Source organism: Finegoldia magna, from assembly GCF_003182075.1.
In the GTDB taxonomy this organism is placed as follows: Bacteria; Bacillota; Clostridia; order Tissierellales; family Peptoniphilaceae; genus Finegoldia; species Finegoldia magna.
Genome location: NZ_QGTH01000004.1, coordinates 57672 through 110127, shown reverse-complemented (window position 1 = coordinate 110127; position 52456 = coordinate 57672). Strand labels below are relative to the sequence as shown.

The following is a 52456-nucleotide window of genomic DNA, read 5'->3' as shown; positions in this document are numbered from 1 at the left end:
CAAATCTTACATACCTAATATTTAGTTGTTATTCAATTTTTCTAAGCCTAAATTTTTAGGCTTGTTTGACATGCCTTAAATTTCAAGATAAATTATTTTTTATTCTCTCTTGACATTTGATAGCTGGTCTTAAATATTTACTTATTTAATATTATCACATTTTTGATGATAATCATAACCATAATTTCTATAGAATTCATCTTTGAATTCTAAGTATCTATCTTCTTCTATAGATTTTCTAATATTTTCCATCAATTTGATTAAAAATCTCAAATTATGAATAGACAATAATCTTGCACCTAGGATTTCATCTACATTTAGTAAATGTCTGATATATGCTCTAGTATGGTTTTTGCAAGCATAACAATCGCAATTATCGTCAAGTGCAGAAAAATCATCTTTATATTTTGCGTTTTTAACGACTAATTTACCTTTAGAAGTTAAGGCTGTACCATTACGAGCAATTCTTGTAGGAAGAACACAATCACACATATCAACTCCATGTTCAACTGCTTCGAATAGGTAATCCGGTGTACCAACACCCATTAAATATCTTGGTTTATTTTCTGGCATAAAATCAGTTGTAAAATCTAATAAATCAATCATCAAATCTCTAGGTTCGCCTACGGATAATCCACCTATAGCATAGCCTGGCAAATCAAAATCAATTGTATTTTTAGCAGAATATTCTCTTAAATCTTTGTACATACCACCTTGAATAATCCCAAAAAGATTTTGCTTATCAGTGTTTTTATGATAATCTTTACATCTTTTAAGCCATCTTAACGTTCTTTTCATTGAGTCTTCTGTATATTCATAACTTGCTGGATAAGGAACACATTCATCAAAAGCCATCATTATATCGGATCCCAAATCATTTTGAATTTCCATTGATTTTTCAGGAGATATAAAATGTTTTGATCCATCAATATGGCTTCTAAATTGTACTCCTTCTTCAGTAATTTTTCTTGTCTTACTCAAACTAAAAACTTGAAATCCACCACTATCTGTTAGAATTGGTCTATCCCAATTCATGAATTTATGAAGGCCATCTGCTTTTCTGATAATTTCTTGACCCGGCTTTAAGTATAAATGATATGTGTTAGATAGAATTATTTGAGAACCAATAGATTTCAATTCATCATTGTTCATTGCTTTAACTGTTGCTCTTGTGCCTACAGGCATAAACACAGGTGTTTTTATAACACCATGATTTGTTTCTATTGTCCCTGTTCTTGCTTTGCATTGAGACGATTTTTTCTCTAGTGTAAATTTAAACATTCTTGCCTCCATTTATGAACATAGCATCCCCAAAGCTAAAAAATCTAAAATCATTTTGCTTTGCTTTTTCATAAGCATCAAAAATGTATTCTTTCTTTGAAAAAGCACTAACCAACATCATTAAAGTAGACTTAGGTAAATGGAAGTTAGTGATTAAGCTGTCCACGATATTAAATTCAAAGCCTGGATAGATGAAAATATCTGTCCAGCCACTTTCAGCTACTAGTTTTGAATTATTATTGTGTGTAACTGTTTCTAAAGTTCTTACGCTTGTAGTCCCTACCGCTATAATCTTATGTCCTTCACTTTTTTGTCGATTAATAATATCTACAGCTTCTTGACTTATAGTATAATATTCAGAATGCATATGATGATCTTTAACATCATCTACTTTAACAGGTCTAAATGTTCCTAGTCCCACATGTAATGTTAAAAATACTACATAAATTCCTTTTTCTTTGATTTTTTCTAAAAGTTCATTTGTAAAGTGAAGGCCTGCTGTAGGAGCTGCTGCACTTCCTTTGTGTTTTGAATAAACTGTTTGGTACCTTTCTTTATCATCCAATTTTTCTTTAATATATGGAGGAAGTGGCATATTCCCAAGTTCATCCAATCGCTCTTCAAAAATTCCTTCATAATCGAATTTTAAAATTCTAGATCCATCTTCTGTAATGTCTACGACTTTTGCGCTTACTTTATCAGAAAATTCTATTACTTGACCTAACTTCATTTTCTTTCCAGGCTTTACCAAACATTCCCACTTATCTTCTGTTTGTTGTAGAAGTAAAACCTCAATTTTTTCTTCTTTTCCTGGTCTGTGTCCAAAAAGTCTAGCGGGAATAACTCGTGTGTTATTACATACTAAAACATCACCAGGGTTTAAATAATCTATAATATTATAAAACTTTTTTATTTCTGTATTTCCGTTAAATCTATCCATAACCATTAGCTTAGATTCATCTCTTTTATCTAATGGAGTTTGTGCGATAAATTTTTCATCTAACTCGTAATCAAAATCATCTGTATTCATCTTATAAAATCACCTCTTTCTAACTATATTAAAATGTTTGTACGCTTTATCTGTGACAATTCTTCCTCTTGAGGTTCTATTGATGAATCCTATTTGCAACAAATAAGGTTCATAAACATCTTCAATAGTAATCCTTTCTTCGCCAGTGGCCGCTGCAATTGTATCAACACCAACAGGTCCACCATCAAAATTATTAATCATTGTCATTATTATTTTTCTATCAACATAATCTAGTCCACATTTGTCTACTTCTAACAAATTTAAACCACGATTACTTATTTCCTTTGTAATAGTTCCGTCTGCTCTTACTTCTGCATAATCCCTAACTCTTTTTAATAGCCTGTTAGCGATTCTTGGAGTGCCTCTACTTCGTCTTGCTATTTCCATGGCACCTTCTTCATCAATGCCTATTCCCAAAACACCCGCAGATCTAGTAACTATTTTCTTCAAACTTTCTATATCATATAACTCTAAGTTTAATAGAACACCAAATCTATCGCGAAGTGGTCCTGTCAATTGACCAGATCTTGTAGTAGCACCAATAAGTGTAAATTTCTCCAAATCTATTCGTAAGCTTCTTGCAGAAGGTCCTTTTCCCACTATAATATCCAACGCATAATCTTCCATTGCAGGATACAAAATTTCTTCAACAGAACGATTGATTCTGTGTATTTCATCTATAAACAAGACATCATCTTTTTGTAAATTTGTAAGAATACTTGCCAAATCAGAAGGCTTTTCGATTGCAGGTCCACTAGTAACCCTTAGGTTAACTCCCATTTCATTAGCTATAATGTGTGCTAAAGTAGTTTTACCTAATCCAGGTGGTCCATATAATAGAGCGTGATCCAATGGTTCATTTCTATTCTTTGCAGCTTCAATAAAAATTGACAATTTCTTCTTGACTTTATCTTGACCAATATAATCGCTCATCCATTTTGGTCTTAAATTAAAATCAATATCTTCGTCGCTTTTCGTAAAAGATGCTCCAACAATTCTATCGTTTTTATCTTCCATTTTCTCACCCTACCTACTACTGTCCAAGCTTTTCATTGCTTTTTTCATTATATCTTCAATTGATAATCCAGAAATATCAGTGTTTTCGATAAATGCATCCACATCATTTTTAAAATAACCAAGTTGTAATAATGCTTCTCTTGCAAATTCTGAATCACTTGATTTTTTCACTTCTTTGTTAACAGGTTTTTCTGATGGCACAAAATCTTTTTCGATTTTTTCTTTTAGCTCTAAAATAATCCTTGATGCTGTTTTTTTGCCAATGCCTGGTGCTTGTGTTAGAAGTTTAATATCATCAGTGATAATAGCGGTTTTACATTCATCAACTGTCATAGTTGATAGTACATTCATTGCATATTTTGGACCAATAGATGTTACATCTGTTAACAAATTAAATAAGTCTCTTTCTTTTTGAGATGAAAATCCGTACAAAATACTTGCATCTTCTCTTTCGACAAATTCAGTATATACTTTATATTCATCAAATGCACTGACATTATCCCTAAAAAAATCAGTTATGAATATTTTATAACCAATTTTGTTGTTTTCCAATACTATGTAATTTTCATGAACTTCAGTAATAACTCCAATAATATACGAATACATATTATCTCCTATTTCATTTCATTTAGATATTTAAATTTACTTCCAAAAATGTGACACAAAGCCACAGCTACAGCATCTGCAGCATCATCAGGTTTAGGTATATCGTTAAATTTTAAAATTGTTTTAACAGTTTCTTGTACTTGTCTTTTATCAGCTCTTCCATATCCTACAACTGCTTGTTTAATTTGAAGAGGAGTATATTCATAAAGACATAAATTCTTATTGATACAGCTTAGAATTTCTACTCCTCTTGCTTGAGATACAGTTATTGCTGTCTTTACATTTTTATTGAAAAACAATTCTTCAAATGCGCAATCTTCAGGTTGAAATTCATCGATAATTTTGTTCATCTCGTTGTAAATAAATGATAATCTGTCAGGTAATGGTGATTTTGAACTTGTTGTGATGCAACCATATTCAAGACATTTTATTTTGTTATTATCATAATCCAATATAGAATATCCAACGATTGCTATACCAGGGTCAATTCCTAAAACTCTCACTTATTATCAAATCCTATACTCTAATATATTTTAACATGTTTTAATATTATATCATAAACATTTTGACTTGTTAATTTGCCTATATGTTATAATATAATCAGTTAAAAGGAGAAAAAATGAAGACAATTTTAATAACTGGTGCCAGCGGAGGTATTGGAGAAGGAATTTGCAAAATGTTAGAAAATCATCCAGAATATAGAATCGTTGTGCACTATTTTAATAATGAAGATAAAGCTAAAGAAATCGTTGAAAATATTAGAAATAAAGGCATAGATGCAATATCATATAAGTGTGATTTAAGAAATTTTGATGAATGCAAAAAAATGTTCGAATTAATTAGAAATAAATTTAGATGTGTTGATATATTGATTAACAACGCAGGAATATCTATTGTAGATCAATTTCAAGATATTAAAGTTAATGATTGGTATAATATGTTTGATGTTAATGTGCATGGAACCTATCATATGTGCAAATTAGCATTGGAAGATATGTTAGATAAAAAGGAAGGAAATATTATTAATATTACTTCAATTTGGGGAATGATTGGCGGATCAATGGAATCTTGTTACTCAGCAACAAAAGCTGCAATAATAGGGCTTACAAAATCCTTAGCTAAAGAATTTGGATATAGTAACATTAAAATAAATGCTATTGCCCCTGGAGCTATAGATACACCTATGTTAGATAACATCTCAAAAGATGATTTAGATTACGTTATAGAGGACACTCCCATGGGAAGACTGGGAACACCTGAAGATATTGCAAATCTTGTAGAATTTTTAATATCAGATAAAAATTCATTTATGACTGGGCAAATATTAAGTCCAAATGGAGGTTTTGTAATTGTTTAAAGAAAATTTAACCGATATAAAAATTTTAATAGTTGAAGATGAGAAAAACATATCAAATGCAGAAAGAAAATACTTAGAAGTTGAAGGATTTCAAGTTGATCAAGCATTTGATGGACAAGAAGCTATTACTATGATTAATACAACTGATTATTCATTAATTATTTTAGACTTAATGTTGCCAAAAGTTAGCGGTGAAAAAGTTATGGAAGTAATTAGATCTAGAACTGAAACACCAGTAATCATGGTTACAGCTAAAGTAGATGAATCTGAAATATTAGAGGGTTTAAAACTTGGAGCTGACGATTATATTACTAAACCTTTCAGTTTAAAAATATTAGTTCAAAAAGTAAAAACAATTCTCAGAAGAGTTGAAAAGCTTGGCCTCCCAAAATCCGAAAAAATTTATTTTGATAATGGACGTGTAAGTATTTCTTTTGAAGATAACACGTTTATTAAAGACGGAGAAAGCATAAATCTTACTAGCAATGAATTTCAAATAATCAAAACTTTATTCTCTAATCCCAATAAAATATTTACCAGAGATGAAATAATAGAATTATCTTTTGGTTATGATTATGAGGCTTTTGACAGAGCTATAGATACTCACATTAAAAATATTAGACATAAAATTGAAGATAATCCAAAAAAACCTCGTTATATTAAAACAATTTATGGCGTTGGCTATAAGTTAGGTGTATACGATGAAGCTTAAGTCGGAAATATTATATGAGTTTTTAAGAGCTATTATATTTCCTATCATGTTATTGTCATTTATTGCGGTATTCATTTTTCAATTATCATTCAGAAATTTTGTTAACAATGAAGAACTAAACAGACAAAACAAAATTGAACAGCTAACTAAAAACTTATTTTTAGATCAACAACAAGGATTGAGCATAAAAAGTATTGATAAGTACATGTGGTATTTGAGTGAGTTAGATCTTGATGTTATTTTTTATGACAATAACGATAAGGAATTATATTCTTTTAAAGAAGGATTCGAATTAGCTAAGAAAACTCCACTTTATAACACTATAATAAAAGATGTATACGATGAAAACAACAAAAAAATAGGTCATATCAAATATATTTATAGGATTAATAATAATTTCAAACAAAGAGGAGAAGTGTTCATAACAAACTTATTAAGATTAATAATTTTATCCACATTTTTATCATACTTTACAAGTTTGATAATATCAATTTTCCTTTCAAGAAAGGTGACTAATCCTATTGAAGAATTAACTCAAGCTACAGTCAATATAAGAAAACAAAACTACATTCTACCAATTATAAAAAGTAATATAGTTGAAGTAAATCAATTATCCCAAAATATCAATTACATGGCAAATTCATTAAAATCTCAAGAATTTAATCGAAAACAATATGCACAAAATATTAGTCATGAATTGAGAACCCCTTTAACTAATTTAAGGTTAAATTTAGAATTGATTCAAGACGGCATTATGGAACCTAATGAAGAAAATGTAAGTACTCTTCTAGTAGAAATTGATAGATTGACTAGCTTAATTAATCAGCTAAATAATACATTTAAAAAATCAACTCCAGAAACTATATATAATCCTACAGATTTTAATCTAACTGAATTTTTACATGAAATATTTAAATCTATGAAAACACAATATGATAAAGCAGGAGTTTTATTTGATATGGAAATATCAGAGGATTTGGATATCCATACAGATAAAGAAAAGTTGGCTAATATAATTATCAACTTATTATCTAATGCACTTAAAGCATGTCAAACAAATGATTCAGTATTATTAAGAGCTAGACATATCAACAGAAAAATAGTTATCTCAGTAAAAGATACTGGAGTAGGTATTAGTGAAGAAAATAAGCCGAAAATTTTCGAAAGATTTTACAGAGTTGATGATTGCAGAAACACAAAAGAAAATGGTTACGGACTGGGTCTGTCAATTGTTAAAAACTACGCTGATATTATCGGTGCTGATATATCAGTTAATTCAAAACTAAACTTAGGTACAGTAATGATGATTTCTTTTAATGACGATATAATTGTAAAATAAAAAAAGATTGGTAACAGTATTGCTACCAATCTTTTTTTTATGACCAAATCTATAAGCCGTGTTCTGTATTTGATAATCATCTATCTAGACTAATTGTTACCAATTAGTTCAAGCAATCTACCTACCGGAGACGACGAGCAGCCGTCTTTAATCCTATTTGATTTTGCACTGAATGGGGTTTACATAGCCATAAAGTCACCTTTATGCTGGTAGGCTCTTACCCTACCTTTCCACCCTTACCAATAAATGGCGGTATATCTCTGTTGCACTAGCCTTAGGGTCGCCCCCACTGGACGTTATCCAGCATCCTCGCTCTATAGTGCACGGACTTTCCTCATGAATTCATGCGATTATCTGATTTAGTCACCATAACATTATAACATAATTAGAAAATTTTTCTAGTTGGTTTTTTTAAATAATTAACATCTATTTTGATATCTGGAAAAGATTTTTGAATAGTTTGTCTTAACGGTTCAAGAATAAATTTTTCTGATTCATAGTGGCCAATATCTATTAGTATAAGATTGTTATCTTGTGCATCTATCTGTTCATCGTGTTTAAATTCAGAAGATACAAATACATCACAATTAGTATCAATACAATTTTCAATGAAGTGACCACCACTTCCACCTAATACCGCTATTCTTTTAATCTTTCGATTTGTATTACCGTAAACAATTACATTTTCAAGATTTAATTTGTTTTTCAAATCACAAATAAAATTCTCTGCAAAATCCTCTTCAATATCAGAATATTTTCCATATCCGGTATTGTTTTTATGAGAATCTAAAATTTTAGGATTAATCAAGCCTAATTGTTTAGCTAGCGCATCACTTACTCCAAATTCGACACTATCTAAATTGGTATGCGAAGAATAAATACAAATTTCATTTTTTATCGCACTAATTAATCGTGTATTTACACTATTTTTTTGTTCTATAATATTTTTTAATGGATGAAAAATAACTGGATGATGTGTAAATATCAAATCATATTTTTCTCTAATAGCTCTATTCAGACAATTATCATCTAAATCTAAGGAAATCAAAATCTTATTTATTTCTCTATTTAAATTACCAAATTGAATACCACTATTGTCAAAGTCTTCCTGAAGTTCTAAAGGAACTAATTTTTCATACCAAGTTATAAAATCTTTAAGCTTCAATTTTATTCAACACTTTCTCAAGTTCTTTTATTTCGATCTTAATATTATCAATAGCATTTTTTACATTATCAGAGTCTTTTTCTGATATATTCGACAATATTGTTTTCTTATTTTCTATCTGTTGTTTTATATATTGCTTCAAATTTTCAGATTTATTATCGATTAAAAATTTTCCAAATTCATACTCATAATCATTCGAAAATAATTGCTTACCGACTTTAATTTTAATTATTTGATAATATTTGTCATTTTCAAACAAATCAACTTCTTCTATAATTTCAAAAGAATTGTCACGTAAAAATTTTCTTAGTACTGAAAGTGAATTATTTGCTCCTAGTATTAAGCAGTTTGCGCTTTTAGCTACATCGATATTTTTGTTCAATATATCAACGATTAAATTTCCTCCCATTCCTGAAATTATTATCGTGTCAACTTGATACTCGTTTAGGTTATCCAAGCCATCGGATACATTTAGTATTATTTTTTCAGGTTCATCAAGATAATCTAGTTTTTCTCTTAATTTATCTAATGATTTTTCACTAATATCAGATGCGATAACTTTCTTTGCTTTATTTGATTTTATTAATTCATACGGAACAATTCCATGATCTGTTCCTATATCAGCAACTATTGAATTATCTTCTACTAAGTTAATTATTTCTTCAAGCCTACGTTTTTTCATTTTATTCCAAAAAATCCTTTAATTTTTGACTTCTAGATGGATGTTTTAATTTTCTCAAAGCTTTTGCTTCTATTTGTCTGATTCTTTCTCTTGTGACATCAAAGTCTTTACCAACCTCTTCAAGTGTTCTAGGAGTACCATCAACAAGTCCAAATCTTAATGCTAATACTTTTCTTTCTCTTTCATTTAAAGTGTTTAAAATGCCTTCTAATTCTTCTCTAAGCATAGTAAAATTTGCTGCTTCATCTGGAGCGATAGCAGTATCATCTTCAATAAAATCTCCTAAATGACTATCTTCTTCTTCACCAATAGGTGTTTCCAAACTTACAGGTTCTTGAGCTATTTTTCTAACTTCTCTAACTTTTTCTACTTCAATTCCCATTTCTTTTGCTATTTCTTCATTTGTAGGGTCTCTTCCCAAATCTTGTAATAATTGTCTTTCAATTCTTACAAGTCTATTAATAGTTTCTACCATGTGTACAGGAATTCTTATTGTTCTAGCTTGGTCAGCAATCGCTCTTGTAATAGCTTGTCTTATCCACCAAGTAGCGTATGTTGAAAACTTGAAACCTCTAGTATAGTCAAATTTATCCACTGCTTTCATAAGACCAAGATTACCTTCTTGAATCAAATCCAAAAAGCTCATTCCACGTCCCACGTATCTTTTAGCAATACTTACAACCAAACGTAAGTTTGCTTCTGCTAACTTTTTCTTAGCTCTCTTAGATCCATTTTCCATTTCTTGCGCTAATTGAACTTCTTCTTCAGCTGATAACAAAGGAATTTTTCCGATTTCTTTTAAATACATTTTTACTGGGTCGTCGACATTAATTCCTTTAATATCGGAAACATCTTCGATGATTTTTTTGTCATCTTTAATATCGTCATCGTCTTCATCATCAATAGACTCGTCATCTTCGATATCGTCTTTGTCGTCATCCTTTGAAGATGATTTTTTCTCTATTTCATCATTACTTTCAAAAATTTCAATATTATTTTCAATTAGCAAATTTCTTATATCTTCTATATCATCTTCATCAAGAGAAGAAATATCATCAATCTTTTTGAAGTCTTTGATAGTTACTATGCCATCATTCTCATTACCTATCTCTATTAATTGATTTAATGCTTCTTTTTTTATTTGTTCAACATCCAAGTTTTCTTCTGACATAAAAAACTCCTTTCTGACTATTTGTACTCTTTAATTTGTCTATTAATTTCTAAGATTTTATTCAAAATTTCATTATATTCTTTATTAATCTTTTCATTAAATTCTACTGATTGCATTAGATCTAACTGAGATTTAATATTCTCCTTTTCCTGGGTCATTAGGTATTTTTTGATTTCCAATACAACCCTTCCGATGTTATTAATATTAATTGAATCTCTAGATTTTTGATATAAATAATCGATAGTACGATCCATTTGAATATCATTTTTAAAATAATCTCTAGCCGATTTTTCATCAATTTGATTTTCATTATTTTTAGAATAGTAAAAATCCACAAACTCCATAAAGTTATTATAAGAACTGATCTTAGTTTTGAATTTTGAGAATTCTTCTTTCAAATCATAGTATACATCTTTATGAAAACAAGCAATTGTCATTATTTCAGCTGCAGTTATTTTCTCCTGATTGTTAATACTATCTTTTTCTGTAATTTTTTTATCATCAGTTCTCTCATTATGAAAAGTGATGTTAGGCTTAACTTCATTCAATTTACTAGAGACATCTTTTTTTAAACTTAAATATTCTATATTTAAATCATCAGAAAATCTCTTAATATATTCATCCCTAATGACTTCTCTATCTAATTTTGATAATAAAGTTGTCAAATCATCTATAAGTTGTATTTTTTCTTTTACATCATTAATATCGTATTTTTGAAGTATTTTCTTGTATTCATAAATAACACTATCCATTGCGTTATCTATTAACCTATTAAAACTTTCATTTCCGTATTGTTTAATATAATCATCAGGATCCATATTATCAGGTATGACAATAATGTTAGGACTAATATCCTGCTCTTTAAATATTTCTATAGCACGTGATGTTGCGTTTTGACCTGCTGAGTCACCATCATAACATATATAAATATTTTTACAATATCTTTTGATTAATTTTGCTTGATCATGTGTTAGAGAAGTACCCAATGAAGCAATAGCATAGTCAAATCCATAATTTGTCAATGAGATAACATCCATATATCCTTCTACCAATATGATTTTCCCAACTTTAGTAGAATTTTTTAAATTAGAAACTCCATAAACATTCTTGCTTTTATCGTAAGCTAGGCTCTGAGGAGAATTCATATATTTTGCCCTTGAATCCGCAAGAGCTCTACCACCAAAACCAATAACATTGCCTCTTATATCTATAATAGGAAACATCAACCTATTTCGAAATTTATCATAAACATTCCCTTTTTCGTCCTGATTTATGAGGCCGACTTCTATTATATCATCTTTTTGATACCCTTTTTGTAGTAAATGACGATAAAGACTGTTTTTCCCATCAGCGTAACCTATTATAAACTTATTAATCAAATTATTATTAAGATTTCTTTTTTTTATATAATCCTTCGGTATGTCATTTATCAATAGATTTTTGTAATAAAATAATTTGGCTTCATTATTAATTTCAAATAATTTTTTGCGATGTTCGTATTTTTCTTTATTTACTTCATTTGTTTCGACTAAAATACCTAACTTATCTGCCAAAAATTTAATAGCTTCAGGATATGACATGCCCTCTTTTTGCATTATAAAGGATATAACATCGCCACCAACACCACAACCAAAACAATGAAAAATGCCTTTTGATGGCGATACACTAAAAGACGGCGTCTTCTCATTATGAAATGGACATAGTCCAACATAATTTGAACCAGCCCTTTTCAATTCAACATAATCTCCAATTACAGAAACTATGTCTGCAACACTTTTTATCTCATCTATTTTATCTTGTGGTATAAATCCCATCTTATCATCCTATCTTTATATGCTCCAAGAATCTGGTATGAAAATTTCTTTAAAAGTTCTTTTTGCAAATGAATCAGTCATACCAGCGATATAATCTGTAACTATATCATCTTTGGTTTTATTTTGTAACTCAATATTATTGTAAATATCTGTGTGTGATTTTGGTAATCTACTAATATCTTCTAAATAGTAACTATATAGATTAGTTAGTACATATTCTACTTTTTTATCATCTTTTCTTACTATGTCGTTAAAATATACGTTCTCAAACATAAATGATCGCAAATCTTCCATTAGTCTATAAGTTTTATCAGACATTTCAATGTGATTTTTATCGAAACTATTTTCAACTAAATCATTTACTAAGAAATTAATTCTTTTTGAACCTCTATCTCCTAGTTCTTCTGTAATTTCTATAGGTAAATCACTATGTTTTATAATATTTGATCTAATAGAATCATCAATATCGTGATTAATGTAGGCAATTCTATCTGAATATTTAATAATTTGCCCTTCTAAGGTATTTGCCTTGTTGCTACCTGAATGATTCACTATTCCATCTAATGTTTGTTTCGTTAGATTAAGACCTATTCTAGAACTTGAATGTTCTATATATTGGACAACATTAATGGATTGTTTATAATGTTTGAATCCTTTTGGATTAAGTTTATCTAATATCTTTTCACCTACATGCCCAAAAGGTGTATGTCCCAAATCATGTCCCAAGCCTATTGCTTCTACTAAATCTTCGTTTAAACGTAAACACCTTGCAATAGTTCTAGCTATTTGGGTAACCTCTAATGTGTGCGTTAACCTTGTTCTGTAATGGTCTTTTTCAGGATTTAAGTACACTTGTGTTTTATGTTTAAGTCTTCTAAAAGATTTTGAGTGAATAATTCTATCTCTGTCAATTTGAAACGGATTTCTTAAATTATCATTTGGTTCGGATTGAATTCTCGCAGCTTCATTTGATTTTGTAGCAAATTCACTATAATAATTTTCATATAATTTAAAATCTACATTCATATTAAATCACACCCTAATCTATATTTTTTATATACCCCAAAACACGGTGTATAATTCATAAATACATTAAAAAAAGCCAAACACCTGTTTGGCTTTTGGATATAAAGTAGATTTTAGTTATCTTCTTCGATTTCTTTTAATTTTAAATCTAATAATGCACCTAAATCACTGTTAATCAAAGTTTCTTCACTTGATTCTGGTTTAGTTTCTACTTTTTTAGGTTTAACTTTTTTAGGTCTTGGCTTTCTTTCTGGTTTTTCAGGTTTTGGTAATAAAGCTTTCATACTTAAAGCTATTCTTTTCTTTTCAGGATTGATTTCTAAGATTTTAACTTTAACTGTATCACCAATATTTAATTCATCTGATGGTTTATCAACGTGTTCATTTGAAATTTCAGAAACGTGAACTAAGCCTTCAATTCCTTCAGCTAATTTAATAAAAGCACCAAAGTCAACTAAGTTTACAACTTCTCCTTCAATAACATCCCCTTCGTGATTGTTTTCAACGAAAGCGTCAAATGGTTTTTGTTGTAATTGTTTCAAGCCAAGTGAGATTCTATTCTTTTCTCTGTTAGCTTTAAGAACTAAAGTTTCGATTTCATCTCCAACTTTTAAAACATCTTCTGGGGATTCAATTCTATTCCAAGAAATATCTGAAATATGAAGTAAACCATCTACTCCACCTAAATCGATAAATGCACCAAAGTCTGTTAATCTTTGTACCTTACCAGTTATTGTTTCACCAACAGTTATGTTTTCCCAAGCCTTATCTTCAATTTCTTTTTGTTCTGCTTCTACAACAGCTCTGTGAGATAAAACTAAACGTCTCTTCTTTTCATCTATATTCAAAACTTTACATACCAAAGTTTCTCCTACATATTTAGATAAATCTTTTACAAAGTGAGTAGTTACTTGAGAACCTGGTATAAAAGCTCTTACATTATCAATTGTAGCTATTAAGCCGCCTTTTACTACTTGTGTTACTTTTGCTTCTACAGTTGAATCATTATCAAAACTAGAAACTAAATTCTTCCAGTTTTTAATTCCTTCAACTCTTTTTGTAGAAAGTACAACATTTCCTTCTCCGTCATCTAGCTTAATAACGTAAACTTCGATTTCGTCGCCTTGTTTGTACAAATCCTTAGGTAATTTACCTTCTTCTGTTGATAATTCGTCTAATTTAATAATACCATCAGCCTTATAGCCAATATTAACCATGACTTCATCATCTGTTACATAAATAACTTCACCCTTTACGATTTCTTTTGGGTAAATCTTATTCATGCTTTCTTCTACTTGTTCCATAAAATCCTTGCTGTAATTATCCATTAAATTTACAACCTCCTCAATAATCCAAGCCGGTGTGGACGCACCAGCTGTAATACCTAATAATTTAGATTCAATAATACTATCATCGATACAAATATCCTTGTATGTTTCAATTCTTAAAACTTTTTTGCAATTTTGTTTTGCAATATCATACAATTTATTTGTGTTAGAACTATTCAAGCCACCAATCACAATCATACAATCGACATTCTTAGAAAGCTCTAAACAAGCCATTTGTCGGCTTTTTGTAGCCCCACAAATAGTATTATCTATCACAACGTTAGTATTACCTCTTACTATTATATCAGAAATTTCCAAAAATTTCCTCTTTAAATTAGTAGTTTGTGAAATTACATATAATTTTTCACCTTTTATTTTTTTTGCCTCATCAATTGAGTTAACAACTTCAACATTATTTTCGACTTGTCCTTTCATCGCTATAATTTCCGGATGATTTGGATCTCCAATAATAATAATTTTGTAACCTTCTTCGTGTTTTTTATTTATTTTTTCATAAATTTTTAATAGTGATGGGCAAGTTAAATCTACTAATTTGTATCCATTATTTTTTATTTCTTCTTTTAATTTTAATGTTGCACCGTGAGATCTAATAAAAATCGTAGAGCCTTTCTCAGCTTGAGTATAATCGTCTATCTGTTTTATACCCAAAGCTTCTAATCTTTTACATTCTTGTTCGTTATGGATAAGCTGACCCAAAGTATACTTTAATTTTGATGGGTCATTTTCAATTATCTCTATTGCTCTTTTAACTCCATAACAAAATCCCGCATTTTGTTGTACTATTATATTCATCAATTCACCTTGTAAATATTTTCGTATATAGCTCTAGTTATTGCTTTATTTCTTATATCTTTTGAAACATCATCAAAACTTGATATAGCTATTTTATCTCTTACAAACACTTCTACTTTTGATCTGAACTTATAATTAGAATTTATGAATACTGGGATAACATCTGCTCCTGCTCTTGACGCAATCATAGCAACTCCTGTTTTCATATTTTCTTCACTAACTGTTTTTACTCTTGTTCCTTCTGGAAATATTCCCAAAACTTCATTGTTTTTTACAAGCTTGATAGCGTCTTTTATCGTTTTAATATTTACATTATCTCTATCAACCGGAAAAGCTCCAAACTTGTTTAGTAAAAAACCTAGAAATTTATTATCAAATAATTCTTTTTTTGCCATAAATCGTATGGGTCTCTCAAAAATTATCGCTAATAAAATTGGATCCCATAAATTTATGTGATTTGCACAAATAATTAAAGGAGTTTCAGGAAGTTTCGTATTTCCATGAACAACTAATTTGTATCTTATTTTAAATACTATTTTCAATAAAAATCTTGCAAATCTATAAAACATTTCTACCTCTAATTATCTCTATTATTTTTTCAACAACTTCATCAATATTCATATCATCAGAATTTATATAAACAGCATCTTCGGCTCGTTTCAAAGGAGCATATTTTCTATTTTTATCCTGTTCATCTCTTAATTTTATGTCTTTTAGAATCGTTTCATAAGATGAATCGTCTTTTTGTTCGTTAAATCTTCTTTTGGCTCTAACTTCGGGTGATGCATCCAAATAAAACTTGTAATCAGCGTTCTTTAGTATGTTAGTACCAGCATCTCTTCCATCAATAATAATCGCTTTGTTGCTCGCAATCTGTCTTTGAATTTCAACTAATCTTTCTCTTACAGAATAATATGTTGAAACTTTTGATGCTGTCATAGATACATCATTAGTTCTTATTTTATCTCGCAAGAATTCGCCATCAACTTTAATCTTAGATGATTCAAATGTTATGTCCAAATTGTTCAATACATGCATGACCGCTTCTTCGTCTTCCAAATTTATATTTTTCTTCAAACAAAAATAAGCAAGAGAACGATACATTGATCCCGTATCCAAATACTCAATGTTTAATATATTTGAGATTAATTTACAAACTGTTGATTTGCCAGATCCACTTGGTCCATCAACAGTAACAGAATATACGTCATTATTAATCAATTCAATATAAACATTATCATCGTCATTTTTTCTGAGCATTCTTGATGAGATCAAAATATTTTTATTTGTTTTAATTAATCTATCGTCGAAAATTTCTTTCATAACTCTAGGCGTCGATATCAATAATATGTCAAAATTTTTGTCTTTGATATATTCATTAATATCATCATAAAGTTTTGATTCGTTTTCGTATTTGATTTTTTTCATATATTTATCCCCGCTAAATAACCCGTTGAAAAAGCAAATTGTAAGTTAAATCCTCCTGTAAAACCATCAACATCAATTACTTCTCCACAAAAATACAAGTCTTTTACAATTTTAGATTCCATCGTGCTCGGATCAATCTCATTAACATCGACTCCTCCCACACTAATTATTGCGTAATCAAGCTTTTCATTTGATACATAAGTAAAATCAAAACTTTTCAAAATTCTTCTTAAATTATCACGTTCATATTTTGTTATTTCATTTACTTTTTTATTTGGATATATACTTGCAGATTTTAAAATTGGCAGTATTAATTTTTTTATCGTTATTTTACTTATGGCATTTTCAATGGTTTTGTTTTGATTTTCGCTGAAATCTCTTAAAATCCTATCATCAAGTTTTTGATCTGTCAATCCTGGTTTCAAATCTATCGATATTTTAATGTCACCATTTTTGTTGCACAATATACTTGATAAAGTAAGTACTAAGGGACCCGAAATTCCTTTTCTTGTAAAAATCATTTCACCTATATCATTGAATATCAATTTATTATTCAAATAACATTTTAATCCGACGTTTTTAAGACTAACACCTTCTAATTCTTCTACATTTTCTTTTAAAATAATTGCACTTAAACCAGGCTTCATTTCATGAATAGTATGACCTAGCTTAGTTATTTGATTGTAAAGTGATCCATCTGAGCCTGTATTTGGATATGATTTGCCACCACAAGCTATGATAACTTTATCAAATGCATATTCATCACTACTTGTAGTCAGATAAAATTTGTTCGATTTATAGATTTTATTCACCTTTTCATTTAAGTGTAAGTTTACATTCTTATCTTTCAAAATTTTTTCAAATACTTTTATCACATCTGATGATTTATCACTCTTTGGAAAAACTCTATTTCCACGTTCTACTTTTGTTTTAAGACCATTTGAATTAAAAAAATTTATGACTTGTTCGTTAGTAAAGTCATAAAATGGGCTGTAACAAAAATATTTATTTGTATTAATATTTTCGATCAAATCTTGTATTTCACAAGAATTGGTAATATTGCATCTTCCTTTTCCGGTAATGAACAATTTCTTACCTATTTTTTCATTATGATCAAAAATATGAATTTCATATTCATCTTTAATGAAGCTTGCAGCCATTAATCCTGCTGCACCTGCTCCTATTATCGCTACATTCATTATTTAATCCTTTCAATTAAGCATACAAAAGGTGGATTGTTTATTTGATTTATAAAATCGTATCTAATAACATTGAATTCTTTTTGGTTTAATTTATGAAGATATGGGATTATGTTTATACTTTCTTCAAGTCCTGGCTTGTGCCCAGGATAGAAAGTAATAACAACTTGACCTTCTGTGCTTAGCACTTTCAAAAGTTTATCTAAAGTTTTAATTACAGTATCATAATCAGTAGTTATTTTTTTATCTCCACCTGGAAGGTATCCCAAATTAAACACCACAAAATCAATTTTCTGATTAATATATTTGTCAAAATTTAGATGAGAATCGTTAATAACTTTCAAGTTCTCAAATTTTCTAGAATTATCTATACAATCTTTTTGGATATCAAACCCATAAACTTCAATGGTTTCGTTTATGGATAACATTTTGTATGAATCGTTTCCGTTTCCAAATGTCATATCTAAACAAATTTTTGAAGTTGGAATTTTATCTTTCATCAATGATTCAACTAATGTTTTAGTATTGTTATAAATCATTACAGCTTCCCCTAAAAAGTAGATTAAAGTCTATTTTGCCTTGATTTTCAAAAAATGATTTTACTAAACCATTATTATCATAAAACTCTTCAATACCAAAATCTCTCAAATTCATCCCTATACTTTTTAGAAAAAATAACTTGTTAGAATTCTCCTCTTGTAATTGAAAATCTGCTATATTTGCTCTTTTATCTTCTGTCCTAATCAGAGAATACCCTTTTGGTTTTAAGTCGTCAATATATATAAAGCAAAAATCCCCTACAATATCTTCTATTTTTAAGTTAAAATTTTTTAAAATTTCTTCGTCTTTGTTATTTGCAAGTCTAACTTCAATCATATTTACCTCTTATTAAGTCCAAATCTTTTCTCTTTAACAGTACGTATTCTCCGCTTTTTAAATTATCGTCCATCTTGTAATTACCAATCTGAACCCTTTTCAAATCTAAAACCGGATGATTTATATAATCAAACATTCTTCTAATTTGTCTGTTCCTACCCTCATAAATAGTTACCATGTATTTTGTATTGTCTTTTACATTGGCAATAAATTCTATATTTGATTTTTTTAATTTATAACCATCTAATATTATTCCATTTTTTAATTCTTGTATTTTGTTTTTGGTTGTTTTACCTTTAACTAAAACCTCGTAAACTTTTTTATGCTCAAATTTAGGATGAGTTAATTCATAAGTTAAATCACCATCATTCGTTAATATTAATAATCCATGAGAATCCTTATCCAAACGACCAACTGGATAAACCCTTGTATTAGATTTAATTAAATCAACAACTTTTTTATTAGCGAATTTATCCTTAACTGTTGAAGTATATCCAACAGGTTTATTGATAGCAATATAAACTTTTTCTTCTTTTTTTCTAATTTTCTTACCTTCAACTTCAACAATGTCACCATCATTTACTTGATACGATAAATCTAAAAGTATTGTCCCGTTGACACAAACTTTTGAGTTTTTGATTAGTTCATCAGCCTTTCTTCTAGAACAATATCCACTTTGCGCGATTAACTTATTTATTCTCATTTTCTTTTTCCTTAATAAGTTTTTCTATTTCGTTTAATTTAGGAAGATCTTCCAAAGAATTAATATTAAAATAATACAAGAACTCATCTGTAGTTCCGTATAATATAGGTTTTCCGATTTTATCGAGTCTTCCGACTTCTTTTATTATATTTTTTTTAGTTAAAGTGTCAATTGATGAACTAGATTTTACTCCCCTTATTTCATCAATTTCAATTCTTGTTATTGGTTGTCTGTAAGCTATAATCGATAAAACTTCCATGGTGGTATTAGTTAATCTTGTATTTTTATTTTTCACAAAAATTTCTTTTAAAAATTCGTAGTATTCTTTTTTCGTTTGAATTTGGTAGCTATCGTTGATGCATCTGATTTCCAGAGAAGTGTTTCTATATTCGTATTCTTTAATTAAATCATCGAGCATATTTCTAGTTTCTTTTTTGCCAAGGTTTATAGCTTCAGATATTGAAGAAATATCTAATGGTTCACCCCATAAGAAAAGTAAAGATTCAATTTTATTTCGAATAATTTTATCTTCCATAATTACCTCATTAATATTTCCGTATTACCCTCATTTTTTACAACTTTTAGTATGTTTGATTTTAATAATTCTAGTAAAGCTAAAAAAACAGATATAACTTCATTTCTATTGGTCTTTTTGGATAAAAAATATGAAAAACTATATTTGTTATTTTTTTCTACCTTCCACAATATATCTTCAATACAATCTTCAATCTTATATTCTTCTGCTTCTATAATTTCTGTTTCTTCAATGACAATTCTATTATCTACCTTATTTAATATTTCTAACAAAGTTTCAGATAATAAATTAATGTCAGGAACAATCAAATTTTCTTTTTCAGATTGATAAACCGATAAATCCTCTTGAATTTTTCTAAAATGTTTCGATGAGATGTTTTCTAATTCAATCAATTGTTTAGAGATTTCTTTAAATTTTTTATATTCTATTAATCGTTGTTTAATTAAATCTTCATCTATCTGATCATCTTCATCAAAATCATTTTTGGGTAATAATTTTTTTGATTTTATATATAACAAAGTAGAAGCTAAGTAAATGAAATCAGTCAAATCTTTAGTAGAATGATTTTTCAAATTCTCAACTTCTTCAATGAATTTATTTGTAATTTTTGCTAAATCAACATTTTCTATATCAATTTTTTCTTTTTCAACCAAATTTAATAAAAGATCCATTGGACCGTTGAATTCTTCAGTTTCAATAATTAAACTCATAGTGCAATTGCTAACCTTAAAAACTTATCAATTATAAATGATGTTATAGGCGTTAAAACTTTACCCAACACACCTGAAAATATTAATATAAGCAATATAAAATAAGTGTATTTTTCATATTTTGCCATAAAATCTAAAAATTTTCCTGGGAAAAAAGCAGTTATAACCTTAGAACCATCTAAAGGTGGAACGGGTATTAAGTTAAATACAGCAAAATACACATTGTATACAATAAATAAACTCAAAATTTCTGATACTACAGGATTTACATGAGAAAATTTAACATATAAAAACGAAAATATAAGTCCTAAAATTAAATTTACTGTAACTCCTGCAATTGAAACCAAGAACATCCCTAAATGTCTGTTCCTAAAATTGTATGAGTTAATTGGAACTGGCTTTGCCCAACCAAACTTGAATAAAATCAAACTAATTGCACCTAATGGATCAATGTGATCAATAGGATTGAAGCTTAATCTACCCATGCTTTTAGCCGTATTATCACCCATCCAGTAAGCAACATAACCATGAGCAAGTTCATGGAGAACAATAGTTGGAAGTAATACAAGTATAATTATAATATAATGATTTATCGTTTCTAGCATTTACTCACATTCCTTAAAAAATATAGAATTCCCATAATTGTCTTCCCGTCAACAATAGCTCCGTCCTCTATCATTTGTATTAATTTTTCTTGTTCGATGAGTTCTATATTTAAAAATTCGTCATCATCTGCTTCTAGTTCGTCTCTGAATAATTCTTCAGCCAAAAAGAAACTTACTTTTTCATCACTAAAACCTGGAGAAGAATATGCATCGAACAGATAAGTTAAATTTTTGCAATTATAACCTATTTCTTCTCTCATTTCTCTTATCGCTGCATCTTTTGGTGTTTCGTTGTGTTCAATTAATCCTGCTGGTAATTCCATTAGTTGTTGGTCAATAGCTTTTCTATATTGACTAACGAAAAATAATTTATTATCTTTTACTGCGATTATGCACACAGCGTTTGCGTGCTCTACAATTTCTCTTTTGGAGTATTTTCTATTTGGAAGTTCAACCGTATCTAACCTAAGGTTTAAAATTCTTCCTTCATATATCATTTCACTCTTTATAGTTTTTTCTTCATAATCCATAATTATCTCCTATCATTTTTTAATTCATTTGCTTGATTGATCATTAATTTTGCTTGTTCAATTGTCGTTTCTGTGATGTTTATTCCACCGATCAATCTAGAAATTTCATTTACCTTTTCTTCAGGAGTTAATACTTTTAAAATTGATTTTGTTTCGTTATTACAATCAATCTTTTCAATTAAAATGTGATTATCGCTCAATGAAGCTATTTGAGGTAAATGACTTATTGAAATCACTTGCTTATCTTTTGATAAATCAATAAGTTTTTCACCTACTACCAATGCCGTCCTACCACTAATTCCAGTATCAATTTCGTCAAAAATAAGAGTATTGATATCTTCAAAATCTGATATAACTGACTTAAATCCAAGCATAATACGTGAAATTTCTCCACCAGATGCAATAGATGCCATTGGTTTTAAATCTTGTCCTAGATTTGTTTTAATTAGAAAATCCAATGAATCATAACCTTTTTCATTGAAATCAGAAAGCTTTTCAAATTTGACCTGAAAATCAGCATGTTTCATATTCAAATCTTTTAGATTTTGAACAATCAATTTTTCTAATTTAGAAACAATTTCTTTTCTAATTTTATGAAGTCTATCTGATAGTTCAAGCCCTTTTTTCTTGTCTGAATCAATTAAGTCCTTGAATTTTCTTTTATTTTCTGTAATTTCATTCAGTTCTTTAAGTCTACGTTCCAAATCTTTTCTAAATGAAATTATATCATCAATAGATTTCCCGTATTTTCTCTTTAAATTTGTAATTATTGCTATTTTATTTTCTAAATCATTTAATTTAAACTCATCTTGATAAATGCTTGATGAATACGAACTAATCCTTGAAAACAAGTCGTCCATCTCATAATAAATCTTATCCAAATCTTGCTTAAAAGAATTCACTTCATTATCAAACTCACAGATTGAGTCCATTTTGCTTAAAACAATATTAAACATAGTGTTTATATCTTGTTCATTGTAGTTTTCATCTGAATACATGTTTAATATTTCACCGATATTATTTTTAATCAAATTAACATTAGATAGTTTATTATACTCGTTTTCAAGTTCTTCTTCATCTACATTATCAAGATCTATTTGTGATATTTCATCAATTTGATAATTAATAATATCAAGTTGTCTATCTTTTTCTTCATTTGTAATATTAAAACTCTTGTATGCTTTTTTGTATTCTGCAATATTATTGAGAACTCCGCTTAGCTCAGTTTTGATTTTAAAAGTTTCTTCCTTATCAAAGGAATCAATTAAATCTAAATAAAAATCCTTGTTCAATAGTGATTGAGTTCCATTTTGCCCATGAATATCAACAAATTTACTCATTAATTCATTTAATGTATTAAGCGTGATTGATCTATTATTTAATTTATTTATACTTTTTAAATTAGTGTCTACAATTCTTGAGATTATTATTACTCCATCTTCGACATTGTATCCCATATCTTCTAAAAATTTAATTTTAGAATTATCAGCTATTGTAAATGTCGCTTCAACAATAGTTTTTTTTGAAGAATCTCTGATAAAACTTTTGTTAAATCTTTGTCCTAGAAGAAGTTCAAAAGCTTCTATCAAAATTGATTTTCCTGAACCAGTTTCCCCAGTTATGATATTAAGTCCATCTGTAAAATCGACATTGATTTTGTCAATTATCGCAAAATTTTCTATATAAAGAGAATTTAACATTTTTTTACCTGATGATTGATTTGATTTCTGAAACTAATTTTTCCAATCCAGATTTATCTTCAACAGTTATATAAATAGTATCGTTACCTGTTAAAATTCCTGCTATATTGTCTAATTTAGCGTTGGTAATTGCCATACCACATACTGTTGCAGTGTGAGATATTGTTTTAATAATTACCATATCTTCATTATGCTTGATAGTCAACACAGCAGATCTGAAAATCTTATCTAATCTTTCGTTTAATGAATCGTGTACAGTGTCAATTATTGCATAATGATATTCGCCTTCTCTAGTTTGAACTTTTGATATTCTTAATTCTTTTATATCTCTAGAAATAGTAGCTTGTGTAGCTCTAACTCCATGAGCTTCTAAATAGTCAGAAAGTTCTTCCTGAGTTCTTATTTCATTTTCTTCTATTAAGTCTAGAATTAATCTTTGCCTTGTGTATTTTTTCATATTTCTACCTCAATTTATTAAATGCTGTCTCCACAACATCCTTGAATTTTATATTTTTATTATCTAAAGTCGTAATATGGATTAAATACTCTATATTTCCACTCTTACCTTTTATTGGACTATGTGTCATCTCAGAAATATACAATCCTTCATTATTTAGATAATTATTAATATCATTTATTATAGATAAATGTTCCTTTTTATTATTAATTATATGATTTTTTGATTTTAATTCAAACTGCGGCTTTATCAAAAATATCATTTCGCCATTATTTTTTAGCATTTTAACGGCATTTGGAATAATCATTTTCAATGATATAAAAGATACATCGCATACTATCAAATCAAATTTCGGATACTCATCTACATTAATATTTCGAAAATTTGTATTTTCGAATAATTTAACCCTGCTATCCTGTCTAAGTTCATCAACCATTTGATTATCACCAACATCAATAGAATAGACTTCCTTTGCATTGTTTTTTAATAAAACCTGAGTAAATCCACCAGTAGATGAGCCTATATCTAAGCACAAATTATGCTTACCTATGTTAAATACCTCAAAAGCTTTTAAAAGCTTTAAAGCACCTCTCCCAACGTATTCAGTATGTTCTTTTACTTCAACTTCATCAGAATTTATCTCAAGTGATGGTTTCTTTACTAGATTACCTTTATAATAAACCAATTCATTCTCAATCAAAGATTTTGCCTTTGTTCTAGAAGACGCAAATTTGTTTTCGCACAAATACAAGTCGATTCTCATATTAATATTTCCTGTCCAATAATTTATTTGTAATCTCAATTAAAGGTCGTGAATTATCAATATCTTTAATGCATTCTATAGCTCTTTGAGAATACTTATTTGCATCATCAATGCCTTTATCTTTTCCAAAAATAGTGACATAAGTTTTTTTGTTAATTTTTAAATCATTCTCATAATCCATAATGTCATCAATTATTTGAAATGCCATTCCTAGATTAAAAGCATAATCTTCTAGCTTAAATAATGTATTATCGTCAACTTTACTTAAAATTCCAGCAGATACAGTAGCCGCTTTAAGTAAATTACATGTTTTTTTATCGTAAATTTCAATAATATTTTTTTCAGAAATCTCACTGTCAATATCCAAAAGTTGACCTTTTATCATCCCAAAACATCCTGATTTTTTTACGATATAATTTGCACATTTTGCGTCAATATCGTTTTTAATTGATTCAGATAACACTTCAAAAGAATAATTTAAAAGTGCATCTCCAACTAAAACCGCAATATCTTCCCCGTATTTTTTATGCACTGTTAATTTTCCTCTTCTATAGTCGTCATTATCCATGCATTCCAAATCATCATGTACCAATGAATAATTGTGAATTAATTCTATTGAAATAGCATAACTGATAAATTCATTAATAGATTCATTAAACATTTGATAAGTTAGTAAAAATAAAAGCGGTCTTAATCTTTTTGCATCGTCATCAACAAGAGTATATCTCATAGCTTCGCCAATTTTATCATCAGAAAATTTTAAAGCTTTAATTGAAGTGTTTATTAAATTTATGATTTCCTGACTATTCATTATCATCACTTAAAAGCATATTTATTTGAAAATCTTCCTCTTTGTTATCTTTAATCAAAGTCATTTTACCTTCTTGTTCTTTTAAAATAGAACTTAATCTCTTGTGAAGCTTCATACCTTCTTCGTATAATTTTATATTTTCTTCAAGACTCAGCTCTCTGTCTTCCAACTTTTCAACGATGTCACTTAGTCTTTTTAATCCTTCATCGTATTCTCTATATTCATTCATTGAATTTCTCCTTATTTTGAACAGTTGTATCAAGTTTACCATCTTTCATAATTAAGACAATTTTTTCGTTCTCCATAACATCATTAATAGAAGAAATACTCTTATCATTCTTTAATACTTTTGCATATCCCTTCTCTAAAATTGTACTTGGATTCAAATGCAATAAGTTATTTTTATATGAGTCTAAAATCAATTCTTTGTAATTAATATTTGAGATCAAATTTTTAATCATTGTTATTCGAATTTTATTTAGTTTTTCGATTTCTAAAGATAATAGCTTATCAGGTTTCAACAAGTTTAATTTATGATAAATATTTAATTCTTCATTGTACTTATCTTCCAAATTTTTCTTATAAGCTTTTTTTAAGCTATCCTTCAAAAGTTGAAGATTATCCATGTGCTCTTTAATAATGTTTTTGGGACCTAAAAATTCCAACTGCTTACCATAATACTCTAATTCTTGATTTTCATCTTCAAATCTTCTTATCAAAATTCTATTAATTTTAGCGTAGCTTTCTTGTAAAAAATATTTTAATTCATTAAAATCAGCAGTGGCTAGTTCAGCAGCTGCTGTTGGAGTAGATGCCCTCAAATCCGCTACAAAATCAGAAAGCATAAAGTCATTTTCATGACCAACAGCACTTATGATAGGGGTTTTTGAATTATAAATAGTTTTTAAAAGATTTTCATCATTAAATGAATTTAAATCCTCAAAACTACCACCGCCTCTTCCTACTATAAGAGTATCTAGATTTTGCTCATCCATATATTTAATGCCTTGTATAATAGATTCTGACGATTGTTCTCCTTGAACAACACAATGATATATCAAAATATCGCAAATAGGATATCTTCTCTTTATTGTTCTGCAAATATCATTCACGGCCGCTCCAGTAGAAGATGTGATCACGCCAATAGCTTTAGGATATTTAGTTATGCATTTTTTTGTTGATTCCGAAAAAAAGCCTTCTCGTTCAAGCTTTTCTTTTAACTCTAAATACTTTTGAAAAAGGTCTCCAGTGCCTGATTTCTTACATTCTTTTACAAGAAGTTGATAAGTGCTTGATCCTTGATATGTTGTTATACTTCCTCTTAGTTGAACTTTGTCTCCATCTTTTAAGTTAATAGTTTTTGCAAGAGACATTGTTTTAAAAATCATACAAGAAATCAATGCTTTTTCATCTTTTAATCTAAAATAAACATGTCCTGAAATATTTTTATTAAAATTTGAAATCTCACCTTCTATCCACACATTGGATAAAATTGGATCTTTCTTCAAAGTATTTTGAATATAATCAGAAATCTCTTTAACACTATAAACTTGCATTTTCTTTTCTCTTTAATACAGAGCCTAATATGCCGTTGATAAAACTGTATGATTTTTCTGTAGAATATTCTTTCGCTAATTCAACGGCTTCATTAATTGCAACACTATCTGGAGTGCTTTCCACGTATAGAATTTCGCAAACACCAACTTGTAAAATCGATAAATCTAGTTTATTAATTCTGTCCAAGTTCCATTGTTTTGTGTTATTTTCTATAATATTTACTATGTCATCAATATGTTCAATAAAATTTAATACAATTTCTTTGAAAAATACTATATCATTTTTATTAATATTCTGATATTTACAAAATTCTTCAATTCTATTTTTATCATAATCTCCATTCATATTCATTTCATAGATTAATTGCATTGCGCTTTTTCTAGATTGTCTTCTTGACATATTTCCTCCAAGAAAATAACCCTCTGATAAGAGGGTTACATTAAATACTTATTTTCTCACAAACAACATCTACATTTATGACAACTAACCCAGTCATCATGCCGATATTTTCTTTTATTTTCTTTTGCACCTTATAGCATACATCCTTGATGTTATAATCAGAATCTACTTCAATATGGGCTCTTACATTTACAGCATTGTCAAGAATTTCAATGATTACTGATTTTTGAGCTCCTTTTTGTATATTTACTTTTTCTGATTGTGGTGTCATAATAGCTTTTACACCTTCAACTTCCATGCAAGCTTCTGCTGCAATAAGTGAAATTATGTCATTAGAGATCTTAACAGATCCGTTATTAAATTTATTATCCATGTTATTCCTCCACACACAAATTTTATCAAAAAATGAAAAAAAATTCAATTTTAATTTATTATTGCTTCTATAAATTTTTCTGGTTCAAACTTAACCAAATCATTAACCTGTTCGCCAATTCCAATGAATTTTACTGGAATTCCCAATTCCATTTCAAGTGGAAATATCATTCCACCTTTAGCTGTACCATCTAGTTTTGTAATTATAGCACCTGTTAAATCAGTTGCATTCATAAATTCTTTTGCTTGAATAATAGCATTTTGTCCAGTTGTGCCATCTACAATTAGTAAAATTTCTTTTTTAGCTTCTGGATATTCTTTTTCAATAACTCTCTTTATTTTATTCAATTCATTCATTAAATTCTTCTTATTATGAAGCCTTCCAGCTGTATCGCAAATTAATATATCTGCATCTCTACTTTTCATAGCACTAACTCCATCAAAAACAACACTAGCTGGGTCAGAACCTTCTTTGTGACTAATAATGTCAACTTTAGATCTATTTGCCCATTCAGTAAGCTGCTCTATAGCCGCTGCTCTAAAAGTATCGGCAGCAACCATCAAAACTTTTTTCCCATCTTTTTTGAATTTCATGGCTAATTTACCAATCGTAGTAGTTTTTCCTACACCATTTACACCGACTACTAAAATAATAGTTTTATCATCTACATTTAAATTATTGTCGATCTTATCATTAATTATATTTTCTTTTAAAATATCAGCCAAAACATTTTTTATTTCACTTGGATCTTGAATGTTATTAAGTTTTACTTTATCTCTCAATTGAGCAACAATCTTTAATGTTGTTTCAACACCAATGTCAGCGGAAATCAAAGTTTCTTCAATTTCTTCGAATAATTCTTCATCAACCGTTCTATAATTGGCTAAAACTTGATCAATCTTATTAGAAATATTGTCACGAGTTTTAAGTAATGAATTCTTTAATTTTTCAAAAAATCCTTCCTTATTTTCTTCTTTATCTTCGATAATTTCTTCAGATTGTTCTTGGTATTTTTCGTTATCAGTTTCAGACTTTTCATTTTTTTCTTCACCGACTTTTTCAGCATCATTAACTTCTTCGCTTATTTCTATATTTTCATTGGATTGACTAATTTCTAATTCTTCTTGTTGTAAATCTTCTTCTGTATTTTTTGTTTCTTCGTCATCTTTTTTAGACTTAAACTTATCAAAGAACTTATTTAGCATATCTCTCTCCTATCTACATCTAATTTAATCATTTTAGATATTCCATCTTTTTCCATACTTATTCCATATAATATGTTAGCTATCTCCATTGTACTTTTTCTATGTGTAATAATAATGAATTGAGTTTTTTCTTTAAATTTAATTAAATATTCTTTGTATCTCTTAATATTTATTTCATCTAAAGCAGCATCTATTTCGTCTAATATACAAAAAGAAGATGGTCTTGTCTCAAAAATCGCAAAAAGCAACGCTACCGCTGTCAACGATCTTTCTCCACCGGACAACAAGTTTAGACTTTGAAGTTTTTTCCCAGGTGGTTGAGCAGTTATTTCAATTCCAGAACTTAGAACATCATCTTCGGTCAATTTAAGACTTGCATATCCTCCATTAAAAAGTTGTTTAAAAATCGCAATAAATTTTGTATTTATTTCTTCAAATTTTTTGGTGAATACTTCTTTCATTTCTCTATTAAGCTTATTAATAGCACTCATGATATCTTCCCTGGATTCAATTAAATCATTTTTATTTTTAGTCATAAAATCAAATTCTTTTTTAACTGATTCATATTCTTGAATACTATCTACAGAAAAAGAACCTATATTTCTTAAATCATTGATAATTTTATTGATTTCTTTCTGACTAATTTTAATATCAGAATTAGATTCTATTGTGTCTATATTAATATCATATAGCTCATTAATATCAATTTTTATATTATTTAACTTCTCTGTTGTATTTAAAGCCTTTTCAATTAATGAGTTATTGCTAATTTCTATTTTTTGAACACTAGCATTTGAATCATATATTGATTGCTCAATCTTTGTTAACTCTGATTTAAATTCATTCATATTGGACTTCATATTTAAAATTTCATTATTTAGTCCAGAAATAATATCATCATAATCAATAGTTTTAGATTTTATATCATTTTTATGGCTTTTGTATTTAGAAATATTTTTATGAATTTCATCAATTTTAACTGAATTAACTTTAAAGTTATCTTCTAAATATTCTTTTCTAATTTTTGCATCATTTAACTGATTATTAAATATATTTAAATCCCTTTGTACAGAAGAGTATTCAGATTTTAAACTAATCATATTCATTTTTTCCGAATTATATTGTTCTTGTAATTTTTCAATTTCAACACTTAATTCTTTTAAAAGACTTTCTAATTCTACAATTTGATTTTTTAAATCAGTTTCTTGTAAATCATTTGCATCACTTTGTATAGTATTTGAATTCAACTTATTATCAAAATCACTAATATTAGATTTCAAATATTTAATTTCAAACTGTTTGTCCTTGATGTTGCTATTACAAGCATACCTTTCAGTTCTTAATTTTACAATCTTATCTTCAATAATTTCTAAATCGGATTTGTTTTGATTTACAATATCAATATTTTCTTCGTATATTTTTTTCAAATCGTTGTATTCATTAACACAGTCTTTATACAAATTTTCAACAGAATTTAAACTATTTTTCGTTGATAGTATTGAGTAATTGGAAGGCTTTTTATATCCACCTACCATTGAACCCCAACTATTAATGATATCACCATCTAATGTAACTATTCTATAGTTTTTGTATTTCGAACTTACGATAATAGCATCTTCCATATCTTTAGTTACAAGTGTTTTCTGTGCAAAATAATCTACAATATCCCTAAATTTTTCATCAGATTTTATAAATTCATTTAAATGTCCAAGTACCAATTCATCTTTTACATAATTATAATTTCTAGATTTTATTTTATTTAATGGTAAAAAAGTAAGTCTTCCTATCTTATATGACTTCAAAAAATTAATTAATTCCTTACCATCATTTTCATTCCTGACAATTATATTTTGAAACGCTGATGACATTATTGCATCAACAGATTTCTCATACTGCTTTTCTACACTGATTAAATCCCCAAGTGTCCCTATTACTTTATCTTGTAAACTAGGATTTAACTTTTTAAAAAAGTTTTGAACTGTAAAGTTGTATCCTTCATGATTATCTATAGTATTTTTCAAAAACATATATTTGTTTTTGTTAGTTATAGATTCTTCTTTTAATCTCGATAATTTTTCCTTTAAATCAAGTAAAGACTTTTTTTTATCTTTAATAATTCTAGAAATTTGTTCTTTATCTTTGTTCAAATTACCTAAACTTATGTCATAATCACTGATTATTGCTTCGAAATTTTGTAATGATTTTACTAGTTGAGTTAATTTGAATTCAGATTCTTCTTTTTGCTTTTTTACTTCTGATATTTCTTTCAATCTTTCTTGTTCAATAGCATCACGTGAAGATTTTTCTATAATATGTTGTGTATAAATTGACTGTAATTCATTTAATTTTTCTGAGTTCTTATCGCTCAATTCTTTTTTAATGTTAAGTTCATCTTCAGAATCATCAATATTCAATTTTTCTAAATTTGAATTTATTTCTTCAAGCTTTTTCTCAGAGTTCTTTATTGTATTTTGTAAATTATCAATTTTTGATGTTAAATTTTTAATTTCTGACGAATAATTCTCGTTTTCTTTTGTTAATCTCTCTAATTCAGTGTTGCTATTTTTAAGTCTTTCATCATTCAATTGAATATCTGATTCGTTTTTTATTTTTTGACTCTTAATATCAGCTAAATTAGAGATTTTCAATTCTGTATCGATATCTATTTTATTGATGCTTTTTAATAAATCATTTCTTTTATTTTCAAATCTTACAAGTTTTGATTTTAAGTCTATCAAGGTTTTATCATTATTTTCTTTTTTCTCAATGACATCACTTAGTGTAATAGAAAGTTTTTCGATATCCAATAAAGCTTTTTGGATTTCCATTTCCTTTAGTTTTTCTTCCAGAACAATTCCTTGTTTAGCCTTTTTACTTTCTTTTTCTAAATATTTTAATCTATCAACTTGTGAAATCAATATATCTTCAATTCTTAGTAAATTTTCATTAGTTTGTTCAAGTTTCTTAACACTTTGTTCTTTGATGTATTTTTGTTTGGAAATTCCAGATGCTTCTTCAAATAATTCTCTTCTATCTTCACTTTTTGATGACAGAATTTCATCTATTTTACCTTGACCTATTACAGAATATCCTTCTTTTCCGATTCCAGTATTTAAAAACAATTCCTTGACATCTTTTAGGCGAACTTGGTTCTTATTGATGTAATACTCACTTTCACCAGTACGGAAAACTCTTCTTGTTACTGTAATTTCTTGATAATCAATGTCTTTCCATAAGTCATTTTCGAATGTTATGGAAACTTGTGCAAAGTTAACAGGTTTTTCTTTCTGAGTTCCAGCAAAAATAACATCTTGCATTTTATTCCCACGGAGATTTTTAGCTGATTGTTCACCTAAAACCCATAAAATAGCATCAGAAATATTTGACTTTCCGCTACCATTTGGCCCAACAATTGCTGTTATGGGATTATCAAAATTCAATTTTATTTTATCTTTAAAGGACTTAAAACCTTGTATTTCAACTGATTTTAATCCCACAGCTACACCTCTTTTTCAATGTTTTTAAAAATATTTTCTAAATTAATATCAATTTTATTGATATGATCTAACACTAAGAAGTTATTATTAGAATTAGAATATTTTATTGTTTTTAATCCATATTTTTCTTTAAAATATTTTTTGTTTTCCCCATTATAGCCGACAAAATTATTCAAAATATTTGGTTTGGCATGTATTTCTAGTGTTTCAAGATTATCATTTTTCAAAACATAATCTACCACTTTTCTATACAAATTATCTTCTACCAATTGTCTATAATTTGGATGAATTGCCCCTGCAACTACATCTTCGCCTTGTTTTATATTTTCTGTATTTAATAGACCTAATCTAATAACTGGAATGCTAGCGTTTATAAATTTCAAATATATTTTGGTACAATTTTCGACCGAATCGTGCAAATTTTCCGGACTATATTTATTAATTTTGGTAAAAGTTTCAAGCATAGTATTCTTTATAACTAAAGTTGGATATATCCTGACAAAATCAGGTTGTAACTTGATTAATTCATCTGCAGTATATAAGTCCATCTCTAGGGTTGATTTGTATAAGCCTGTCATCATTTGGAGCCCTAAACTAAATCCCATAGATTTTATCAGCTCAGAAGATGTTTTAACACACTGACTATCGTGACATCTTAAATTTGAATCTAATACACTATCTACCATTGATTGAACACCTAACTCAATAGTTTCTACGTTAAATTCCTTAAGAATATTTAAAATGTGTTTATCAATATAATCAGGTCTTGTAGAAAGTCTAATTGATCGAACTTTACCGTCTTCAATGAATTCATTTGCTATTTTTAAATAGTCTATCATAGCTGTTTCTTCAATTCCTGTAAAAGATCCACCATAAAAAGCTATCTGAATATCTTCTTGACTTTTATTAGGAAAATTTGCAAGTTGATTTCTTATTTCATTTCTTATTTCATCTGTTTGAACAACTTCGATATAATTTGTAATTTTGCGTTGATTACAGAAAATACAATCATTTGGACATCCTAAATGAGGAATGAACAATGATACAATGTAATTTTTCTTACTCATTTATTACCCTTAATTTAATCAAGGCGTTTCTAGCAGCATCTTGTTCTGCATGTTTTTTTGAAGATCCAAATCCAGATCCTATAACCAAGTTACCTTCATAAACATCAACATAGAATTTCTTGTCGTGATCTGGACCTTCTTCTTTAACAATCTTGTACTTTAATTTATCTCTTGAATTTTTTTGATTATTTTCCTGTAACATAGTCTTATAGTCAATAAAACTAGACTTTGTTTCTATTTCAGCTATGAATAGACTTTTAAACTTATTTTCTACAATTTTAAAAGCCGATTCATAACCAGAATCCAAATATATTGCACCAAAAACTGCTTCGAAAGTGTCAGCAAGTACACTAGGTTTTTCGCTGCCACCTGAAATAAATTCACCATGACCCATCATTAAATATTTTCCTAATTCTAAATACTTGGCCATATTTGAGAAAGATTTTTCACATACCATTTGACTTCTAATCTTTGTCATAGCACCTTCTTTTAACGAAGATTTACTATTATACAAGAAGTCACTAACAATTAGATCCAAGACTGAATCTCCTAAAAATTCCAATCTTTCGTTTGAAATATCTTTATATGATTTGTTTTCATTTCCGTATGAGCTATGAAAAAAAGCCAGGTTTAACAGATTAATATCTGTAAACCTGTAATCTAATTTTTCTTCTAGTTCATGTAGTTTTTCAATTCTAGCTTTGTCCACAACTATTTCCCTTGTGCCCTTTCAATTTCATTAACTACATCTTCTACATTTTTCAATGCTGATAGCTTTTCGTCATCAAGTTCTATATCAAATTCTTCTTCTACATCCATTACAATTTCCAATAATCGTACTGAATCTGCTTTAAGATCTTCTACAAATCTTGTTTTTTCGTCTATATCGTCTCTATTAAATTCATTTTTTAAGCCTTCAACAACTTTTTCATAAATTTCTTTATTCATTTACTAACTCCTTTTTTAATTTATCAGTAACATCTTCTTCAATGAATTTTACCAGCGTTAAAATTCCAGACATAATAGCGTCTCTATTAGATGACCCATGAGCTTTAAACACTGGCTTCTTCGTTCCTAGAAATGGTGCAGATCCAACACTGTTATAATCAATACCTGTACTCATTGATTTAATCATAGGAATAATAGCTTGTTGAGATTTTTCATCAAGCTTAGATAATTTTGACTTAGCTAAAGTTTTAATAAACTCAACGGAACCTTCAATTGTTTTCAGAAGAATATTTCCTGAAAAACCATCAGTTACCACGACATCAAAATCACCTTTCAAAACATCTCTTGATTCAACATTACCTTTAAAATAAGGATATTTTGATAAATTCTTGTATGTTTCTAATCTTAATGAATCTCCCTTATGTTCTTCGACTCCAATATTTAATAGACCTACTTTGCAATCCTCTTTTCCTAAAATATTTTTGGAATATACATATCCCATTTTTGCAAATTGTTCTAATAACTCAGAAGTGACATCAACATTAGCGCCAACATCTAACAATACCACATCACCTTTTAAGCTATGTATTGTAACCATTAAACAAGGTCTAGATACATTATCAAGCCTTTTTGTTATAAGTGTAGCTCCTGTCAATAAGGCGCCAGTTGAGCCTGTTGATAAGAAACCATCGTAATCCTCGTTTAATAAATCAAAACATTTTCTCATACTGGAATCTTTTTTCGATCTTATCGCTTTCGTTGGTGATTCATTATTTTCAATGGTTTCTGTAGCATTTACAAAATCTATTTTGTCTTCAAATCTTTTATTTACAATACTTCTATTTTCTTCTTCATTTCCTACTATTGTCAAGTTAAAATCTTTTTGTTCAAGAGCCATTATAGCTCCTTCTATTAATTCTGATGCTCCTTTATCGGAACCCAAAGTATCTAATAAAATTTTCATACTTCACCTCTAGTATATTCTATCACAATATTGTATGTTATAACATAAAACAAATAAAAAAGCCGCTTAATAATAATTAAACGGCTCTCTTTTTCATTAATTTTGTTCTGAATTATCTACAACTTGTTTTCCATCGTAATACCCACATTCTTTACATACTCTGTGAGGTAATTTTGGAGATCCACAATTAGGACATGTAGTTATAGTAACTCTTGGTAATTTATACGAAGAAGCTCTTCTTTTATCTCTTCTAGTTTTAGAAGTTTTTCTCTTTGGTACTGCCATGCTACACCTCCTTAAGGACTTTAGTCCTTAAAATTTATACAAACAACGTAGTTAATTATAATATAATAATGTTAAGTTGTCAATAAAAATATTATTATTTTGCTAAGTCTAAAGTGTCTCTAGCAATCATTAATTCTTCATTAGTTGGAACAACATAAACTTTAACTTTTGAATCATCAGCTGAGATTAAAGCTTCTTCACGAGTGTTGTTCTTTTCAAGGTCTAATTTAACACCTAATTCTTCAAATGTATTTAAGATATCTTTTCTCATTGATGAAGAGTTTTCTCCGATGCCACCAGCGAAGCAAATTGCATCAACATGACCTAATTCAGCCATATATCCACCGATATATCTCTTAACTCTTTCAATAAACATATCCAACGCTAATTGAGCTCTATCATTTCCTTTTTCAGCTTCTTCTTCAAGATCTCTAAAGTCTGAACTAATTCCTGAAACTCCTAATACACCAGATTTTTTATTCAAAATTTGGTTCATTTCATCAGCTGAATATCCTTTTTCATTCATTAAGAATGTCATTACAGTAGGATCCAAATCTCCACTTCTAGTTCCCATTAAAAGTCCTTCCAATGGTGTAAGTCCCATTGATGTATCATAGCATTTTCCGTCTTTAACAGCTGCTATAGATGAACCATTACCTAAGTGAACTGTAATAATATTGATGTCTTCTTTATCTAATAATTGTTGAGTTCTTAAAGTAATATATCTGTGGCTTGTTCCGTGGAAACCGAATTTTCTTAATCTGTAATCTTCATAGTATTCGTAAGGAATAGCATACATAAATGTTTTAGCTGGCATTGTTTGGTGGAAAGCAGTATCGAATACAGCGATATTTTTCTTTCCTGGAGCTAATTTTTCACATGCTTCAATTCCCATTAAGTTAGCTGGGTTGTGAAGCGGACCAAATTTGATAAATTCTCTAATCTTATCTTTTACTTTATCGTCAATAATGCAAGATTCTGTTAATTTATCTCCACCGTGTAGTACTCTGTGACCAATAGCAGATACTTCGTCTAAACTCTTGATAACACCATATTTTTCATCTAATAAAGCATCGAAAACATGGTTAATAGCTTCAGTGTGATCTTTCATTGGTTCTTCTACTACTAATTTTTCTCCATTAACTTTATGAGTTAATTTAGAACCTTCAATTCCAATTCTTTCTACTAATCCTTTACATAATACACTTTCATCAGTCATATCAAATAATTGATATTTTAATGAAGAACTACCACAATTGATTACTAATACTTTCATTTTTTCCTCCTAATTTTTACCTAATTTACTTTCTTTTCCATGAATCAATCTATTTAAATTGGATCTATGCTTGAATAATGATATTATTCCTAGCAAAATATAAATTAAACCAATGTAAAAGTCTTTTCTAATGTAAATTAATCCATAAATAACAGCTGAAACACATCCTATTATGCTTCCGAGTGAAACATATTTAGTTATAAGTACAACTATTAAAAACAATATTAATAAAAATAAAATTTGTAAAGGTTGGGCAAACAATAAAACACCGAAAGATGTCGCAATGCCCTTTCCACCTTTAAAATTATAAATAACTGGTAATATATGTCCTACTACACATAAAAGCCCACATACTAGTATACCTAAACTGCCGAAAAATTTAAAGCCCAAATATGCAGACAATAATCCTTTTAAGAAATCAATCAAAAAAGTTGCCAAACCAAACTTCACTCCATAAACTCTTAAAGCATTCGTTGCACCTGCATTTTTGCTTCCATAATTTCTTATATCCTGTTTATAAATCAACTTAGAAAGCACAATAGAACCACTTATATTACCTATGAAATAACATATTATTCCAAGGACAATAAAATATAAATAATTCACTATTTTCCCCTTGTCTTAAATTCAAATTGCAAAGGAACACCTTCAAAGCTAAAGTTTTCCCTTAGCTGATTTTCAATATATCTTTGGTATGAAAAATGCATCAAATCATTTCTATTTATGAAAACCAAAAATTTTGGTGGTCTGGCTTCTATCTGAGTGATATAAAAGATTTTCAAACGAACACCTTTATCTGATGGTGGTGGATTTAATAAAACAGCTTTTGATATTAAATCATTTAAAACACCTGTGCTAATTCTCATAGAATAATTATTATCTACTTTTTCGATTTCAGTAAACAAAGTATCGATTCTTTTGTTTTCTTTTACACTAATGAACACTATAGGAACATACATTACAAATCCCAATTTAGTTCTGATATCTTTTTTGAAATCATTCATAGTGTTAGTTTGTTTTTCAACAAGATCCCATTTATTCACAAGAATAATCATAGCTTTACCCTGATCATGAGCATAACCCAAGATTTTAGTATCTTGTTCGCTAACACCTTCAGTGGCATCTATCATTAAAACACAAATATCAGACCTATCAATCGCTGACAAAGTCCTTACAACAGAATATCTCTCAACTTCTGTGTCAATCTTTTTTCTTTTTCTAAGTCCTGCTGTATCTATAAATATATACTCATTTCCCTTGTAATTAATCTTGGAATCTATGGCATCTCTCGTCGTTCCTGCAATATCAGTAACTATCATTCTTTCTTCGTTTAATAAGTTATTAATCAAAGAACTTTTACCAACATTTGGTTTTCCAATCAGGCAAACTTTTGTAATATCCTCATCAGATTCTGTATTTGAATTATCATCAAATTTTGAAACAACAGCTTCTAGTAAATCTCCAAGCCCCATAGAATTTGAAGCACTTATTGGAAATATTTCATAAAATCCTAGATTATAAAAATCATATACATTGTCCTGTTGTTTGATGTGATCAATTTTATTTACAACTAAAATTACGCTTTTTTTCGTTCTTCTAAGCATATCGGCAACTTCCATATCAATTGGAGTGATACCTTGTTTACCGTCAACCATAAACAAAATAACATCTGCAGTTTCAATAGCAAGTTCTGTTTGTTTTTTAATATTTTTAGTAATGATTTCATTACTTTTTGGTTCCAAACCACCTGTATCTACAACTGTAAAATATTTATTTTGCCACTCAGCTTCCATATACAATCTATCTCTTGTAACACCTGGATCATCTTGAGTGATGGCGATTCTTTTCTTTATTAATTTATTGAATAATGTAGATTTTCCTACATTAGCTCTTCCTACAATAGCAACAACTGGTTTTGCCATGTTATCACCTCATTTCTCTATAAATGATACCATAAAATGTGTCAAATATACAATATTTCATCAAAAAAATAAAGCTAATACTAAACTTTTGTCTAGTATTAGCTTAAAATTTATCTATTGATTGGGAATTGTTTCATCAATTCTACAACGTCTTTTTTGATTTCTTCAGCAGGTCTACGTTTCTTTAATGCGTCTAACATAAATTCCGCTACTTTTGCGGCTTCTACTTCTTTTAATCCTCTAGTTGTAATAGCTGGTGTACCAATTCTAATACCACTAGTTACAAATGGTGTTTCTGGATCGTTAGGAATAGTGTTCTTGTTAGTTGTAATATTAACTTCACTTAATAACGCTTCTGCTTCTTTACCAGTCATATCAAAGCTTCTGCAATCGATTAATAGTAAGTGGTTATCTGTACCACCTGAAACTAATCTTACATCATTATCTAAGAATACTTTTTCCATGGCTTTTGCATTCTTCAAAATTTGATGAGTGTATTCTTTAAATTCTGGTTGCAAATCTTCTTTGAAGCACACTGCTTTTGCTGCAATAATGTGTTCTAATGGGCCACCTTGGAATCCTGGGAATACTGATTTGTCTAATAATTTTTTGTGTTCTTCCTTACAAAGTATAGCTCCACCTCTTGGTCCTCTTAATGTTTTATGTGTAGTTGTAGTTACAAAATCTGCATAAGGAACTGGACTTGGATGATCTCCAGTAGCTACTAATCCAGCAATGTGAGCCATATCTACCATTAAATATGCTCCAACTTCATCTGCAATTTCTCTGAATTTTTTGAAATCTATAACTCTTGGATATGCAGAAGCACCAGCTACGATTAATTTAGGTTTGTGTTTTAAAGCTAATTCACGAACGTTTTCATAATCGATAGTTTCAGTTTCAGGATCTACACCGTAATCTACGAAATTATAGAATTTACCAGACATATTTACTGGTGATCCATGAGTTAAGTGTCCACCTTCTGTTAATCTCATACCTAATACTGTATCTCCAGGTTTTAAAACTGCAACATATACAGCAATATTAGCATTTGCTCCACAGTGAGGTTGAACGTTAGCATGATCTGCATTAAATAATTCTTTTAATCTATCTATAGCTAATTGTTCTATTTTATCAACATGTTCACAACCGCCGTAATATCTTTTTCCAGGATATCCTTCAGCATACTTGTTAGTTAACTCAGTACCCATAGTTTCAAGTACTGCTTTTGAAACAAAGTTTTCTGAAGCTATCAACTCGATATGTTCTTCTTGTCTTTTGATTTCATCATTTAGATGTCCAAATACCTCTGGGTCAAAATTTTCTAAATTTTGTCTACAATTATTCATACAAACCTCCAATTATTTTCGTGATATGAACTAGGTCCTTATCAACAAATTTTTTATCTATAAATTTTACAATTATATAGCCAACTAATAATCCTACAAGTCCTATACCAAAAGATGCTAATTCAAAATTTCCTATTTTATTTTCCAAAATAGAATATGATGATATAAGAGCAATTAGGAAAAATGTTAAAGGCATTAAATACAACAATGCTGTATATTTAAGCATTGAAGAATCGTCACCTGAAATTTGGACTCTATCTCCTACTTTTGCACTTATATAGTTTGCACATTCTATAACTTGCGTTTGATGTTCACAACCTGAACATTTGCTACAACCTTCACCACCACAAGCTCCTTTTCTAGTAATTAGAACAGATGCTTTTGTGGATTCAGTTTTTATAACCATTCCTTCTTTTGCCAAAAAATTACCTCAATTCTTTAATAACATACGATGCAATCATAAGTCCGACACATGAAGGTACAAAGCTTATACTTGCCGGAGCATTTCTTCCATTTGAAGATAGAACTTCTCCTGACCTTTGTTCATCAGACCAAATGCATGTAAGTTTGTCAACGTTTCTTCTTTTTAGCTCTTTTCTCATTACTTTAGCCATTGGACAAGTGTGGGTCTTTTTAATATCCGTAATTCTAAAAAGAAAAGGATTTAGTTTCGATCCCGCACCCATAGAACTTATCAACTTAATATCGTTTTTATAGCAATACTCAGCCAAATCTAGCTTCGCTGATATTAAATCGATAGCGTCTATAACATAATTATAATCTTTAAGATTAAATAAATCAACAGTAGAATTATCAAACTTTTCCCTAAATTTAATAACTTTGCAATTCGGATTAATTCTGTGAATTCTTTTTTCAAATTCATCTACCTTATAATTTCCAACAGTATCTTCCAAAGCTATAATTTGGCGATTGATGTTTGTTATATCGATAGTATCATAATCTACTATTGCTAATGTTCCTACTCCACATCTAGCCAAAGCTTCTATTGCAAAACCTCCAACTCCACCGCAGCCAATAACAGCTACTTTGGAGTTGATGATATTTTCTAGGTCATTTTCACCTATTAGAAGTTTTGTTCTTTCAAATCTTTTATCCATACTAATCTAATTTGATGTGAATTTCTTTAAGTTGTTTCTCGTCAACATTTGATGGAGCACCAGTTAATAAATCTGTAGCAGATTGTGTTTTAGGGAATGCTATAACATCTTTGATATTATCAGTTCCAACTAATAACATCATAAGTCTATCCATACCATACGCTAATCCACCATGTGGAGGTGTTCCATAGTTAAAAGCTTCTACAAAGAAACCAAATTTGTTTTCAATCATTTCTTCAGTTAATTCTAATGCTTCGAACATTTTCTTTTGTAAATCAGAATTGTTAATTCTTATAGAACCTCCACCGATTTCGTCTCCATTACATACAATATCGTAAGCTTTAGCTCTTACTTTTTCCTTGTCAGTTAACAAATATTGAATGTCTTCTTCTTTTGGCATTGTAAATGGGTGATGCATTGCTACAAATCTGTTTTCTTCTTCGTCGAATTCAAATAATGGGAAATCAACTATCCAAACAAATTCGAATGTATCATTGTCAACCAAATTCATATCTCTTGTAATTTTGTTTCTTAATGCACTTAATCCATTAAATACAACATCATTTTTGTCTGCTAGTATAAATATTAATGCATTTTCGTCTTCTTTTGTAGATTCAATTATCGAATTCATTTCTTCATCAGATAAGAATTTTTTAATTGAAGATTGAATTTCTCCATCGTGAACTCTTATCCAACTTAAACCTTTAGCACCGTATTCTTTTACAAATTTTTCTAATTTGTCAATTTTTTTACGTGAGTATTCACTTTCATAATTACCAATATTGATACATCTAACGCTTTTGTTTTTATCATTACAACTTGAGAATACTTTGAATTCTGAATCTTTTACTAATTCAGTGATATTTTTCAATTCAAATCCAAATCTCAAATCTGGCTTATCGCATCCATATCTTTCCATAGCTTCTGCGTAAGTCATTCTCTTAATAGGAGTTGGAATATCAATTCCTCTAATTTCTTTGAAAAGTTTTTTAATCAAGCCTTCATTCAATGTCATTACATCTTCTTGATCAACAAAACTCATTTCCATATCCACTTGAGTGAATTCCGGTTGTCTATTTGCTCTTAAATCTTCATCTCTGAAACATTTAACGATTTGGTAGTATCTGTCCATTCCACTAATCATAAGAAGTTGCTTCATTAACTGTGGTGATTGTGGTAGTGCGTAGAAACTGTGTTCATTTACTCTACTTGCAACCAAATAATCTCTAGCTCCTTCTGGAGTTGGCTTTCCTAAAAATGGAGTTTCAATTTCATAAAATCCATTTTCATCTAAATAATCACGAATTAATTTATTAGTTTTGGCTCTTAATTTTAAATTATTTTGTAATTTAGGTTTTCTTAAATCCAAATATCTGTACTTTAACCTAACAGCTTCTTGAGCATTATCATCATCTTTAATGTAAATTGGTGGAACATTCGCTGTATCCAAAACAATTAGTTCGTTAGCTATAACTTCAATTTCTCCAGTAGGAATGTTGTTGTTTTTTGATTCTCTTTCTCTAACATCACCTTTTACACATAAAACATATTCGCTTTTAACATCTTTTGCTTTATCGAAAATCTCTTTGTTATCATCCTTTATAGCTATTTGAGTTATTCCTGTGTTATCTCTCAAATCTATAAAGATAAGAGATCCTAAATTTCTTTCTTTTTGAACCCATCCCATAAGAATGACTTCTTTGTTTACATCACTTAATCTCAACTCCCCACACATGTGAGTACGTCTAAGATTTCCCATACTATTCATAAAAAACCTCCTAAAATATAAAAAACCCGTCCTTATGATAAGGGACGAGTTAAATCGCGGTACCACCCTAATTAGGTAAACCTCACTTTAATTTATAACGCTATTAAGCGGAAAATTCGACTCAAAAATGTCTGCAATTACTATGAATAATAAGTCACACCAACCCTTATCTCTCTGAAAATCAATCATAATGCGCTCTTTTTATCTTTGTCTTTATAACAAAATTATATTCAAAAAACTTTCAATTGTCAAACCAGCTATTTTTTTCTTCTGTTTTTATAAAAAGCGATAATTTCGTTTAGTTCATCGACCTTAAAAATTAAAATACAACTCAAATAACTAATTCCTGCAACAATTATAGACATCATTAATGATAATGTATTTGAAAATCTAATATTTGTCGTTTTAAATGTAATATAAGCTAAAGCTCCCATTATCAACGATGAAATCAACATCTTAAAAATATTTACAAATGATGATTTTGTAGAGCTAAAATCTCCAATTTTTTTGTGTAATCTCATTATTATCATTATTGCTCCAATTAGATTTGCAAAACTTGTCGCTACTGCTAATCCTACTAAGCCAAAAATTCTTGATAAAATAATATTTCCTATTATATTTATAGCAACCATAATAACAGAATTAATCGTAGGAGTTTTTGTATCATTCATGGCATAAAATGATTTCGACAAAATATCTCTGATAGCAGTTCCTATGATTCCCAAAGCGTAGAAGAACATACAAACTGATGTCATATCAACATCATTCATTGTGAAAGCTCCCCTAAAGAATAGCATCTTAGTAATAGGATAAGATAATACCAAAAGTCCTATTGTCGCTGGGATTACTAAAATACAAATCATAGACATTGATTTCATTATGCTATCTTTCATTTTATTCAAATCATTAGCGATAAAATTTCTAGACAATTCAGGATACACAATTACAGAAATATTTGCTATAACAATACCAGTTACAAATTCAATAAGCCTTGATGCATAATTTAGAATTGGAATACCATTAGCTGAAACTGTAGATGCTATCGACTTATCTACCATAACATTGATTTGATTTACCGATACTCCTAAAATTATCGGAATTGATAGTAATACAATCATTTTTACATTTTTATCTGAAAAATCTAAAATCTTATGATATTTAAAATTCTTTCTTTTCGTTATAAATATGTAAGGCAAATATTGGAGTGCATTTCCCAATAGCAAACCAATTCCAACTATCATATTATTATCGTATTTATTGGAAATGACAAGAGCAAGTATAATGAAGAAATTCATTATAAAACCTTGTAAATTTTGAACTACAAAATGATTATTCGCATTCAAATATCCCTTGAATACACATGACATTATGGACGGTATCATTGACAATAAAGTCAATCGCATGAATTTTATAGTTAATTCTTTTGTATATCCAGTAAATCCTGGAGCAAAAATTTTAATTACAGATGGTGTAAAAATCTCCAGTATTACTATTAATGCTAATATTATAATAACAACTATATTGTTGATATTTGATGTAAAAATATCGCCTTCTTCCTTTCCCTTTTCGTGTACTATTTTATTGTATATAGGAATAAAAGAAGTTGAAATTCCTGCTGAAAACAAGCTTACTATTGTAATCGGCAGTATTTGTGAAACCAAAAATGCGTTGGCAACCGGCCCATTTGTAGGAAAAAAATATGCCAGTGTAGTTTCTCTTACTAATCCTAAGACTTTTGATAGTAGTGTAATTATCATCAGTATAATGGCAGTCTTTTTCATAAGTATCTCCTGTTTATATTTAAAAAATTTGTTGGTTGTGATATTATTTATACTATAGATAATAACACAGGTCTAACGATAATTAAAGGTGATAAGATGAATATAAAGTTATTGGTAAAAAAAATGGATGAGTTGGTTGACTCTTCGGACATAAAAATAATAAACGATATCGACAATATATCGTTAAATTGTATTTCCGATCAGAAAAACACACTATCCATAATGGAATATGACAAAAATATTATTTGTCCTAAAAATTCTAATATTCTTTTTTTTAAAGCAGAAGATGAAATCATAGAAAACGAAAATGCAAATATTATTTATTCAAAAGAAGATGATATTTTCAAAGTTTACGAAATTGTGAATGGATTTTTGCGAGAGCATTCCGAGTTCTATAATAGAATTTACAATACAATTTCAAACCGTGAGGCCGTTAATAATTTGCTTTTAATCATAAAAGATTATTTTGATGTAAATGTATGCCTGTTGAACTCAAACAAAAAGTTGTTGCTAAATACATTTGATTTTTCAACTATAAAAAAGATTTATCCGTTGGAAATAAAAAAGAAAAGCTTGAGCAAATTGTACGGATATCTCGCTTTTGAAACTATTGAAGATGAATATGAATTTGAATTCAGAAAAATTTCCAAAATAATTTCAACATATATTTATAACAATGTAAACGGGCTGATAAATTCGAAAGAAGACATATACAGCACCATTAAGAATTTGATTTCTGGAAATATTACAGAAAAAGACGAAGAAAATATCGCAAATATAGGTTGGAAAACAGATGACAATTACGATATTAATGTAATTAAAATCGAAGGTGGTTTATTCAAATACCAAGACATGTTTTCACATGGTAACAGATTTGTTTTGGATTATCCGATGTATATGTATTCTGTATTGCAAGAAGGATACCTTGTGTTATTAACTAATAATAAAATTAAAGATGTTTCATCAGTAAAGACAAATTTAAACTTCTTTACTGAAAAATACGACTTAAAAAGCATTAAATTATCACTAAAAAACAACCTGTTCAATTTGAAAAAAGCTTATGATTTATCTAGAAGAATTTTAGAAAACAATATAGAATTAACTGAAAACATAAACGATAATTGCTGTAAAATCATCTATGATTTGGTATGCTTGGATTCTGAAATAGAAATATTAGTTCCAGAATTCATCTATAAATTAAAATATGACGATATAAATAATGGCACAGACCTTCTCAGAACATTATACTTTTACCTTGTAGAAGAACGCTCATTAATCAAAGCATCTCAAAGACTGAATGTTCACAGAAACTCAATCGTTTATAGAATAAACAAAATTAATGAATTGGTAGATATTAATTTGGATTGTTACAAAGCAAGAAAAAACATAATAAGTGCTTTAGAAATCATCGACCGATTGGACAATACGCTTAAAATAACAGAAGAAGACATTTAATTGTCTTCTTCTATTTTTTGCAATAATTGCATTGCCATATTAAAAATATCTTCGTGTACATCATCATAAGAAACCAAAGTTGACAATGTGTCTTTTGCTTTTGCAACTCTATTTGAGTTTAGTTCAATAACGCCTTTATTGTACAATAAAATCTCGTTGTCTTTATGAATTTTAAGCCCACGATTTAAAACCTGAATTGATTTTTCAAAATCATAATCGTTGAAATAAGCCACAGACATATCATTATACAAATCAACGTGATCAAATCCCATACTTTCAGCTTTTTCAAAATATTCTATAGCTTTATCCAAATCATTCAAATTCAAGTAACATTTACCCATTAAATAAACAATTCTGGAAGTTTTTTCAAGTTCTCTGAAAATTTCAAGTGCCTTTTGTGGTTTTGAATTGATTAAAGTAGTCGCAAAATCCAAATCTCTGAGAGGCTTTATATCTTCCATTAAACGTTCAACTTCATTTATCACAATTAATACTCTTTTTTCATCGTAATCGTTAGGAGAAGTTGCCATCTTGTGTGTATTTTTTAAGTAATCATAAGCTTTTATATAATTATGATTTAGTAATTCTAAATTTGCAAGTTCTACATAACTTAAGAAGAAATCAGGAAAATTTGCAACATTTTCATTTAAAACTCTGAAAGCTTCTTCAATAAAAATACTAGAATTAAACTCATCTTCAAGCGCCATTAATCTCAAACAATACGCATAGTAATAAGCATTATCCGCAATGTCCGATTTTAATATATCATTTGTTCTAAAATAAATAACTGCTTCTTTTGGATCTGAAATTTTTTCAACTCCCATAGATATTATTGATTTTTCAATATCAGGGAAAATATTGTACATAATATCTGTGTAGTTTACACAGTATTTGAATGTTCTATCGTAAGCTATGTTATAAATCATTCCTTTAATTATTAATTCCAAATCAAAATTTTTGACGAAATCATTGTTCCTGACTCCATCTAACAAATCTTTTTCTAAAACAGGTAGTGGAATATCTTTATCAATGTAATCATTTGATTCTAATAAATTCACATAAACCAATTGATTCATAAATTTACTGAAATATTCGTCAATCTTATTAATCATTTATTTCTCCCCCGTTTCTAAAATCCTGTACAAATTAGCCCTATACAACATGAACAACGAAATGAACATCAAAAGTAATCCAAATTTCAAAATCGACACAACTTCATTTGACATTATAAAGTCTTCAAATGTGTAATTCTTCATAATCAAATTATACAAAATTGCAAAAATCGCAACATTAGGTATATTCCATGTTAAAAAATTTTTAAAATTAAATTTTAATGATGTGCAAATCGATTTATAAAATTCTTCGTCAATCATGTAAAGTGTCTCCACTAACGGATTAAATATTAATAAATGAACAATTACTGCTCCTTCGTATTTTTTTAAGAAAAAATACAACAATAATAAAATTCCTCCATTAAAAGCGACCTTTAACATTAATTTGGGAATAGTAATCGGTTCTATTTGATAGTTATCTCTTGTATGAACCGAAATACTAAGCATATTTAAAAGGATACTCAACAGAAATGTAACCAAAACCGCTATTATAACGTTAGATATTTCTTTAGATACAGATAATCTAAACAAAATATTATTAGACATATTTAACGATAATTTCATTACAATCATTGATGCAAAAATCAACGGAAAATATTTAATTGTATGTGCGGTTCTTGTAAAAGAATTTTTGATTATTTCTATAAATGAGTCCATTATTCTCCCTACATTCTAACTGGTGCTTCAATGCCTAACAAGCTCAAAGATAATTTCAAGCATTTGTTAACAGAATAAGTTAAATACAATCTTTGATATTTTAGTTCATCTTCTACAGTGTTGATTGGACAATTTGCATAAAATTTATTGAATAGTTTTGCTAATTCTACTGTATAACGTGTTAAGAAAGAAGGTTCGTATTTTTCAGTAGCATTTAATAAAACTTCTTCAAATTTTGATAAGTGTTTTACAATGTCGATTTCTGTATCGTCAACTAATAAATCAAATTTGCTATTGTCTTTTAATTCAAATTCTCCCTTGTCTAATATAGAACAGCTTCTTGCAAATGTATATTGTGTATATGGTCCAGTTTCTCCATCAAAATTCAAAACTTGATCCCAATCAAACGTATAATCTTTTATTCTATTATTGAATAAATCTTGGAATATTACAGCTCCAACACCAACTTGTTTTGCCACTTCTTCTTTATTGTCAAGATTAGGATTTCTTTCTTCTATGATTGATTTTGTTTTATCAATAGCTCTATTTAAAACATCTTCTAGGAAAATAACTTTACCTTCTCTTGTTTTCATAGATCCATCTTTCATGCTAACCATACCAAAAGAAACATGTTCGCAATCATTCCACCAATCAAATCCCATTTTTTTCAAAACGGTTCTTAATTGTTCAAAATGAAGTTTTTGTTGACTAGCAACAACGTATACATTTTTATAAAAATCGTAAGTTTTTTTACGATACATTGCAGTAGCAATATCTCTTGTTAAGTATGTTGAAGACCCATTTGATTTTTTTATTAAAACAGGTGGCAAGTTTTCATCATCCAAATTGATTATCATTGCACCATCGGATTCTTCTAGCAAATTTTTCTTATCAATTGCTTCTAATGCATCTCCAATAAATTGTGAGTGGAATGATTCACCATTAAAATTGTCAAACTCAACTCCTAGTAAATCATAAACTCTTTGAAATTCTTTTAGAGAAATTTCTCTAAACCATGACCATAATTTTACAGCTGTAGGATCTTTTTTTTCTAATTTATCGAACCAATCGCGTGCCTCATCCATGTAAGTTTCATCTTCTTTTGCAATTTTATTGTATTTTACGTAAAGATTTAAAAGTTCTTTTATTGGATCAGCATTTATTTTATCTTCGTCTCCCCATTTTAAATAAGCTGATATCATCATACCAAATTGAGTTCCATAATCACCGATGTAATTAACACCTGTTGTATTAAACCCTTGATATTTCATTATGTTTCTTATGGCATTTCCTATTACAGTGGAGCGTAAATGTCCAATATGAAATGGCTTTGCAATATTTGTAGAAGAAAAGTCGAACACAACATTTTTCCCAACGCCAATATGACTACTTCCAAAATCATCTTTAACAGCTTCTGTTAGAACACTTTCTACTAATTTTGAATTATCTACAAAAAAGTTTACGTAAGGACCTACATTTGCAATTTTTTTGATATTTTCATTGCTGAATTCTTTTTTAGCTAATTCTTCTGCGATTAAATTAGGTGCTTTTCTAAAAGTTTTTGCTAATTTAAACACTGGAAACGCATAATCTCCCATATCACTGTTTGGTGGAATTTCGATTAAATCTGATATTTCTTCTTCAGTTAGACCAGTGTCAAATCCTAGTATAATTTGTTTTACTTCTTCTTTAAAATTTATCATTTTAATCCCCTTATTTTAAATAAATGAAAGTAGCTCCAAGACCGCCTTCATTGTAACCTGCATCTTCAATCTTTTTGATTCTTTTATCACTTCTTAGGTATTCTCTGATACCTTTTCTGAGCATACCAGTTCCTTTGCCGTGAATTATATTCACTTTTTTCAAACCAACAATTACACAGTCATCAATGTATTTGTCAAGTTCGTATATTGCTTCTTCAATATTCTTTCCACGCAAATCTATTTCGCTTTTTATATCAGAATTAGCTTTATTTTTTATAATACTTTTAATGCTCTTTGATGATTGAATCACTTCTTGTTCTTTAATTTTCTTCAAGTTCTTAACATTGGCATTTATCTTTAAGATACCCACTTGAACCAATAAATCACCTTTTTTATCAGGTTCTGTAACAATAGTACCTTGTTGGTCAATTCCTAAGATTTCGACTTCATCTCCTAATTGTAGATTTTGTTTTTTAGACGTTTCATTCAAAAGTTTCTTATTGGAACTCTTTTTAATTCTTTTGTTAAATTTACTTTCAACATCATTAGCTACTGTTCTAGCATCAGATTCTTTCTCTAAGAATTTTAATTTATTGATAAGCTCACGTGATTCTTCCTTAGCTTGCATATAAATTTCGTTTGCATTTTCTTTTGCTTCGTTAATAATTCTTTCTTTTTCTAATTTTGTCTTTTCAAGTTCTTTTTCGTATCTGTCGCGAAGCTTCAATAAATCTTCTTTAAGCTCTAATTGTCTTTTTTTTTCTTCGTCAATTTGTTTCTTTCCAGATTCAATGTCAGATAAAACATCTTCAAAATCTTTGTCTTCTTGAGATAAAATTTCCTTTGCATTATTAATTATATCATCATCAAGACCAAGTCTTCTAGAAATTTCAAAAGCATTTGATTTACCAGGAATCCCAATTCTCAATTTATAAGTTGGTGATAAAGTATTTACATCAAATTCTACTGAACCATTTTTTACGTATTTTTCTGTCAATGCAAATATTTTAAGTTGAGAATAGTGAGTTGTAGCAATTGTTCTTATAGATTTGTCTAAGAAAATTCTCAAAATTGCAATTGCTAGTGCTGCTCCTTCTGTTGGATCGGTTCCTGCACCAAGTTCGTCGAATAACACAAGAGAATTAAATGTAATATTATTTACAATGTGTACAATATTTTTCATATGAGCTGAAAAAGTAGACAAAGATTGTTCTATACTTTGTTCATCACCAATATCTGTGAAGATATTGTCGAAAATTGCTACTTCCGAATTTTCATCTACAGGAATTAAAATTCCAGATTGTGCCATTAAAGTTATCAGACCTACTGTTTTAAGTGTTACAGTTTTACCACCAGTATTAGGTCCAGTTATAACCAATGTATTGTAATCATCACCAAGATAAATACTTATAGGCACAACTTTTTTCTTGTCCAATAAAGGATGTCTTGCATTTTTGAAATTAAAATATCCATTAGTGTTTAGTTTGGGATTTGTCGCATCAATTTCTATAGCATATTTTGCTTTAGCGAATATGAAATCTAATCTTGATAAAACATCCTGATCCACAAAAATCGAATCCTTGGCATCATAAACTCTATCAGAAATTTCTTTCAAAATTCTTATTATTTCTTCTCTTTCTTCTGCTTCAAGCATTCTCAATTCGTTATTTAATTCTACAACCTCCATCGGTTCGATGTAGACTGTTTGACCCGAAGATGAATGGTCGTGTACGATTCCTTTAAAAGATGATTTATGTGAAACTTTTACAGGAATTACATATCTATCATCTCTCATAGTTACGATGTTTTCTTGTAATGCTTGATCATTAGAAGATAAAATACTATTTATTTTATCTCTAATATTTTCTGTCTTCTGCCTTTTAGTTTGTCTAATTCTAGCGAGATTCCTACTAGCATTATCGCTAATCTCATCTTCTGAAATTATTGCATTATTAATAGTTGCAACTAAATCAGGTTCTTCCACCAAAGAATCCATCATTGCCATAATCATAGGGTAATTTTCGTGATTTTCGTCAGATTCTCCAGCATATCTTTTTATATCGTGAACGCTACTCAATATTTGACCGATTTTCAACAAAACTTCTGGAACTATGTATCCACCTTTTGATACATGCATTATACTTGCTTTAACATTTATAATCTCATATATAGGAGGATTAGAAAATTTGTAAATCATACTCATAGCTTCATAAGTTTCATCCAAGCTTTGTCTGATTTCATCCTCATTTATCATAGGTTCCAATTTATTGGCTATACTTTTCCCCAATTTAGATTTGCAAAGTTTTTCAATTTTATTTTTTATTTCGTTGTATTCAAGTGTGTTTAATGTCTTTTTATCCAT

Annotated in this window: 52 protein-coding genes, 1 other RNA gene and 1 other annotated feature; of the genes, 4 read left to right on the top strand and 49 right to left on the bottom strand. The window is 28.7% G+C overall.

Features of this window, described 5'->3' with window-relative positions; genetic code table 11:
• Window positions 1–141 precede the first annotated feature (141 nt).
• From tgt to ruvC, 5 genes are read right to left on the bottom strand one after another with little or no spacing between them, the layout of a single operon-like run.
• Window positions 142–1281 carry a tRNA guanosine(34) transglycosylase Tgt gene (gene tgt, locus DES33_RS02765; RefSeq protein WP_094208640.1) on the bottom strand — a complete coding sequence of 380 codons (1140 nt, stop codon included), beginning with the start codon at window positions 1279–1281 and terminating at the stop codon, window positions 142–144.
• On the bottom strand, window positions 1274–2311 hold the full coding sequence (queA, locus tag DES33_RS02760; protein WP_094224735.1) for a tRNA preQ1(34) S-adenosylmethionine ribosyltransferase-isomerase QueA: 1038 nt from the start codon (window positions 2309–2311) through the stop codon (window positions 1274–1276). Before queA ends, tgt begins: the two co-directional genes overlap by 8 nt.
• 9 nt (window positions 2312–2320) lie before the next feature.
• On the bottom strand, window positions 2321–3328 hold the full coding sequence (ruvB, locus tag DES33_RS02755; protein ID WP_094205723.1) for a Holliday junction branch migration DNA helicase RuvB: 1008 nt from the start codon (window positions 3326–3328) through the stop codon (window positions 2321–2323).
• Between the two features lie 9 nt (window positions 3329–3337).
• A complete protein-coding gene (ruvA, locus tag DES33_RS02750; RefSeq protein ID WP_110058006.1) occupies window positions 3338–3934 on the bottom strand; it encodes a Holliday junction branch migration protein RuvA in 597 nt (198 codons plus the stop codon).
• An 8-nt stretch (window positions 3935–3942) separates the two neighbouring features.
• Window positions 3943–4437: a crossover junction endodeoxyribonuclease RuvC gene (ruvC, locus tag DES33_RS02745; RefSeq protein ID WP_094208643.1), complete on the bottom strand. Its 495-nt coding sequence runs from the start codon at window positions 4435–4437 to the stop codon at window positions 3943–3945.
• 116 nt (window positions 4438–4553) lie between these two features.
• On the opposite strand from ruvC, the gene ymfI reads away from it, so the two are divergent.
• From ymfI to DES33_RS02730, 3 genes are read left to right on the top strand one after another with little or no spacing between them, the layout of a single operon-like run.
• The gene (gene ymfI / locus DES33_RS02740; RefSeq protein ID WP_094208644.1) at window positions 4554–5291 is read left to right on the top strand and encodes an elongation factor P 5-aminopentanone reductase; all 738 of its coding nucleotides are present in this window, start codon (window positions 4554–4556) and stop codon (window positions 5289–5291) included.
• On the top strand, window positions 5284–6003 hold the full coding sequence (locus DES33_RS02735) for a response regulator transcription factor (protein WP_094205727.1): 720 nt from the start codon (window positions 5284–5286) through the stop codon (window positions 6001–6003). The genes ymfI and DES33_RS02735 overlap by 8 nt, the downstream gene beginning before the upstream one ends.
• Window positions 5993–7342, top strand: coding sequence for a sensor histidine kinase (locus DES33_RS02730; protein WP_110058005.1), 1350 nt, complete (start codon window positions 5993–5995; stop codon window positions 7340–7342). The genes DES33_RS02735 and DES33_RS02730 overlap by 11 nt, the downstream gene beginning before the upstream one ends.
• A 36-nt stretch (window positions 7343–7378) precedes the next feature.
• Here DES33_RS02730 and rnpB read toward each other — a convergent pair.
• From rnpB to murJ, 40 genes are all read right to left on the bottom strand, one after another.
• An RNA gene (rnpB, locus tag DES33_RS02725) (RNase P RNA component class A) lies at window positions 7379–7708 on the bottom strand.
• A 19-nt stretch (window positions 7709–7727) separates the two neighbouring features.
• The gene (locus DES33_RS02720; protein WP_094224739.1) at window positions 7728–8507 is read right to left on the bottom strand and encodes a Nif3-like dinuclear metal center hexameric protein; all 780 of its coding nucleotides are present in this window, start codon (window positions 8505–8507) and stop codon (window positions 7728–7730) included.
• Window positions 8497–9189 carry a tRNA (adenine(22)-N(1))-methyltransferase gene (locus DES33_RS02715; protein WP_094224740.1) on the bottom strand — a complete coding sequence of 231 codons (693 nt, stop codon included), beginning with the start codon at window positions 9187–9189 and terminating at the stop codon, window positions 8497–8499. Before DES33_RS02715 ends, DES33_RS02720 begins: the two co-directional genes overlap by 11 nt.
• 1 nt (window position 9190) lies before the next feature.
• The gene (gene rpoD, locus DES33_RS02710; RefSeq protein WP_094208648.1) at window positions 9191–10360 is read right to left on the bottom strand and encodes an RNA polymerase sigma factor RpoD; all 1170 of its coding nucleotides are present in this window, start codon (window positions 10358–10360) and stop codon (window positions 9191–9193) included.
• A 17-nt stretch (window positions 10361–10377) separates the two neighbouring features.
• Window positions 10378–12174: a DNA primase gene (gene dnaG / locus DES33_RS02705; RefSeq protein ID WP_110058004.1), complete on the bottom strand. Its 1797-nt coding sequence runs from the start codon at window positions 12172–12174 to the stop codon at window positions 10378–10380.
• Between the two features lie 15 nt (window positions 12175–12189).
• Window positions 12190–13200 (bottom strand): deoxyguanosinetriphosphate triphosphohydrolase, encoded by a 1011-nt coding sequence (locus DES33_RS02700; RefSeq protein ID WP_094224742.1) that lies wholly within the window; start codon window positions 13198–13200, stop codon window positions 12190–12192.
• Window positions 13201–13313: 113 nt separating this feature from the next.
• On the bottom strand, window positions 13314–15341 hold the full coding sequence (locus DES33_RS02695) for a bifunctional 4-hydroxy-3-methylbut-2-enyl diphosphate reductase/30S ribosomal protein S1 (protein WP_110058003.1): 2028 nt from the start codon (window positions 15339–15341) through the stop codon (window positions 13314–13316).
• Complete coding sequence (locus tag DES33_RS02690; RefSeq protein WP_094207187.1) at window positions 15341–15910, bottom strand: lysophospholipid acyltransferase family protein; 570 nt, start codon at window positions 15908–15910, stop codon at window positions 15341–15343. The genes DES33_RS02695 and DES33_RS02690 overlap by 1 nt, the downstream gene beginning before the upstream one ends.
• Window positions 15900–16769 carry a (d)CMP kinase gene (gene cmk / locus DES33_RS02685; protein WP_110058002.1) on the bottom strand — a complete coding sequence of 290 codons (870 nt, stop codon included), beginning with the start codon at window positions 16767–16769 and terminating at the stop codon, window positions 15900–15902. Before cmk ends, DES33_RS02690 begins: the two co-directional genes overlap by 11 nt.
• Window positions 16766–17968 (bottom strand): BaiN/RdsA family NAD(P)/FAD-dependent oxidoreductase, encoded by a 1203-nt coding sequence (locus tag DES33_RS02680; protein WP_110058001.1) that lies wholly within the window; start codon window positions 17966–17968, stop codon window positions 16766–16768. The genes cmk and DES33_RS02680 overlap by 4 nt, the downstream gene beginning before the upstream one ends.
• Entirely contained in the window at window positions 17968–18507 is a 540-nt protein-coding gene (mnmM, locus tag DES33_RS02675; protein WP_110058000.1) for a tRNA 5-(aminomethyl)-2-thiouridylate-methyltransferase MnmM, read from the bottom strand. Before mnmM ends, DES33_RS02680 begins: the two co-directional genes overlap by 1 nt.
• Complete coding sequence (locus tag DES33_RS02670; RefSeq protein WP_094207191.1) at window positions 18497–18844, bottom strand: hypothetical protein; 348 nt, start codon at window positions 18842–18844, stop codon at window positions 18497–18499. Before DES33_RS02670 ends, mnmM begins: the two co-directional genes overlap by 11 nt.
• Window positions 18837–19547: a pseudouridine synthase gene (locus DES33_RS02665; RefSeq protein WP_110057999.1), complete on the bottom strand. Its 711-nt coding sequence runs from the start codon at window positions 19545–19547 to the stop codon at window positions 18837–18839. Before DES33_RS02665 ends, DES33_RS02670 begins: the two co-directional genes overlap by 8 nt.
• Window positions 19534–20082 carry an SMC-Scp complex subunit ScpB gene (gene scpB, locus DES33_RS02660; RefSeq protein WP_110057998.1) on the bottom strand — a complete coding sequence of 183 codons (549 nt, stop codon included), beginning with the start codon at window positions 20080–20082 and terminating at the stop codon, window positions 19534–19536. The genes DES33_RS02665 and scpB overlap by 14 nt, the downstream gene beginning before the upstream one ends.
• A 2-nt stretch (window positions 20083–20084) precedes the next feature.
• Window positions 20085–20792: a segregation and condensation protein A gene (locus tag DES33_RS02655; RefSeq protein WP_094207193.1), complete on the bottom strand. Its 708-nt coding sequence runs from the start codon at window positions 20790–20792 to the stop codon at window positions 20085–20087.
• Window positions 20789–21397, bottom strand: a complete 609-nt coding sequence (locus DES33_RS02650; protein ID WP_094207194.1) for a site-2 protease family protein — start codon at window positions 21395–21397, stop codon at window positions 20789–20791. Before DES33_RS02650 ends, DES33_RS02655 begins: the two co-directional genes overlap by 4 nt.
• Window positions 21391–21927: an NUDIX hydrolase gene (locus tag DES33_RS02645; RefSeq protein ID WP_110057997.1), complete on the bottom strand. Its 537-nt coding sequence runs from the start codon at window positions 21925–21927 to the stop codon at window positions 21391–21393. The genes DES33_RS02650 and DES33_RS02645 overlap by 7 nt, the downstream gene beginning before the upstream one ends.
• A 2-nt stretch (window positions 21928–21929) precedes the next feature.
• Window positions 21930–23627 carry a DNA repair protein RecN gene (gene recN / locus DES33_RS02640; RefSeq protein ID WP_110057996.1) on the bottom strand — a complete coding sequence of 566 codons (1698 nt, stop codon included), beginning with the start codon at window positions 23625–23627 and terminating at the stop codon, window positions 21930–21932.
• 4 nt (window positions 23628–23631) lie between these two features.
• On the bottom strand, window positions 23632–24084 hold the full coding sequence (locus tag DES33_RS02635) for an arginine repressor (RefSeq protein ID WP_002836519.1): 453 nt from the start codon (window positions 24082–24084) through the stop codon (window positions 23632–23634).
• Between the two features lie 4 nt (window positions 24085–24088).
• The gene (locus DES33_RS02630; protein ID WP_110057995.1) at window positions 24089–24847 is read right to left on the bottom strand and encodes a TlyA family RNA methyltransferase; all 759 of its coding nucleotides are present in this window, start codon (window positions 24845–24847) and stop codon (window positions 24089–24091) included.
• A 1-nt stretch (window position 24848) separates the two neighbouring features.
• A complete protein-coding gene (locus DES33_RS02625) occupies window positions 24849–25658 on the bottom strand; it encodes a polyprenyl synthetase family protein (RefSeq protein ID WP_110057994.1) in 810 nt (269 codons plus the stop codon).
• Window positions 25651–25887, bottom strand: a complete 237-nt coding sequence (gene xseB, locus DES33_RS02620; RefSeq protein ID WP_002836523.1) for an exodeoxyribonuclease VII small subunit — start codon at window positions 25885–25887, stop codon at window positions 25651–25653. Before xseB ends, DES33_RS02625 begins: the two co-directional genes overlap by 8 nt.
• Window positions 25880–27214 carry an exodeoxyribonuclease VII large subunit gene (gene xseA / locus DES33_RS02615; RefSeq protein ID WP_110057993.1) on the bottom strand — a complete coding sequence of 445 codons (1335 nt, stop codon included), beginning with the start codon at window positions 27212–27214 and terminating at the stop codon, window positions 25880–25882. Before xseA ends, xseB begins: the two co-directional genes overlap by 8 nt.
• The gene (nusB, locus tag DES33_RS02610) at window positions 27201–27614 is read right to left on the bottom strand and encodes a transcription antitermination factor NusB (protein ID WP_094205749.1); all 414 of its coding nucleotides are present in this window, start codon (window positions 27612–27614) and stop codon (window positions 27201–27203) included. The genes xseA and nusB overlap by 14 nt, the downstream gene beginning before the upstream one ends.
• A gap of 40 nt (window positions 27615–27654) precedes the next feature.
• Entirely contained in the window at window positions 27655–27987 is a 333-nt protein-coding gene (locus DES33_RS02605; protein ID WP_002836527.1) for an Asp23/Gls24 family envelope stress response protein, read from the bottom strand.
• Between the two features lie 50 nt (window positions 27988–28037).
• Complete coding sequence (ftsY, locus tag DES33_RS02600; protein ID WP_110057992.1) at window positions 28038–29192, bottom strand: signal recognition particle-docking protein FtsY; 1155 nt, start codon at window positions 29190–29192, stop codon at window positions 28038–28040.
• A complete protein-coding gene (smc, locus tag DES33_RS02595) occupies window positions 29186–32689 on the bottom strand; it encodes a chromosome segregation protein SMC (protein ID WP_110057991.1) in 3504 nt (1167 codons plus the stop codon). The genes ftsY and smc overlap by 7 nt, the downstream gene beginning before the upstream one ends.
• 2 nt (window positions 32690–32691) lie before the next feature.
• Complete coding sequence (locus DES33_RS02590; protein ID WP_110057990.1) at window positions 32692–33756, bottom strand: elongator complex protein 3; 1065 nt, start codon at window positions 33754–33756, stop codon at window positions 32692–32694.
• The gene (rnc, locus tag DES33_RS02585) at window positions 33749–34465 is read right to left on the bottom strand and encodes a ribonuclease III (RefSeq protein ID WP_002836533.1); all 717 of its coding nucleotides are present in this window, start codon (window positions 34463–34465) and stop codon (window positions 33749–33751) included. Before rnc ends, DES33_RS02590 begins: the two co-directional genes overlap by 8 nt.
• Before the next feature lie 2 nt (window positions 34466–34467).
• On the bottom strand, window positions 34468–34704 hold the full coding sequence (locus DES33_RS02580) for an acyl carrier protein (RefSeq protein ID WP_094208667.1): 237 nt from the start codon (window positions 34702–34704) through the stop codon (window positions 34468–34470).
• Window positions 34697–35668 carry a phosphate acyltransferase PlsX gene (gene plsX / locus DES33_RS02575; protein ID WP_110057989.1) on the bottom strand — a complete coding sequence of 324 codons (972 nt, stop codon included), beginning with the start codon at window positions 35666–35668 and terminating at the stop codon, window positions 34697–34699. The genes DES33_RS02580 and plsX overlap by 8 nt, the downstream gene beginning before the upstream one ends.
• Window positions 35669–35764: 96 nt before the next feature.
• A complete protein-coding gene (gene rpmF / locus DES33_RS02570) occupies window positions 35765–35953 on the bottom strand; it encodes a 50S ribosomal protein L32 (protein ID WP_002836538.1) in 189 nt (62 codons plus the stop codon).
• 94 nt (window positions 35954–36047) lie between these two features.
• Window positions 36048–37229 (bottom strand): acetate/propionate family kinase, encoded by a 1182-nt coding sequence (locus DES33_RS02565; RefSeq protein ID WP_094208669.1) that lies wholly within the window; start codon window positions 37227–37229, stop codon window positions 36048–36050.
• A 9-nt stretch (window positions 37230–37238) separates the two neighbouring features.
• The gene (gene plsY, locus DES33_RS02560) at window positions 37239–37835 is read right to left on the bottom strand and encodes a glycerol-3-phosphate 1-O-acyltransferase PlsY (RefSeq protein ID WP_110057988.1); all 597 of its coding nucleotides are present in this window, start codon (window positions 37833–37835) and stop codon (window positions 37239–37241) included.
• Window positions 37835–39151, bottom strand: coding sequence for a ribosome biogenesis GTPase Der (gene der / locus DES33_RS02555; protein ID WP_110057987.1), 1317 nt, complete (start codon window positions 39149–39151; stop codon window positions 37835–37837). The genes plsY and der overlap by 1 nt, the downstream gene beginning before the upstream one ends.
• Before the next feature lie 110 nt (window positions 39152–39261).
• Window positions 39262–40500 carry a serine hydroxymethyltransferase gene (locus DES33_RS02550; protein ID WP_094224761.1) on the bottom strand — a complete coding sequence of 413 codons (1239 nt, stop codon included), beginning with the start codon at window positions 40498–40500 and terminating at the stop codon, window positions 39262–39264.
• Window positions 40493–40921 carry a SoxR reducing system RseC family protein gene (locus DES33_RS02545; protein ID WP_094224762.1) on the bottom strand — a complete coding sequence of 143 codons (429 nt, stop codon included), beginning with the start codon at window positions 40919–40921 and terminating at the stop codon, window positions 40493–40495. Before DES33_RS02545 ends, DES33_RS02550 begins: the two co-directional genes overlap by 8 nt.
• A 4-nt stretch (window positions 40922–40925) precedes the next feature.
• Complete coding sequence (locus DES33_RS02540) at window positions 40926–41618, bottom strand: tRNA threonylcarbamoyladenosine dehydratase (RefSeq protein ID WP_110057986.1); 693 nt, start codon at window positions 41616–41618, stop codon at window positions 40926–40928.
• 1 nt (window position 41619) lies between these two features.
• Window positions 41620–43386, bottom strand: coding sequence for an aspartate--tRNA ligase (gene aspS, locus DES33_RS02535; protein WP_110057985.1), 1767 nt, complete (start codon window positions 43384–43386; stop codon window positions 41620–41622).
• Window positions 43387–43423: 37 nt separating this feature from the next.
• Window positions 43424–43603, bottom strand: a binding site (T-box leader).
• Between the two features lie 40 nt (window positions 43604–43643).
• The gene (gene murJ / locus DES33_RS02530) at window positions 43644–45167 is read right to left on the bottom strand and encodes a murein biosynthesis integral membrane protein MurJ (RefSeq protein ID WP_110057984.1); all 1524 of its coding nucleotides are present in this window, start codon (window positions 45165–45167) and stop codon (window positions 43644–43646) included.
• 96 nt (window positions 45168–45263) lie between these two features.
• Here murJ and DES33_RS02525 point away from each other — a divergent pair, with 96 nt between their 5' ends.
• Window positions 45264–46622 (top strand): helix-turn-helix domain-containing protein, encoded by a 1359-nt coding sequence (locus DES33_RS02525; RefSeq protein WP_110057983.1) that lies wholly within the window; start codon window positions 45264–45266, stop codon window positions 46620–46622.
• On the opposite strand, the gene DES33_RS02520 is transcribed toward DES33_RS02525, so the two are convergent.
• The 4 genes from DES33_RS02520 to DES33_RS02505 are packed head-to-tail and all read right to left on the bottom strand — an operon-like array spanning window position 46619 to window position 52456.
• Window positions 46619–47734 carry a tetratricopeptide repeat protein gene (locus DES33_RS02520; protein ID WP_110057982.1) on the bottom strand — a complete coding sequence of 372 codons (1116 nt, stop codon included), beginning with the start codon at window positions 47732–47734 and terminating at the stop codon, window positions 46619–46621. The two genes, DES33_RS02525 and DES33_RS02520, sit on opposite strands and share 4 nt — an antisense overlap.
• Window positions 47735–48391, bottom strand: coding sequence for a hypothetical protein (locus tag DES33_RS02515; protein ID WP_110057981.1), 657 nt, complete (start codon window positions 48389–48391; stop codon window positions 47735–47737).
• Window positions 48392–48399: 8 nt separating this feature from the next.
• Entirely contained in the window at window positions 48400–50094 is a 1695-nt protein-coding gene (argS, locus tag DES33_RS02510) for an arginine--tRNA ligase (protein ID WP_110057980.1), read from the bottom strand.
• Window positions 50095–50104: 10 nt separating this feature from the next.
• The gene (locus DES33_RS02505; protein WP_110057979.1) at window positions 50105–52456 is read right to left on the bottom strand and encodes an endonuclease MutS2; all 2352 of its coding nucleotides are present in this window, start codon (window positions 52454–52456) and stop codon (window positions 50105–50107) included.

Excerpts from the sequence above, each read along its gene's own strand:
- tgt (WP_094208640.1), bottom strand. The coding sequence starts at position 1,281 with ATGTTTAAATTTACACTAGAGAAAAAATCGTCTCAATGCAAAGCAAGA.
- queA (WP_094224735.1), bottom strand. The coding sequence starts at position 2,311 with ATGAATACAGATGATTTTGATTACGAGTTAGATGAAAAATTTATCGCA.
- ruvB (WP_094205723.1), bottom strand. The coding sequence starts at position 3,328 with ATGGAAGATAAAAACGATAGAATTGTTGGAGCATCTTTTACGAAAAGC.
- ruvA (WP_110058006.1), bottom strand. The coding sequence starts at position 3,934 with ATGTATTCGTATATTATTGGAGTTATTACTGAAGTTCATGAAAATTAC.
- ymfI (WP_094208644.1), top strand. The coding sequence starts at position 4,554 with ATGAAGACAATTTTAATAACTGGTGCCAGCGGAGGTATTGGAGAAGGA.
- DES33_RS02730 (WP_110058005.1), top strand. The coding sequence starts at position 5,993 with ATGAAGCTTAAGTCGGAAATATTATATGAGTTTTTAAGAGCTATTATA.
- DES33_RS02715 (WP_094224740.1), bottom strand. The coding sequence starts at position 9,189 with ATGAAAAAACGTAGGCTTGAAGAAATAATTAACTTAGTAGAAGATAAT.
- rpoD (WP_094208648.1), bottom strand. The coding sequence starts at position 10,360 with ATGTCAGAAGAAAACTTGGATGTTGAACAAATAAAAAAAGAAGCATTA.
- dnaG (WP_110058004.1), bottom strand. The coding sequence starts at position 12,174 with ATGGGATTTATACCACAAGATAAAATAGATGAGATAAAAAGTGTTGCA.
- DES33_RS02700 (WP_094224742.1), bottom strand. The coding sequence starts at position 13,200 with ATGAATGTAGATTTTAAATTATATGAAAATTATTATAGTGAATTTGCT.
- DES33_RS02695 (WP_110058003.1), bottom strand. The coding sequence starts at position 15,341 with ATGAATATAATAGTACAACAAAATGCGGGATTTTGTTATGGAGTTAAA.
- DES33_RS02690 (WP_094207187.1), bottom strand. The coding sequence starts at position 15,910 with ATGTTTTATAGATTTGCAAGATTTTTATTGAAAATAGTATTTAAAATA.
- cmk (WP_110058002.1), bottom strand. The coding sequence starts at position 16,769 with ATGAAAAAAATCAAATACGAAAACGAATCAAAACTTTATGATGATATT.
- DES33_RS02680 (WP_110058001.1), bottom strand. The coding sequence starts at position 17,968 with ATGAATGTAGCGATAATAGGAGCAGGTGCAGCAGGATTAATGGCTGCA.
- mnmM (WP_110058000.1), bottom strand. The coding sequence starts at position 18,507 with ATGATTTATAACAATACTAAAACATTAGTTGAATCATTGATGAAAGAT.
- DES33_RS02670 (WP_094207191.1), bottom strand. The coding sequence starts at position 18,844 with ATGATTGAAGTTAGACTTGCAAATAACAAAGACGAAGAAATTTTAAAA.
- DES33_RS02665 (WP_110057999.1), bottom strand. The coding sequence starts at position 19,547 with ATGAGAATAAATAAGTTAATCGCGCAAAGTGGATATTGTTCTAGAAGA.
- scpB (WP_110057998.1), bottom strand. The coding sequence starts at position 20,082 with ATGGAAGATAAAATTATTCGAAATAAAATTGAATCTTTACTTTTCTTA.
- DES33_RS02655 (WP_094207193.1), bottom strand. The coding sequence starts at position 20,792 with ATGAGTTTAATTATTGAAACTGAAGAATTCAACGGTCCAATGGATCTT.
- DES33_RS02650 (WP_094207194.1), bottom strand. The coding sequence starts at position 21,397 with ATGCTAGAAACGATAAATCATTATATTATAATTATACTTGTATTACTT.
- DES33_RS02645 (WP_110057997.1), bottom strand. The coding sequence starts at position 21,927 with ATGGATTATGAAGAAAAAACTATAAAGAGTGAAATGATATATGAAGGA.
- recN (WP_110057996.1), bottom strand. The coding sequence starts at position 23,627 with ATGTTAAATTCTCTTTATATAGAAAATTTTGCGATAATTGACAAAATC.
- DES33_RS02635 (WP_002836519.1), bottom strand. The coding sequence starts at position 24,084 with ATGAAAAAATACACAAGGCAAAGATTAATTCTAGACTTAATAGAAGAA.
- DES33_RS02630 (WP_110057995.1), bottom strand. The coding sequence starts at position 24,847 with ATGAGAATCGACTTGTATTTGTGCGAAAACAAATTTGCGTCTTCTAGA.
- DES33_RS02625 (WP_110057994.1), bottom strand. The coding sequence starts at position 25,658 with ATGAATAGTCAGGAAATCATAAATTTAATAAACACTTCAATTAAAGCT.
- xseB (WP_002836523.1), bottom strand. The coding sequence starts at position 25,887 with ATGAATGAATATAGAGAATACGATGAAGGATTAAAAAGACTAAGTGAC.
- xseA (WP_110057993.1), bottom strand. The coding sequence starts at position 27,214 with ATGCAAGTTTATAGTGTTAAAGAGATTTCTGATTATATTCAAAATACT.
- nusB (WP_094205749.1), bottom strand. The coding sequence starts at position 27,614 with ATGTCAAGAAGACAATCTAGAAAAAGCGCAATGCAATTAATCTATGAA.
- DES33_RS02605 (WP_002836527.1), bottom strand. The coding sequence starts at position 27,987 with ATGGATAATAAATTTAATAACGGATCTGTTAAGATCTCTAATGACATA.
- ftsY (WP_110057992.1), bottom strand. The coding sequence starts at position 29,192 with ATGCTAAATAAGTTCTTTGATAAGTTTAAGTCTAAAAAAGATGACGAA.
- DES33_RS02590 (WP_110057990.1), bottom strand. The coding sequence starts at position 33,756 with ATGAGTAAGAAAAATTACATTGTATCATTGTTCATTCCTCATTTAGGA.
- DES33_RS02580 (WP_094208667.1), bottom strand. The coding sequence starts at position 34,704 with ATGAATAAAGAAATTTATGAAAAAGTTGTTGAAGGCTTAAAAAATGAA.
- plsX (WP_110057989.1), bottom strand. The coding sequence starts at position 35,668 with ATGAAAATTTTATTAGATACTTTGGGTTCCGATAAAGGAGCATCAGAA.
- rpmF (WP_002836538.1), bottom strand. The coding sequence starts at position 35,953 with ATGGCAGTACCAAAGAGAAAAACTTCTAAAACTAGAAGAGATAAAAGA.
- DES33_RS02565 (WP_094208669.1), bottom strand. The coding sequence starts at position 37,229 with ATGAAAGTATTAGTAATCAATTGTGGTAGTTCTTCATTAAAATATCAA.
- der (WP_110057987.1), bottom strand. The coding sequence starts at position 39,151 with ATGGCAAAACCAGTTGTTGCTATTGTAGGAAGAGCTAATGTAGGAAAA.
- DES33_RS02550 (WP_094224761.1), bottom strand. The coding sequence starts at position 40,500 with ATGAATAATTGTAGACAAAATTTAGAAAATTTTGACCCAGAGGTATTT.
- DES33_RS02540 (WP_110057986.1), bottom strand. The coding sequence starts at position 41,618 with ATGGATAAAAGATTTGAAAGAACAAAACTTCTAATAGGTGAAAATGAC.
- aspS (WP_110057985.1), bottom strand. The coding sequence starts at position 43,386 with ATGAATAGTATGGGAAATCTTAGACGTACTCACATGTGTGGGGAGTTG.
- murJ (WP_110057984.1), bottom strand. The coding sequence starts at position 45,167 with ATGAAAAAGACTGCCATTATACTGATGATAATTACACTACTATCAAAA.
- DES33_RS02525 (WP_110057983.1), top strand. The coding sequence starts at position 45,264 with ATGAATATAAAGTTATTGGTAAAAAAAATGGATGAGTTGGTTGACTCT.
- DES33_RS02520 (WP_110057982.1), bottom strand. The coding sequence starts at position 47,734 with ATGATTAATAAGATTGACGAATATTTCAGTAAATTTATGAATCAATTG.
- DES33_RS02515 (WP_110057981.1), bottom strand. The coding sequence starts at position 48,391 with ATGGACTCATTTATAGAAATAATCAAAAATTCTTTTACAAGAACCGCA.
- argS (WP_110057980.1), bottom strand. The coding sequence starts at position 50,094 with ATGATAAATTTTAAAGAAGAAGTAAAACAAATTATACTAGGATTTGAC.
- DES33_RS02505 (WP_110057979.1), bottom strand. The coding sequence starts at position 52,456 with ATGGATAAAAAGACATTAAACACACTTGAATACAACGAAATAAAAAAT.